52 protein-coding genes and 1 tRNA gene (2 of these 53 cut by a window edge) are annotated in these 57,671 nt (G+C 53.7%); 29 read left to right on the forward strand and 24 right to left on the reverse strand.

Annotated elements, in window-relative coordinates; translation table 11 throughout:
- The 6 genes from TH19_RS00275 to rph all read right to left on the reverse strand — a co-directional run.
- On the reverse strand, nt 1–163 hold the 5' portion of the coding sequence (locus TH19_RS00275) for a KpsF/GutQ family sugar-phosphate isomerase (protein WP_114100330.1). It extends 845 nt beyond the left edge of the window; 163 of the gene's 1,008 nt are visible here — the first part of the coding sequence; it begins with the start codon at nt 161–163; its stop codon lies beyond the left edge, outside the window.
- A 153-nt stretch (nt 164–316) separates the two neighbouring features.
- Nucleotides 317–928 carry a ribonuclease D gene (locus TH19_RS00280; RefSeq protein ID WP_114100331.1) on the reverse strand — a complete coding sequence of 204 codons (612 nt, stop codon included), beginning with the start codon at nt 926–928 and terminating at the stop codon, nt 317–319.
- 177 nt (nt 929–1,105) lie between these two features.
- Nucleotides 1,106–1,192, reverse strand: a tRNA-Leu gene (locus TH19_RS00285).
- 168 nt (nt 1,193–1,360) lie between these two features.
- On the reverse strand, nt 1,361–2,554 hold the full coding sequence (hemW, locus tag TH19_RS00290; RefSeq protein WP_114100332.1) for a radical SAM family heme chaperone HemW: 1,194 nt from the start codon (nt 2,552–2,554) through the stop codon (nt 1,361–1,363).
- 113 nt (nt 2,555–2,667) lie between these two features.
- The gene (rdgB, locus tag TH19_RS00295) at nt 2,668–3,264 is read right to left on the reverse strand and encodes an RdgB/HAM1 family non-canonical purine NTP pyrophosphatase (protein WP_114100333.1); all 597 of its coding nucleotides are present in this window, start codon (nt 3,262–3,264) and stop codon (nt 2,668–2,670) included.
- Between the two features lie 76 nt (nt 3,265–3,340).
- Complete coding sequence (gene rph, locus TH19_RS00300) at nt 3,341–4,057, reverse strand: ribonuclease PH (protein ID WP_114100334.1); 717 nt, start codon at nt 4,055–4,057, stop codon at nt 3,341–3,343.
- A gap of 290 nt (nt 4,058–4,347) precedes the next feature.
- Between rph and hrcA the strand changes: the two genes are divergently transcribed.
- The 3 genes from hrcA (at nt 4,348) to TH19_RS00315 (ending at nt 6,987) form a co-directional block, all read left to right on the forward strand.
- On the forward strand, nt 4,348–5,406 hold the full coding sequence (gene hrcA / locus TH19_RS00305) for a heat-inducible transcriptional repressor HrcA (RefSeq protein ID WP_114100335.1): 1,059 nt from the start codon (nt 4,348–4,350) through the stop codon (nt 5,404–5,406).
- Between the two features lie 50 nt (nt 5,407–5,456).
- Complete coding sequence (gene grpE, locus TH19_RS00310; protein WP_114100336.1) at nt 5,457–6,098, forward strand: nucleotide exchange factor GrpE; 642 nt, start codon at nt 5,457–5,459, stop codon at nt 6,096–6,098.
- A 142-nt stretch (nt 6,099–6,240) separates the two neighbouring features.
- A complete protein-coding gene (locus TH19_RS00315; RefSeq protein ID WP_114100737.1) occupies nt 6,241–6,987 on the forward strand; it encodes an NAD-dependent deacylase in 747 nt (248 codons plus the stop codon).
- On the opposite strand, the gene TH19_RS00320 is transcribed toward TH19_RS00315, so the two are convergent.
- Nucleotides 6,984–7,664: a helix-turn-helix domain-containing protein gene (locus TH19_RS00320; protein WP_114100337.1), complete on the reverse strand. Its 681-nt coding sequence runs from the start codon at nt 7,662–7,664 to the stop codon at nt 6,984–6,986. The two genes, TH19_RS00315 and TH19_RS00320, sit on opposite strands and share 4 nt — an antisense overlap.
- Nucleotides 7,665–7,774: 110 nt before the next feature.
- Nucleotides 7,775–9,010, reverse strand: coding sequence for a metallochaperone AztD (locus tag TH19_RS00325; protein WP_220151676.1), 1,236 nt, complete (start codon nt 9,008–9,010; stop codon nt 7,775–7,777).
- A 211-nt stretch (nt 9,011–9,221) separates the two neighbouring features.
- Between TH19_RS00325 and TH19_RS00330 the strand changes: the two genes are divergently transcribed.
- Nucleotides 9,222–9,551 carry an NIPSNAP family protein gene (locus tag TH19_RS00330; protein WP_114100339.1) on the forward strand — a complete coding sequence of 110 codons (330 nt, stop codon included), beginning with the start codon at nt 9,222–9,224 and terminating at the stop codon, nt 9,549–9,551.
- Nucleotides 9,548–9,895 (forward strand): antibiotic biosynthesis monooxygenase family protein, encoded by a 348-nt coding sequence (locus TH19_RS00335; protein ID WP_114100340.1) that lies wholly within the window; start codon nt 9,548–9,550, stop codon nt 9,893–9,895. The genes TH19_RS00330 and TH19_RS00335 overlap by 4 nt, the downstream gene beginning before the upstream one ends.
- Before the next feature lie 20 nt (nt 9,896–9,915).
- Here the strand turns inward: TH19_RS00335 and TH19_RS00340 are convergent, their stop codons facing one another.
- Nucleotides 9,916–10,857 (reverse strand): DMT family transporter, encoded by a 942-nt coding sequence (locus TH19_RS00340; RefSeq protein WP_114100738.1) that lies wholly within the window; start codon nt 10,855–10,857, stop codon nt 9,916–9,918.
- Between the two features lie 246 nt (nt 10,858–11,103).
- Between TH19_RS00340 and TH19_RS00345 the strand changes: the two genes are divergently transcribed.
- The 8 genes from TH19_RS00345 (at nt 11,104) to TH19_RS00380 (ending at nt 17,977) form a co-directional block, all read left to right on the forward strand.
- Nucleotides 11,104–12,042 (forward strand): LysR family transcriptional regulator, encoded by a 939-nt coding sequence (locus TH19_RS00345; protein WP_114100341.1) that lies wholly within the window; start codon nt 11,104–11,106, stop codon nt 12,040–12,042.
- A gap of 92 nt (nt 12,043–12,134) precedes the next feature.
- A complete protein-coding gene (locus TH19_RS00350; protein WP_114100342.1) occupies nt 12,135–13,019 on the forward strand; it encodes a glycosyltransferase family 2 protein in 885 nt (294 codons plus the stop codon).
- A gap of 162 nt (nt 13,020–13,181) precedes the next feature.
- Complete coding sequence (gene ppa, locus TH19_RS00355; RefSeq protein ID WP_114100343.1) at nt 13,182–13,706, forward strand: inorganic diphosphatase; 525 nt, start codon at nt 13,182–13,184, stop codon at nt 13,704–13,706.
- A 148-nt stretch (nt 13,707–13,854) separates the two neighbouring features.
- Nucleotides 13,855–14,403 carry a macro domain-containing protein gene (locus TH19_RS00360; protein WP_258547760.1) on the forward strand — a complete coding sequence of 183 codons (549 nt, stop codon included), beginning with the start codon at nt 13,855–13,857 and terminating at the stop codon, nt 14,401–14,403.
- The gene (locus TH19_RS00365) at nt 14,404–14,946 is read left to right on the forward strand and encodes a L,D-transpeptidase family protein (RefSeq protein WP_114100345.1); all 543 of its coding nucleotides are present in this window, start codon (nt 14,404–14,406) and stop codon (nt 14,944–14,946) included.
- Between the two features lie 69 nt (nt 14,947–15,015).
- Nucleotides 15,016–15,990: a DUF2333 family protein gene (locus TH19_RS00370; RefSeq protein ID WP_114100346.1), complete on the forward strand. Its 975-nt coding sequence runs from the start codon at nt 15,016–15,018 to the stop codon at nt 15,988–15,990.
- A 164-nt stretch (nt 15,991–16,154) separates the two neighbouring features.
- The gene (locus TH19_RS00375) at nt 16,155–16,724 is read left to right on the forward strand and encodes a NifU family protein (RefSeq protein WP_114100347.1); all 570 of its coding nucleotides are present in this window, start codon (nt 16,155–16,157) and stop codon (nt 16,722–16,724) included.
- A 254-nt stretch (nt 16,725–16,978) separates the two neighbouring features.
- The gene (locus TH19_RS00380) at nt 16,979–17,977 is read left to right on the forward strand and encodes a glucosaminidase domain-containing protein (RefSeq protein ID WP_114100348.1); all 999 of its coding nucleotides are present in this window, start codon (nt 16,979–16,981) and stop codon (nt 17,975–17,977) included.
- A 112-nt stretch (nt 17,978–18,089) separates the two neighbouring features.
- Here TH19_RS00380 and TH19_RS00385 read toward each other — a convergent pair whose 3' ends face one another.
- The gene (locus TH19_RS00385) at nt 18,090–18,548 is read right to left on the reverse strand and encodes a hypothetical protein (RefSeq protein ID WP_114100349.1); all 459 of its coding nucleotides are present in this window, start codon (nt 18,546–18,548) and stop codon (nt 18,090–18,092) included.
- A gap of 249 nt (nt 18,549–18,797) precedes the next feature.
- Between TH19_RS00385 and TH19_RS00390 the strand changes: the two genes are divergently transcribed.
- Nucleotides 18,798–20,003: an APC family permease gene (locus tag TH19_RS00390; RefSeq protein ID WP_114100350.1), complete on the forward strand. Its 1,206-nt coding sequence runs from the start codon at nt 18,798–18,800 to the stop codon at nt 20,001–20,003.
- Between the two features lie 109 nt (nt 20,004–20,112).
- Here the strand turns inward: TH19_RS00390 and TH19_RS00395 are convergent, their stop codons facing one another.
- Nucleotides 20,113–22,380: an NADP-dependent malic enzyme gene (locus TH19_RS00395; RefSeq protein WP_114100351.1), complete on the reverse strand. Its 2,268-nt coding sequence runs from the start codon at nt 22,378–22,380 to the stop codon at nt 20,113–20,115.
- Between the two features lie 547 nt (nt 22,381–22,927).
- Nucleotides 22,928–23,428 carry a hypothetical protein gene (locus tag TH19_RS00405; protein WP_114100353.1) on the reverse strand — a complete coding sequence of 167 codons (501 nt, stop codon included), beginning with the start codon at nt 23,426–23,428 and terminating at the stop codon, nt 22,928–22,930.
- A gap of 184 nt (nt 23,429–23,612) precedes the next feature.
- On the opposite strand from TH19_RS00405, the gene mutS reads away from it, so the two are divergent.
- The 4 genes from mutS to trpS all read left to right on the forward strand — a co-directional run bounded on the left by mutS (nt 23,613) and on the right by trpS (nt 32,526).
- Nucleotides 23,613–26,336: a DNA mismatch repair protein MutS gene (mutS, locus tag TH19_RS00410; RefSeq protein ID WP_114100354.1), complete on the forward strand. Its 2,724-nt coding sequence runs from the start codon at nt 23,613–23,615 to the stop codon at nt 26,334–26,336.
- Between the two features lie 214 nt (nt 26,337–26,550).
- Nucleotides 26,551–29,292, forward strand: coding sequence for a [protein-PII] uridylyltransferase (locus tag TH19_RS00415; protein ID WP_114100355.1), 2,742 nt, complete (start codon nt 26,551–26,553; stop codon nt 29,290–29,292).
- 519 nt (nt 29,293–29,811) lie between these two features.
- The gene (gene murJ, locus TH19_RS00420; protein ID WP_114100356.1) at nt 29,812–31,362 is read left to right on the forward strand and encodes a murein biosynthesis integral membrane protein MurJ; all 1,551 of its coding nucleotides are present in this window, start codon (nt 29,812–29,814) and stop codon (nt 31,360–31,362) included.
- A gap of 162 nt (nt 31,363–31,524) precedes the next feature.
- The gene (gene trpS, locus TH19_RS00425) at nt 31,525–32,526 is read left to right on the forward strand and encodes a tryptophan--tRNA ligase (protein WP_114100739.1); all 1,002 of its coding nucleotides are present in this window, start codon (nt 31,525–31,527) and stop codon (nt 32,524–32,526) included.
- Nucleotides 32,527–32,598: 72 nt separating this feature from the next.
- Here the strand turns inward: trpS and TH19_RS00430 are convergent, their stop codons facing one another.
- Together TH19_RS00430 and ribA are read right to left on the reverse strand one after the other, a co-directional pair.
- Nucleotides 32,599–34,014, reverse strand: coding sequence for a hypothetical protein (locus tag TH19_RS00430; protein ID WP_114100357.1), 1,416 nt, complete (start codon nt 34,012–34,014; stop codon nt 32,599–32,601).
- Nucleotides 34,015–34,159: 145 nt separating this feature from the next.
- The gene (ribA, locus tag TH19_RS00435) at nt 34,160–35,317 is read right to left on the reverse strand and encodes a GTP cyclohydrolase II (protein ID WP_114100358.1); all 1,158 of its coding nucleotides are present in this window, start codon (nt 35,315–35,317) and stop codon (nt 34,160–34,162) included.
- A gap of 242 nt (nt 35,318–35,559) precedes the next feature.
- Between ribA and TH19_RS00440 the strand changes: the two genes are divergently transcribed.
- On the forward strand, nt 35,560–36,249 hold the full coding sequence (locus TH19_RS00440; protein WP_114100359.1) for a response regulator transcription factor: 690 nt from the start codon (nt 35,560–35,562) through the stop codon (nt 36,247–36,249).
- Between the two features lie 220 nt (nt 36,250–36,469).
- On the opposite strand, the gene TH19_RS00445 is transcribed toward TH19_RS00440, so the two are convergent.
- Entirely contained in the window at nt 36,470–37,165 is a 696-nt protein-coding gene (locus TH19_RS00445; protein ID WP_114100360.1) for a YggS family pyridoxal phosphate-dependent enzyme, read from the reverse strand.
- A 48-nt stretch (nt 37,166–37,213) separates the two neighbouring features.
- On the opposite strand from TH19_RS00445, the gene TH19_RS00450 reads away from it, so the two are divergent.
- Both TH19_RS00450 and TH19_RS00455 read left to right on the forward strand, forming a co-directional pair.
- Entirely contained in the window at nt 37,214–37,864 is a 651-nt protein-coding gene (locus TH19_RS00450) for a thiamine phosphate synthase (protein WP_114100361.1), read from the forward strand.
- 324 nt (nt 37,865–38,188) lie between these two features.
- The gene (locus tag TH19_RS00455; RefSeq protein ID WP_258547761.1) at nt 38,189–39,103 is read left to right on the forward strand and encodes a glycosyltransferase family 9 protein; all 915 of its coding nucleotides are present in this window, start codon (nt 38,189–38,191) and stop codon (nt 39,101–39,103) included.
- Nucleotides 39,104–39,188: 85 nt separating this feature from the next.
- On the opposite strand, the gene TH19_RS00460 is transcribed toward TH19_RS00455, so the two are convergent.
- Together TH19_RS00460 and TH19_RS00465 are read right to left on the reverse strand one after the other, a co-directional pair.
- Nucleotides 39,189–40,229: a porin gene (locus TH19_RS00460; RefSeq protein WP_114100362.1), complete on the reverse strand. Its 1,041-nt coding sequence runs from the start codon at nt 40,227–40,229 to the stop codon at nt 39,189–39,191.
- 657 nt (nt 40,230–40,886) lie between these two features.
- Entirely contained in the window at nt 40,887–41,876 is a 990-nt protein-coding gene (locus TH19_RS00465) for a porin (RefSeq protein WP_114100363.1), read from the reverse strand.
- A gap of 255 nt (nt 41,877–42,131) precedes the next feature.
- Here TH19_RS00465 and TH19_RS00470 point away from each other — a divergent pair, with 255 nt between their 5' ends.
- The 5 genes from TH19_RS00470 to TH19_RS00490 all read left to right on the forward strand — a co-directional run bounded on the left by TH19_RS00470 (nt 42,132) and on the right by TH19_RS00490 (nt 46,707).
- A complete protein-coding gene (locus tag TH19_RS00470; protein WP_258547762.1) occupies nt 42,132–42,695 on the forward strand; it encodes a DUF3576 domain-containing protein in 564 nt (187 codons plus the stop codon).
- A gap of 6 nt (nt 42,696–42,701) precedes the next feature.
- Nucleotides 42,702–43,373 carry a hypothetical protein gene (locus TH19_RS00475; protein ID WP_114100364.1) on the forward strand — a complete coding sequence of 224 codons (672 nt, stop codon included), beginning with the start codon at nt 42,702–42,704 and terminating at the stop codon, nt 43,371–43,373.
- On the forward strand, nt 43,370–43,876 hold the full coding sequence (lptE, locus tag TH19_RS00480) for an LPS assembly lipoprotein LptE (protein WP_114100365.1): 507 nt from the start codon (nt 43,370–43,372) through the stop codon (nt 43,874–43,876). Before TH19_RS00475 ends, lptE begins: the two co-directional genes overlap by 4 nt.
- 57 nt (nt 43,877–43,933) lie before the next feature.
- On the forward strand, nt 43,934–44,965 hold the full coding sequence (gene holA, locus TH19_RS00485; protein WP_114100366.1) for a DNA polymerase III subunit delta: 1,032 nt from the start codon (nt 43,934–43,936) through the stop codon (nt 44,963–44,965).
- Nucleotides 44,966–45,222: 257 nt separating this feature from the next.
- Nucleotides 45,223–46,707 carry a hypothetical protein gene (locus tag TH19_RS00490; protein ID WP_114100367.1) on the forward strand — a complete coding sequence of 495 codons (1,485 nt, stop codon included), beginning with the start codon at nt 45,223–45,225 and terminating at the stop codon, nt 46,705–46,707.
- 99 nt (nt 46,708–46,806) lie between these two features.
- On the opposite strand, the gene TH19_RS00495 is transcribed toward TH19_RS00490, so the two are convergent.
- The 7 genes from TH19_RS00495 to TH19_RS00525 form a co-directional block, all read right to left on the reverse strand.
- On the reverse strand, nt 46,807–47,997 hold the full coding sequence (locus TH19_RS00495; RefSeq protein ID WP_114100368.1) for a ParB/RepB/Spo0J family partition protein: 1,191 nt from the start codon (nt 47,995–47,997) through the stop codon (nt 46,807–46,809).
- Entirely contained in the window at nt 47,994–48,821 is an 828-nt protein-coding gene (locus TH19_RS00500) for a ParA family protein (protein WP_114100369.1), read from the reverse strand. Before TH19_RS00500 ends, TH19_RS00495 begins: the two co-directional genes overlap by 4 nt.
- The gene (rsmG, locus tag TH19_RS00505; RefSeq protein WP_258547763.1) at nt 48,818–49,378 is read right to left on the reverse strand and encodes a 16S rRNA (guanine(527)-N(7))-methyltransferase RsmG; all 561 of its coding nucleotides are present in this window, start codon (nt 49,376–49,378) and stop codon (nt 48,818–48,820) included. The genes TH19_RS00500 and rsmG overlap by 4 nt, the downstream gene beginning before the upstream one ends.
- 711 nt (nt 49,379–50,089) lie before the next feature.
- A complete protein-coding gene (gene mnmG, locus TH19_RS00510; protein ID WP_114100371.1) occupies nt 50,090–51,994 on the reverse strand; it encodes a tRNA uridine-5-carboxymethylaminomethyl(34) synthesis enzyme MnmG in 1,905 nt (634 codons plus the stop codon).
- A gap of 145 nt (nt 51,995–52,139) precedes the next feature.
- Nucleotides 52,140–53,513: a tRNA uridine-5-carboxymethylaminomethyl(34) synthesis GTPase MnmE gene (gene mnmE, locus TH19_RS00515; RefSeq protein ID WP_114100372.1), complete on the reverse strand. Its 1,374-nt coding sequence runs from the start codon at nt 53,511–53,513 to the stop codon at nt 52,140–52,142.
- 144 nt (nt 53,514–53,657) lie between these two features.
- Nucleotides 53,658–53,981, reverse strand: coding sequence for a (2Fe-2S) ferredoxin domain-containing protein (locus tag TH19_RS00520; protein ID WP_114100373.1), 324 nt, complete (start codon nt 53,979–53,981; stop codon nt 53,658–53,660).
- 5 nt (nt 53,982–53,986) lie between these two features.
- A complete protein-coding gene (locus TH19_RS00525; RefSeq protein ID WP_114100374.1) occupies nt 53,987–54,241 on the reverse strand; it encodes a DUF6489 family protein in 255 nt (84 codons plus the stop codon).
- Between the two features lie 257 nt (nt 54,242–54,498).
- Between TH19_RS00525 and TH19_RS00530 the strand changes: the two genes are divergently transcribed.
- The 3 genes from TH19_RS00530 to TH19_RS00540 form a co-directional block, all read left to right on the forward strand.
- On the forward strand, nt 54,499–56,538 hold the full coding sequence (locus tag TH19_RS00530) for a thioredoxin domain-containing protein (protein WP_114100375.1): 2,040 nt from the start codon (nt 54,499–54,501) through the stop codon (nt 56,536–56,538).
- A gap of 72 nt (nt 56,539–56,610) precedes the next feature.
- Nucleotides 56,611–57,099, forward strand: a complete 489-nt coding sequence (locus TH19_RS00535; protein ID WP_114100376.1) for a methylated-DNA--[protein]-cysteine S-methyltransferase — start codon at nt 56,611–56,613, stop codon at nt 57,097–57,099.
- Between the two features lie 151 nt (nt 57,100–57,250).
- On the forward strand, nt 57,251–57,671 hold the 5' portion of the coding sequence (locus TH19_RS00540) for a quinone oxidoreductase family protein (RefSeq protein ID WP_114100377.1). It continues 554 nt past the right edge of the window; 421 of the gene's 975 nt are visible here — the first part of the coding sequence; the start codon lies at nt 57,251–57,253; the stop codon falls past the right edge of the window.

Genomic DNA, 57,671 nt, shown 5'->3' on the forward strand with positions numbered 1-57,671 from the left:
CGATCAGATCAATTGCCTTGCAGAAATCACCATCAAGCGAAGCTGCCAGTTCGCGCAGCGCGGATGCTTCGATATCGAGAACCCGGCGCGCAATCGCAAGATCGGCGTCAGAAGCCGGAACCGGTACATTTTTGGGGGTGGGAGCGTTCGTGGTCACTGTCATCTGTTTCTTGTTTGCGTTTCCTGCCCGGAGATAAGGCAATTGGCCCCTTATGCAAGGTCAATGCGCCAAAACTATGAACCTGCCGGGCGGAACGGTCAATTGCCGAGCCGCCCGAATACAGCTTCAATATTCACAGGCAGTTAACTGCCATGCTTAATGGGCAAAAATATCGGTTTCTTCCCAACCCGACAGGTCAAGTGTCGCGCGAGCCGGCAGAAAATCGAAACAGGCTTGGGCAAGTTCGGTGCGCCCTTCGCGGGCCAGACGACGATCAAGCTCTTCCTTGGCCTTGTGCAGATACAAAACATCCGACGCGGCGTAATCGATCTGTTCCTTGGTCAGCTCGGCTGCACCCCAGTCGGAGCTCTGCTGCTGCTTGGAAATCTCGACCCCGACCAGCTCACGCAGAAGGTCTTTAAGACCGTGACGGTCGGTATAGGTACGGATCAGTTTGGAGGCGATTTTGGTGCAATAAACGGGCGCACAGCGCACACCGAGATATTTGTCCATGACCGCAATGTCAAAACGCCCGAAATGAAACAGTTTCAGGACCGACGGATCGGCCAGAAGTTTCTTGAGGTTCGGTGCGCTGTAATCTTCTCCATCGAACTTGACCAGATGGGCATCACCATCCCCGCTCGAAAGCTGCACGACACACAGACGGTCGCGGTGCGGGTTCAGGCCCATGGTTTCGCTGTCGATTGCCACGACCTTGCCAAGGTCAAGATCGTCCGGCAGATCTCCGAGATGGAGGAAGTTGGTCATCGCGGTTCTCCAAATTTTCAAATTTGCCTGTTCTTAACACAGCAAACCATCCATCGCACCGCAAAAGTCATACGAATTGAAGGGTTTTTCGCACTTCTGTGCGGGTTTGAACGGCAAAATCACAGAAATTTAGGCCAAAACGACAATACCCCAGCACATCAGAAATGTGCTGGGGTATGGTGCCCAGGAGAAGACTCGAACTTCCACGACCTAATGGTCACTGGCACCTGAAGCCAGCGCGTCTACCAATTCCGCCACCTGGGCATAGGGGCTTCTGGTTTGTTCGGGCGGTGTCCGCCGGAACGGGGCGGAATATACGCGGTCAGCTTAAAGTGTCAACCAACTTTTTGATGGTTTGGTGAAACTAAATCACGCAAAGCCGCCTTGGGCCGAAAACACAAGGATTTTCCTTGGTTTTCGGGGATTTTCACATCACGCGGAATGGTCGAACAAATAGCCCAATACACCGTTCAACCGGTTTCTGCCCTGCTGCGTCGCCCGAAGACCCGCAGAATCACAGACCAGATCACCCGAAACGATCAGGGTTTCGAGCCGTTCCGAATCCAGCACATCGCGCGGCGCCTTGCCAATAATCCGTTCGAACCGCGATACAGGAATGGTTTCATTAAGCCGCAACCCCATCATCACCATTTCAAGCAAGCGTTCATCGGCATCAAGTACGGTTTCTTCCTGGGTGCCGTGACCATGCTTTTCCACCCGATCCATCCAGATTTCCGGCGCACGGTGGCGGCGCACGGCCATCGGCACGGTGCTGCCATCGGGTTGGATCACGGCTTCGCGGCCATGCGCACCCGGGCCAATGCCCAGATAGTCGCCATAACGCCAATAAACCAGGTTATGGCGGCTTTCCTGTCCCGGTTTGGCGTGGTTGGAAACCTCGTAACAGCGATAGCCCGCCGCCTCGGTTTCTTCCTGGGTGATTTCATAAAGCTCGGTGGCAAGGTCTTCATCGGGCACCACCAGTTCACCACGTTGATGCAGGGTATAAAACTGTGTGCCCGGCTCGATGGTGAGCTGATAAAGCGAGATATGACCGTTGGCGATATCAAGCCCTTCGCGAAGTTCCTTGCGCCATGCCTTGGGGTCATGTTCCGGGCGGGCATAGATCAGATCAAACGAGAAACGGTCAAATACCGTGGTCGCGACATCCAGGGCACGCAACGCTTCCTTGGCGGAATGCACCCGCCCAAGGAATTTAAGATCACGATCATTAAGGGCCTGAATACCGATGGACACCCGGTTGATGCCATTCGCCGCAAAGGCCGAAAACCGGTCAATCTCCACCGTGCCCGGATTGGCCTCCAACGTGATTTCAAGATCGTCGGTGACCTTCCAATAGGTCTTGATATCAGCAATCAGCGCACCTGCGGTTTCCGGGTCCATCAGCGACGGCGTGCCACCGCCAAAGAACACCGAGCCAACAACACGGCCCGGATGGCGTGCGGCACCCGCAGCAAGTTCTGCACGCAGCGCCTTGCGCCAGCGAGCATGATCAACACTGTTCGCAACATGGCTGTTGAAATCGCAATAAGGGCATTTCGACAGACAGAACGGCCAGTGGATATAAATGCCAAAGGGCACGGTTTCAGAAAACGGTGCAGACACGCGGAACTCTTTTCAAATGCAGGTCAATATGCGGGAGGCAGTGCCCATAAACTAACACGCACCGCCGATCATGACATCAGCGATGCGTGCATGGGTTCGATGCAGCGTTTTGCCTATTCGAAGCAGGCTTTGACCAACTGGGCAAAAGCATCGGCACGGTGGCTCATTTCATGCTTTTTGGACGGATCCATTTCGCCAAAGGTTTCGTCATATCCCTTGGGCTGGAAAATCGGGTCATAGCCAAAACCATGACGCCCGCGTTTCGGCCAGACGATTTCACCTTCAACCTTGCCTTCGAAATTCTCGACATGCCCGTCCGGCCAAGCCAGTGACAGCGCACAGATAAAGGATGCCCGACGGTCAGGATGATTACCGATCCCGTTCTGGACCTTTTCCATCGCCATGTCGAAATCCTTGTCTGGCCCGGCCCAGCGTGCCGAATAAATACCCGGTGCGCCATCAAGGGCTGAAACCGCAAGACCACTGTCATCGGCAAGAGCCGGAAGATTTGCACCCGTTGCCGCAGCCATCGATTTCAGCTGCGCATTGCCGATAAAGGTCTTTTCGGTTTCTTCGGGTTCCGGAAGATCAAGTTCGCCAGCCGAGAAAACCTCGATCCCGAACGGTGCGAGCAACTCGCCAATTTCCTTGATCTTGCCTTTGTTGTGACTGGCGATCACCAGTTTCTTTTCCGTAAAACGACGGGCCATTTTTCTGCCTGGGATACAATAAGGGTCAGATGCGAAAAGCGGCAGGTGGGATGCCTGCCGCAAATTTCATTTTCAATTAAAGGCCAAGGGCCTCGCGCTGTTTGGCAAACAGCTCTTTGCAGCCTTTTTCGGCCAGCGCGAACATCTTGTCATAAGACTCGCGATCAAACGGTACGTCTTCGGCCGTGGCCTGAACCTCGACGATGCCGCCATTGCCTGCCAATACAAAGTTGGCATCAGCACCGGCATTGCTGTCTTCGGCATAATCAAGATCAAGGACCGCTTCGCCGTTATAGATACCGCACGAAATGGCTGCGACCGGCTGGGTCAGCGGGATTTCCTTGATCAGACCAAGGCGACGCACGCCCTGAAACGCCAGATGGGCTGCAACATAAGCACCCGTGATCGACGCGGTACGCGTACCGCCATCGGCCTGAATGACATCACAATCCAGACGCATCTGCATTTCACCCATCGCCTTCATATCAGCAACGGCACGGATCGAACGACCGATCAGGCGCTGAATTTCTTGGGTGCGGCCCGACTGACCGCCACGGGCTGCTTCACGCTGCATGCGCGAATCGGTGGCACGCGGCAACATGCCGTATTCCGCAGTGATCCAGCCTTTACCGGAATTGCGCATCCAGCCCGGCACCTTGTCTTCGACCGTCGCAGTACAAATGACATGGGTGTCACCGAACTTGATCAGGCAGGAGCCTTCGGCATATTTCGAAACACCGGTTTCAATGGTTACGTCACGAAGCTGATCAGGGGTACGGCCGGATGGGCGCATGAGTGGGAACCTCTTGGTTGTCGGTCTGATACCGGGGTTTAAGCCGCGATTCAGACAGGCTTGAAATTTGGCCCAAAGTAAGATGACACCCGCCAAAGGTCCAGCAGTTTCCCCGTCAATTTCATCCCCGATTCGCCACATAACCGTCGCGATCATAAACAACGTTTTCAAACCAAGTACTTGAAACCGGTGTGGCTTCGGGCTTTTGCGCTGCACCGCCGGAATTGACGGATAAACAATGGCTGACTAAATTCTCGTTAGCTTGATCTGCACCCGTTGGCACGGAACACATGGCGTATTTTGACGATACATTGCTGGGCGATATGAATGCGCGGTCACGTGAAGTGTTCCGCCAGATTGTCGATGCCTATGTCGAAACCGGCGAGCCGATCGGTTCGCGCTCTATCGCGCGCCGCATGTCCGAAAGCCTTTCGGCGGCAACCATCCGCAATGTCATGTCCGATCTTGAAGATATGGGTCTTCTGGTCGCACCGCATATTTCCGCCGGACGCCTGCCCAGTGAAAAGGGATTGCGGCTGTTTGTGAATGCATTGATGGAGGTCGGCGACCTTCCCAACGCCGAACGCGATCAACTAACCAAGAATTGTGAACAGGCGGGCTATTCGCTTGATCAGATGCTGGGCGAAGCCACCACCATGCTTTCGGGTCTGTCGCGCTGTGCCGGATTGGTGGTTGCGCCGAAAACCGATGGCATCCGTCTTAAACAGATCGAATTTGTCGCACTTTCGCCGGGCAAGGTGCTGGCGGTTCTGGTGTCGCAGAACGGCAGTGTTGAAAACCGAATCCTTGATGTTCCGGTCGATTTGCCCGCCTCGGCATTGACAGAAGCGGCGAATTATCTAAATACCCGGTTGGCTGGAAAGACTCTTGATGACGCAAGAATTCTGATCACGCAGGAACGCGATCAGATCAAGCAGGAACTTGATGATCTTTCCGCCAATCTGATTGATGCGGGCCTTGCAACATGGGCCGGCGGGGTCAAGGGATCGTCCCTGATTGTTAAGGGACAATCCCAGCTGCTTGAAAATATCGACACGATAGAACAGCTTGAGACCGTTCGCCGCCTGTTTAACGTGCTTGAGGCCCGTGATCAGACGATTGAGTTGCTCGATGTGACCACGGATGCCCAAGGCGTTCAGATTTTCATCGGGTCCGAGAACAAACTGTTTGGCGGATCGGGTCTTTCGATGGTGATTTCGCCCTATCAGAATGCTGAAGGCAGCATTGTGGGTGCAATCGGGGTTGTCGGACCGACCCGGATCAATTATGCCCGGATCATTCCGCTGGTCGATTACACCGCCAAACTGGTCGGTCGACTGATTGGATAAATCGCGGCGCTGCGTGTCAGGCCGCATAACGTGAAAGTACAAGGTTAGCCATGTCGGAAACCGCAAAGAACACCCCGGAAGATCTGCAGGACGTTAACGCCGCAGAAGAAACCGCCGCTGAAGAGGTCGCAGCAGAGGCGACCGCAGAAGCAGAAGAAATCATCATCGAAGACCCGGTCGCAGCCCTTGAGGCCGAAGTCGCCGAGCTGAAAGACCGTCTGTTGCGTCAGGCCGCCGAGGTGGAAAACACCCGCCGCCGCGCAAAAAAAGACGTCGAGGATGCCGGGAATTATGCGATCACCAAATTTGCCCGTGATCTTCTTGATGTTGGTGACAACCTGCGCCGCGCGCTTGATGCTGCAGGTGACACTTCCAATGCCGATCCGGCAATGAAGACCCTGTTTGACGGCGTTGAGATGACCGAAAAGGCGCTTCTCAAGGCGATGGAACAGAACGGCATCGAAAAGCTGGAGCCGCTTGGTGAAAAGCTTGACCCCAACATGCATCAGGCGGTGTTTGAAATGCCGAACCCGGCATACCCGGACGGTCATGTTGCCCAGGTCATGCAGGCCGGCTACGTCCTTAAGGGTCGCTTGCTGCGCCCGGCAATGGTCGGTGTCACCAAGAACCCGGCGGGCGACCCCCCTGCCAAGGAAGAAGGTCCGGGCAGCAACGTTGATACCTCGGCCTAAGCCAGACAAAACAGAGATAAACCGGTTTTAGCGGATCGGGTTTATGAAAGCGGCCCTGCCAGACATACTTGGCGGGGCCGTTTTATTTGCATTAGGCTATCTGATACGCGACGACCCAACCCGTTATCAAAGGATGCCCGATATGCCGCTTCGCCCTGATCTGATTGAAATCCTGCGCAATGAATGTGCGCCGATTGTCATTCTGACAGGTGCAGGCATTTCAAAAGAAAGCGGTCTTCATACATTTCGCGATCCTGACGGCATCTGGGCGCAATACGATATTTCCGAGGTCGCGACGCCCGAGGCCTTCATCAACAATCCCGATCTGGTGCATTACTTTTATAATGACCGGCGCGCCGGATTGCTGGACCCGGCAGTACAACCCAATGCAGCGCACATTGCCCTTGCCCGGCTGGAAGCGGAATGGACGGGCCCGGTTTTGCTGGTCACCCAGAATGTCGATGATTTGCATGACCGGGCCGGGTCAAAGAACCTGATCCATATGCATGGCGAGTTATTGAAAATTCGCTGCAATCACTGTGATCTTCTTAGCCGCTGGTCGGATGATCTTGCCAAGGAAACCACCTGCCCGTCCTGTGGCAAAGCAGGTGGTCTTCGCCCGCATATCGTGTGGTTTGGTGAAATGCCCCTTCAGATGGAACGCATATACGAGGCCCTTGGTCAGTGCGGCCTTTTTATCTCTATCGGAACGTCGGGCAATGTTTATCCGGCAGCCGGATTTGTTCAGATCGCCCACGAAGAAGCAGGTGCCGAAACCGTCGAGCTTAATCTGGAGCCAAGTACAGGCGCGACGCTTTTTGAACATAGTGCCTATGGGACGGCAACCGATCTGGTGCCGACCTTTGTTGCCGCATTGCTTGGCGACTAGAATGTTACCAGATCGCGAAACTTCTTCTCGCCATCGCGGCTGAACCGGACAATGCGCGACTCGCGCACCCGGCTGGCCCAGCCCAGATCATAAAAACGATCCAGCAAGGCCGCGCCAAACGATCCGGCCAAATGTGATTGCCGGGCACTCCAATCCAGACATTCCCGACACAAAGGTCTTCGTTTGCTGCGCAAACCGTCCAGATCAATGCCAAATTCAGTGGCAAAGCTGATCCCGGCCGAAGTCAGAACAACGCCATTCAGATCACTTATGATGAGCTTGCGTTTGGTCAGCCCGTCAAACAGGGCAACGCCCATATCACCCGCCAAATGATCATAACAGACGCGGGCGTGACGCAATTCCGGGTCCTTTGGCCCGGTCCGTACCCGGTTATGACCAACCCGGTTGGCAATCCCCATCAGGACTTCAAGTGCCTCGACAATATCGGGTCCCGACAGGGTGAAATAGCGATGGCGCCCCTGCTTGCGCGGGGTGACGATCAGGCCAGCTTCAAGCTTTGCCAGATGCGAGCTTGCGGTTTGTGGCGTAACACCGGCTTCTTGCGCCAATTCGGTTGCGGTCAATGCCCGACCGCTCATTAAAGCGGTCAGCATATTTGCGCGGGCCGGATCACCAAGCAATGCAGCCACGTGGGCAATATCGGGTCCTTCTTTCATCCTTCGATAATAATCGAAATGTCATCGCCAAACAACGGCCCGCAAAGCAAAAGGCGGGCAGAAACCTGCCCGCCTGCGTCATCATCGCTTGCAATGATTTTTGTCGCTGATCAGTGGGACAGGCCCGAACCACCCACCGCAACAATATTGAATGGCAGCCCGTCGACCGGGATTTCACCATTGCCTGCAAAAGTTTCGGTATCAACAAGTCGGACAAGATGTTCGCGCGGATCAGTCACGCTAATCACGTCACCGGCAACTGCAATGCGCGGACGCGGATCACGCCAATGGCCATCCTTGCTATAGGGTTTGGTGATTTGGACGGACCGGACAATCTTGCCATCCAGCAAATCCACTGCATGAAGATAGCCATCCTCGGTGAAGACATAGGCAATGGTCACACGCGCCGGATCAAGGATGAAATGCACATACCGGACCGGCAGGTTGATCAGATGAAACGGGTTCTGTTCGGCATGATCGATAAAGACCAGCTTGTCTGAACCGTAATCACCAAGGAAGAACTGCATCGCCTTGCCACCGGCCAGATGCCCGACACGCCCCTCGGGCATGTCCTTGCCATAGGGCAGCATTTCAACTGTCGGCGCATCATCACCGTTCTGATAAGCGATGATCACCCCTTCCTCACAGCCAAAGGCCGTTACACCGGCAGACGATGCTTCGCCATGCAAACCTGTGCAGGTATGAACAGGACCAACCTGTTTTCCGTCCTGATCAAGAACCTTAAGGCCCAGCCGCGGCGGCAAACTTCCCGGCTTGGTTTCAACAGCAAGATTTGGCTCGGAGATCAGATGATAGTTCCCCTTTGGCACAACAACGCCATGATGCGGCGCGCTGCCCGTAACGGTTTTATGCCCGGGCTTTCCGGCAATCAGATCGCCTTCATCAAAGACCTTTGCCGCACCCTCGCCGTCAAAGAACATATAGAATGCGCCATGATCGGGCACCGCGTGGACCGGGCGTTTGCCCGCAATGGTTATGGGCAGCAATGCCGGATCATGAATTTCAAGATCGCTGTGATCCCCGTGCGAGGACAACTCAATACCGCTATCGATCATATGGACAACATCATGATCCATCTGGACAGCGGCCAGGGTTCTGCCGCTTTGGCTTGGTACAAGATGCGTGACATAGCCCGTGGTGGCAAACCGGTCGATCACCGATTTCTGTTCCAGATCAAGGACCGTTACCCTGCCTTCTTCCTGATCGGTGACGAAAAGACGCCATGCCTGTTTGGTTTCATCATCGGCCCGGGCAACAGAGACACCCAATACCGGCATCAGAACCGCACCACTTATGATCGCGGCCTGTACCATATGTTTGAACAACGAACGCTCCTATTAAATGTTATGTTATAACGTAACATTTAATAGCGTCCTTTTTCACACCTGTCCATGCCCGTCACGTTCTTTGCTGTCGCTTCTTGTTAATTGCTCATAGTTCGATCCGCATCGAAGCAACAGGGCGATCATTTGCGCTATCTCCGACAAATACCGGGCCATTACCGGTTTCGTCGCCATTTGCACAAGGAAGTCCGCCATGATCACCTGCTTTATCCGTTACGAGATTGATCCTTATAAAAAGGACGCCTTTGTCCAATATGCCGGCAACTGGGGACAGGCCATTCCGCGGTGCGGGGCGGATCTTGTCGGCTATTTCGCCCCGCATGAAGGATCGGTCTCAACCGCCTATGGCATCTATCATTTGCCCGATCTGGCATCATATGAAGCCTATCGTGCCCGGTTAAAGGATGATCCGCTGGGCCGGGAAAATTATGAATTTTCACAGCGAGAGAAATTCATCCTGCGCGAAGAACGCCAGTTTCTCAAAATTGCCTCCACCCCGCATACGGAGCTGATCAAGCCATGATCGCGGTCATTTTCGAAGTCACACCAAAGAAGACGCACTATGACGACTATCTTGCCATTGCTGCCAATCTCAAACCCGCGCTTGAAAAGATGGACGGCTTTATCTCGGTGGAGCGTTTTCAAAGCCTGACCACACCGGACAAGGTGCTGTCACTGTCTTTCTGGCGTGACGAGGATGCAATCAAGGCTTGGCGCAGTTTGGGCGACCACCGTGCGGCCCAGTCCAAAGGCCGGGCTAAAATCTTTGAAGATTACCGTCTTCGGGTTGCCGGGGTGATCCGTGATTACGGCATGAATGACCGTGATCAGGCCCCGGACGATTCCCGACAGCAGCATGATCTGTGACGATTGATTAAAAAGCCTGCTTATGCCTTGGCCGGTTTCGGGGATGTTTCGTCATCCCCGATTTCTTCGGCATCGGCCACCTGTTGCGGCTTTGCCCCGCCTTTGTAATCCAGAAGCATCACCGCCAGAATGACGATCCCTGCCCCGATAAAGATGACGGGCACCGGCAACATGTCAAAGAAGATCAAATCCATCGCGACCGAGAATGGCAGGGCGGTATAAGCCGCTGGCGAAACAACGCTGGCATCAGCCACGCGCACTGCACGCAAAACCATATAATTGGTCATCATCGCAAAGAAACCGGCCCCTGATGAATAGGCCCAATCGGCAAAGGATGCGGGCTGCCAGGAGATCAAGGCAATCGGCACCCAGATCACGACCGCAATGATTTGCGGCCAGAACAGCATGGAAAAATTGGTTTCGGTGCGCGTCATCACCTTGGCAAACAGGGTCTGTGCCGAAAAACAGAAAGCCCCGAACAAGGCCGCAGCAACACCAAGCGGCACCCCGAACCCGTCCATACGTGGTGCGCACATCACCCAAACCCCGACCAAACCAAGCAGGGTGGCAATCATCTTACGGGCCGTCAGCTTTTCACCCAGAATGACAACCGCCAGCAAGACGGTCAGCAAGGCTTCGATAAACAGATAGGCATTAACCTCGGCGATGCTCATCTGACGCAGCGCAAAGAACACGAAAAACAGCGATCCGTACCACAGAACACCACGTGCGATATGGGCCATCGGCCGCCGGGTACGGATCGGGCGTGTGCCGACAAACATCAGAATGATCAGAAACACCGCAACCGTGGTCAATGCGCGCATGGCAAGGATTTGGGCAGTCGGAACGTCATGGGATACCAGCTTGGCGCAGACATCGACAAAAACGCCCGATGCCATCGCAGCAGTCATCCATAAAACGCCGCGGACATTTCCGCTCAGGCGCATCAACGTCCCGGTCATGATCGTTTCCATGTTCAGAGGTTATTTGGGGGTTTCCGGCAGTCAGGGAGACTGGCTTACGGGGTGGCGCAAGGAGACATCGGAAAATCTTCGGCCGGAAACCCTTTATTCAAATGATACTGCCCGGCAAATTGGAAAAATACGAATGAAGAGTTTTCAGCCATTGTTGAGTTTTTTTTGCCCCTTTTTGGGGCCAGTCCTGATAGACAATAAACACGAAGGAAACTGTTCGTATGGAAACACAAAATGCGCCGGAAACTGCCCCCCTTACGCGCACTTGTCGCTTTTGAAGCCACCGCCCGCCACCAAAGCGTGAAAGGTGCAGCCGAAGAATTGCACGTCACGCAAAGCGCCATCAGTCATCAGCTGCGCCAGCTTGAAGAAAATCTTGGCGTGGTGCTGTTTACCCGCAAAGGCCGCGGTCTGAGCACCACCAAATCGGCCGAGCTTCTTTTGCCGCGTCTGACCGAGGCACTGGACGGCATTGCCGATATCACCAGTGAAGTCGGCCCGGACAAGGGCAAGGCAATCCGTATTGGCGCACTTGCAACCCCGGCCTTGACCGTGTTGCTATATGAACTTGATAACCTGCGCGACCGCTTGCCATCCGATATTCCCGTGCAGTTTCGCAAGATCGAATTTGATGACGGACTGGATCCGCTTGAAATCGATCTGGCCCTGCAAATCGCGCCCAAGGACCTGCCCGGCCCGGAAGACTGGGTAACCGAACTTCTGACGCCCGAAGTCTATACGGCCTTTGCCGCCCCGGAATGGCTTGGTAAACGGGGATTTGATGCCTGCAACATCAATGTTTCGGAACTTGGCCCGCGGGACATCCTGCTGATTGACAGCGACAGCGAGCAATTTGCCCAGATCGAACAATGGTTCAAGGATGCCAGTTTCTCGCTTAGTGATTGCTGGACCTTCAGCCATCATATCTGGGCGCTTGAAGCAGCCCGCGCCGGACAGGGCATTGTCGCCAGCACCGATGTGGTTGCGCGCAACTATGTCGAACGTGGCGAACTGGTGCCGCTGAATTTCCCGAATTTCACATCGCACTGGTGGTATCGCCTGCTAATCCGGCCGGCACGTCAGAAAGACCCGGTCGTGATCGAAGCAGCAAAATGGATCAGGGAACTGATCAATCCGAAAACCGCATCCCTTGCGCGCAAGATGGTGCTGTAAGCGAATTGTCAATTGCCCTTAAGGTTTCGTAAGGGTAGGCTCGGTTAATAAGGGCGGGCAAAGCTGCATAAAAACGGGGTACTTTGGGGAAGATGACATCCTTGGTGTCGGTCGTTGTCACGACCTATAACTGGCCGGAAGCATTGTCGCTGGTTCTGAACTCGCTTGCGGATCAGAATGACCGCAATTTCGAGATCATTATTGCCGATGACGGATCCGCCGGTCCGACCACCCGCGTGATTGAAAATTTCGCGGCAACCTGCCCTGTTCCAGTCAAACATTACTGGCACGAAGATAACGGTTTTCGTGTAGCCAAGGCCCGTAATGGCGCCATTGCCATGGCCGAAGGCGATCTTGTCATCTTCATTGATGGCGATTGCTGTGTGATGCCCGATTTCATTACCCGTCATCGCAAAGCCGCCGAAACCGGATGCCTGGTATCTGGCAAGCGCGTTTTCATCAAGGAACGCCTGACCAAAACCCTTCTGAAGCGCAAATGGTCCTTCCATAAATGGTCGCGTCCGGCCTTGTTTGCGGTTTCGTTGTTCGGTTTTTGCAATCGTCCGTTTCAGTTCATCCGCCTGCCCCATAAAGGCCCCTGGCTTTGGGAGCATGAAAATTGCTGGCGCAAGGCACAGACCTGCAACCTTGCCGTCTTCAAATCCGATATTGATCGTGTTCACGGATTTGACGAGGCCTATGAAGGCCATGGCTGGGAAGATTCGGACTTTGTCCTTCGCTTGCTGCGTTCCGGCCTGAAACGCAAGAATGTCGAATATTGTTCACCGGTCCTGCATCTGTTCCATGAACGGAAAATTCCGGAACGTCACCACAGCAAGAATGACGTCTCGAACTGGCATCTTTTCAATGAAGACCTGCTGAACGATCACGAACGGTATGTACCATCCGCCTTGAAAAAGCAGGCAGATGTCCCTGAAACGCTTGGATCATTCGCAACTGCAAAAGAGATTGCGTGATTTTCGACCAAGGATGCATGTGCACCCCCTTGGAAGCTGCGGCAATTCGCGATAAAAGGGCGGCATCATTCTCCTTCGGGTGCGTTTTACGTCTCCGAAGCCGATAACAGCCGTCCCGGTCCCCGGGACATGCCTTTATAGAAGCGAAAGGGATTTTCCCAGATGGATCTTAGCAAGATTGCCGTCGGCAAAGATGTTCCGTGGGACGTAAATGTCGTCATCGAAATTCCGCAGGGCGGACCGGTCAAGTACGAAGTAGACAAGGACTCCGGTGCAGTCTTTGTTGACCGCTTCCTGCATACCTCGATGTATTACCCGGTCAATTACGGCTTCATCCCCAACACCCTTGGCGAAGATGGCGACCCGGTTGATGCGATGGTCATGTTCCGCGAGCCGGTCGTTGCCGGTTCGGTTATCCGTGCACGTCCGATCGGTGTTCTGATCATGGAAGACGAAGCCGGTCAGGACGAAAAACTGATCTGCGTTCCGCACGACAAGATCGATCCGTACTACACCGACATCAAATCGCATGAAGACCTGCCGCAGATTCTGCGTGACCAGATCCAGCATTTCTTCGAGCGTTATAAAGATCTCGAAAAAGGCAAATGGGTAAAGGTCACCGGTTGGGAAGGCGCTGAGAAAGCCGCCAGCCTGATCGAAGAAGGCGTTGCCCGCCTCGCCAAGTAAATCTGGCACCGTAATCGGCCGCGTCCGGTTACACTGATTTTTCACAACGCCCTGTCATTCCGACAGGGCGTTGTTTTTTTGACTTTCGGGCAAAATAGCCGACAATAAAACAATGCTTGGGCCATCACACCGTCGCGGGAGTCGATCCGTGCCCACCAGAAACAACCCGCTTACCGGTATCCTTGAAATCATCAGCGCCGACATTACGACGCTTGATACCGACGCCATCGTAAATGCCGCCAATGTGCAATTGCGTCCCGGCGGCGGGGTTTGTGGTGCCATTCACGGCGCTGCAGGACCGGAACTTGCACTTGCCTGTCAGCCGCTTGCCCCCTGCCCGGCTGGAGAAGCGCGTATCACACCAGGCTTTGGCCTGCGCGCACGCTATGTCATTCACACGGTTGGCCCAGTCTGGCAGGGTGGCACAAATAACGAAGCGGAAATGCTTGCCGCCTGTTATCGAAATTCCATCACCCTTGCCCAAAACAACAATCTGAACTCCATCGCCTTCCCGGCAATCTCGACCGGCATTTTTGGTTACCCCGAAGATCAGGCCGCCGGGATTGCGATTGCAACCATTGCCGATATGGCCGCCCGGTTTGATGCAATGCCACAAATTTACCTTTGTTGTTTTTCACCCTCTATGCGCAGCTATCTTGAAGAAGCTCTGCATAAAGCATGCAAAGGCACCAACTGAATGCGCAGTGACACTATCGTACCGTCGACCACCCAACCGCTCGAGATTTGCGTTTCCGCGGATGGAAAACTGCATGTCGGCGACCGGGAATTTCGCTGTGCGCTTGGGGTTAATGGCATCATTGATGCCAATGACAAGTGCGAGGGTGACGGCAAGACACCTGCGGGGCGCTGGAAGCTTCGCTATGTGATGTATCGGTCCGATCGCAGGCCCAGCCCCAAAACCAGACTGCCGGTCACAACCATTTCGTTCTCTGATGGCTGGTGCGACGATCCACGCCATCCGTCCTATAACTGCCCGGTCAGATTGCCTTTTGATGCCAGCCACGAAAAACTTTGGCGGGATGACGGGATCTATAACATTGTTGTCGTACTTGGCCACAATGATGCGCCGCCGGTCCCGGGCAAAGGTTCGGCAATCTTCATGCATATTGCCCGCCCCGACTATCGCGGGACCGAAGGATGCATTGCCTTATCCGAGCCCGATCTGGAAACCCTTCTGGGTTTGGCGCAAAATGAAACCTTCATCCGCATCACTCAGTGAAATCATGCACTTGCCGTTTGGGCACCGACACCCTAGGTTCAAGTGCTGAATTAATTCACAGGACAAGTCATGATTGAAGACGATTATCTGTATAAAAAAGGTGGAATTTCGGGTTTTGGGTCGCGTCTGAAACGGGTTTTCGGATCGCGTAAATTCTGGATTCGCAGCCTTGCCGTAATCGTCCTGATCGCCGTGATCTATTATCCGGCGGGCATGGCACTTGTGCATCGCATTGATGATAATCCCGACTTTACCGGCAATTATCATGGCGGCAGCCACGCGGTCAGCACCGCAGCCGGTCTCATTGACCGCGAGGTTAATCAGAACCGTTGGACCGCCAACGATCCGTTCTTCCTGCCAAGTGCGGCACTCGACAATATGCCGAACTTCCAGACCGGCATCATTTATGCCCTGTCGCGTTTCTCTATCGAATTGTCTGATCAGATCGGCCGGACCCGTGGTTCCAGCCAGGTTGACCCCGATCTTGATGATGCTGCCGGTCTGTTGAAATTCCGTGGCGATAAATGGGTATTTGATCCGAGTGTCTCGTTGCTGCCCGGCGTCACATCCGAACAGCAATATCGTCAGGCCATCCGGGCGCTTGAAAATTACAACAAGCGCCTGACCAACGGCGAAGCCGTATTTGAACGCCGCGCGGACAATCTTCTGGAAACGCTCAACCGCTTTGCCAATGATCTTGGATCGGCTTCGGCCCTGATTGATGACAAGGTTGATGCACCGTCCCTGTTTGATCGCACCGCCGATGACGTGTTCTATGCGACCAAGGGGCGCCTTTATGCCTATAGCCTGATCCTGCGCGACCTTGGCACCGACTTCGAACAGGTGATCAACGAACGTCAGGTTGCCCCGGCATGGGCAGAAATGATCGGTTCCCTGCAATCAGCCGCCGCGCTTGAGCCACTGGTGGTGGTTAACGGGTCGGCCGACGGGATCATTTTCCCCAACCATTTGGCAGGATTGGGCTTCTATCTGTTGCGCGCCCGTACCCAGATGCGCGAGATCAGCAATATCCTGCAACGTTAAAAGTCACTTTGATCACATATACGCCTGCGCGGAATACCTGACTTGCGCGCTGCGACTTGATCTTTTGTGTTTTTTGCCCCATTTAGGGCCTAACCAAATGAAATGCAGATTGTTGAGCGGGCAGCATAAGCCCCGACAATCAAGAGTGAGAGGACTAGCCGACCATGTTCATTCAGACCGAACCGACCCCGAACCCGGCGACACTCAAATTCCTGCCGGGCGAAGAAGTGATGGGCCGTCAGGGCACCGCAAACTTCATCAAGGGTGACGAAACCGTCAAATCACCGCTTGCACGCAAGCTGTTTGAAGTTGATGGCATTGCCGGTGTCTTCCTTGGCGGTGATTTCATCACCATCACCAAAGATGACTCCAAAGACTGGCAGACCCTGAAGCCGCAGATTCTTGGCGGCATCATGGAACATTACACCTCGGGCCAGCCGGTTCTGGATCAGAACTCCGATGCGGCCACCGGTGCCAGCACCGCGGCCGAAGGCGACAACGAACTGGTCAGCCAGATCAAGGAACTTCTGGACACCCGTGTCCGTCCGGCCGTTGCACAGGATGGTGGCGATATCGTCTTCCACAAGTTTGAAGACGGCGTTGTCTATCTCGAAATGCACGGCGCATGTTCGGGCTGCCCAAGCAGCACCGCGACCCTGAAAATGGGTATCGAAAACATGCTGCGCTATTACGTGCCTGAAGTTCAGGCCGTTGAGCCGGTCATGGCAGACTAGGGACCTTTCGGTCCCGTCAGCCCCTGATCCCCTCACAGACCCCGATCTTTCGAGTCGTGAAAAAAATCTTAAGCCCGGCGCAAACTTTTGCCTGCGCCGGGCGTTGTTATTTTGCGCAAAACGAAAAGGTTTGCGCGGTGTTTTCAACCCTTGGAAATATTGCCCGTTGCGATCCATGGCTGCGGCAGGCATAGATAACGTCCTTTTGGGGCGGACAGTGAATCAACAATGATTCAGATCCTGGAGAGAGAGTAATGGCTAGCGCAAAAGCAGGAAATTACCGGAAAGTTGCGCTTGCTTCGGTCACCGGAGCAATCGGATTACTGTATTTTGGCATTATTTCCGGAATTGATGTTTCGCCCAAACCGGTTGGATTGGGTACGGAAATCATTCCTGAAACCGTTGAAAACACGGACGGTACTGTTCCTAAAAAGCCAAAACCTGTCTATCGGCGCGGCCCGGAAGTGGCTGCACTGAACCAGTATTTCAAAAGCATCGGTTATGATCTGAGCGACGTTACCGAAGTCCCGCGCGTTTATATCAAACGTGTTCCCAAGGGGCTTGGCGAACTGGCGTCGGTCGATGAACGCAAGATGCTTTTCCTGCGCATCATGTTGCCGCTCGCCATGCGCGTAAACGAAGAAATCATCACCCGTCGCGACCGTCTGATGGCCATTCAGGCCAAGGGCATTTCCGGGACCCCGGTCAGTGCCGCGGATCAGCAATGGGTTGAACAGCTGATGAAACGCTATCGCGTAACCGATGGCGGGATGACGGCCCTGCTTGAACGGATCGATGTTATTCCGGCCTCGCTTATTCTGGCGCAATCCGCAGAAGAAAGTGGCTGGGGCACATCGCGCTTTGTGCGCACCGGAAACGCCCTGTTTGGTCAATGGGCCTGGGGTGACGATGAGGGCATCGTTCCCGAAGATCGCGAAGAAGGCAAAACCCACGTCATCAAGGCATTTGGCAGCCTGATGGACAGTGTGCGGGCCTATGCGCGCAACATCAATTCCCATCCGGCCTATCAGGATTTGCGTCAGCGCCGTGCAAGCATGCGCACCGAGGGTCAGCTTATCAATGGCTGGGACCTTGCCGAGACCCTGACCAAATATTCCGAACGCGGCCCGGAATATGTCGACAGTCTGCATGCCATCATGCGGGCCAATGGCCTGAACGAGCTTGATGGCCTGACCTTTGCAATTGGCGACGTACCGCCCCCGCCACAGGTTCTGGCATCGCTGGAAGACTGATCAGGATCACGAATATCCGCACACGCAAAAAAAAGGGACCCGTTGGGTCCCTTTTTCATTCAAAGAAGATGATCTCGCCTTTACCGTCAGCTTCCGGTTCACAGCCCGGGATTTAATGATCGCCGCGATAAATCCAGCCTTTTTCAGATTTCAGCAGCCTGATTTCATTTTCCATGGCGCGGCGGTCACCGGCCTTGAAGTCACCTTCCTTCATTGCCAGCATTTTGGTTTTGACCAGATCAATTGCGTCACTGACCGTATTGCCAACATCATCCATGGTGCCGGCCGCCTTGCCCTTTTCCGTCACATCATCGGCAAAATCGGCAATCGAGCGATCAAACACCAGATCATAGCGCACCATGACAATCACTTCGTCATCGCCCTTGGCAATGCTGTTGGTCTTGGTGACATTTTCGACATGCCCGACCTTAGCATAGGGATCGTCACGGAAACGTTCGATCACGGCGGTGGTGATTTCATCGGCACTCGGCCCACTTGCCTCTTCATCCTGGCACGCAGCAAGGAGCGGGAAGAACATAAAAACAGCGAGAAATCGGGTCAACTGGCCCATAGGGTCTTTCCTATATTCTTTGCGTTAAAAGCATAACATACCGGTGCTATGACCTGATCATGTGGCAGAAATCGGGTCAGTATACCATCGGCTTTATATGGTATCTGAAATGCCGCCCTCCAATTGCCCTGATGAATGACAAAACTGTCATTTGGAAAGCCAGATTTCCACCTCTGAAACAGACTATATTTGGTCCAATTCATCCTTTATGAATCAAGGCCCTAAGAATGCAGCACCCGGATTGGCATTGTGAAATTTGATCTGATTATCGCCCTTGCAACCGTTAGCGTTGCCATTGTTCTGTCCATGCGATCTGTGGCCCGTTTCGCACTTTGGCGGGCAGTTGTCACACCGCTGGCCTCCATCATTGGCAGCGGTTTTTTGCTTTTGGGCCCGATCCTGAATATCGGATATGGCGGCTATGCCCCGCTGATCATGCTGGTGCTGTGCCTGGCGGCCTTTCTGTTTGGCGGTGTCATCCGCTTCAATATCGCGGCAGGCGAGAAATCCGTCCAAAACGGTGATTACGGCCGGGCTGCCATCCGGATTGAAACGATCGCATCCTGGACACTGGCCTTTGCCTATATCATTTCGGTTTCCTATTACCTCAATCTTCTGGGGGCCTTTGCGCTTAGTCTGACGCCGTTCAATTCCGGGTTTGATGCCAAACTCCTGACCACCGGGGTTTTCATCATCATTGTTCTGGTCGGCTGGTCCCGCGGGTTCAAAAGCCTTGAGAAGATGGAATATGTTTCGGTCAGTCTGAAACTGGCGATCATAGCCGGGCTGCTGGTTGGATTGATGGGCCATTTCGGACATCAGGCACTTAATGATGGCCTGATCTTCAACCCGCAAAAGGTCAGCGGATGGTCCGCCATAACACTGGCATTCGGGCTTTTGATCACGGTTCAGGGCTTCGAAACATCGCGCTATCTCGGATCGGAATATGATGCCAAGACGCGGATCAAATCCATGCGCCTTGCCCAGTGGCTATCGACTGCGATCTATCTGGTCTACATCCTTCTGATTTCCTATGTCTTTCGACCTGATCAGATGTCGTCATCAGAAACCGGCATCATCAACATGATGCAGATCGTTGCCCCCATTCTGCCCTTCTTGCTGGTGGCTGCGGCACTGGCATCACAATTCAGTGCCGCTGTTGCCGATACAAGCGGTTCGGGCGGGCTGTTTTCCGAATTGTCGCGCAACAGGATCAGTGAACGGCATGCCTATCTGCTGCTTGCCATCATCGGCATTGCCCTGACCTGGTCGGCCGATATCTATGCCATCGTCAGTTATGCGTCGCGCTGCTTTGCCATCTATTATGGATTACAGGCCGCACTTGGTGCGGTTATTGCCACCAAACGCGATGCAGGCGGTCTTCGGGTCGGGTTTTACGCCGCACTGGCAGTGTTTGGCGCGATCATCGCGATCTTTGGGCAGCCTGTCGAATAAACGCAATTCGCCCGTTTTCGGCAATGATCCCCTCACAAACAAAAATGGCGGAGCCTGTTACCAGCTCCGCCATCTTCAATTCAGATCAGATCAAACGCTTTGACCCGACTTAACCGTGTTCTGCCTCGTGGGCAGCAAGAGCAGCCAGGTTGACCAGATCGTTCACGGTCGAGCCCATCTGCGCGATCTGGGCCGGTTTTTCCAGGCCAATCATGACCGGACCAACCACCGTGCCACCGCCAAGCTTGTCAAGCAGCTTGGACGCGGTGGTCGCCGCATGAAGGGCCGGCATCACCAGAACGTTGGCCGGGCCGGACAGACGGCAGAACGGATAAAGTTTCAGCAAGGATGTATCAAGTGCGACATCAACGGCCATATCGCCGTCGAATTCGAAATCGACATTGCTGCGTTCAAGGATACCCACCGCTTCGCGGATACGGTCGGTATCTGCGCTATAGGGGTTGCCAAAGGTCGAATGCGAAACCATCGCCACACGCGGCTCGTGACCAAGCTGACGGGCCTTTTCGGCCGCCTGAATGGCGATCTCGGCCAGTTCTTCGGCATTGGGTAGGTTATGCACACGGGTATCGGCGATAAACACCGTACGCCCCTTGGTAATCGCAATCGAAAGACCCATCGGGATTTCGCCCGGCTTGGCATCAATCACGCCAGCCACATCGGTAAAGCTGCGATTGAAGTTACGGGTCAGGCCCGTGATCAGACCATCTGCATGACCCTTTGCCACCATGACAGATGCAAAGACGTTACGCTTCTGATTGACCATGCGCTGGCAATCACGCCACAGATATCCTTTACGCTGCAGGCGTCCATACAGGAATTCTGCATATTCCGTATTGTGCTTGGACAGCGCTGCGTTGCTGATCTCGACACCATCGAGGCTTTCGATACCAAGCTTCTTGGCACTTTCATGAATACGGTCTTCGCGGCCGATCAGGATCGGCGTGCCATAACCGGAGTTGCGATACGCAACGGCTGCACGGATCACGGTTTCTTCTTCGCCCTCGGCAAAGGCGATCCGTTTCGGATGCGCACGAACGTAATCGGAAATCAGCTGAAGATGCGCTGCGGTCGGATCAAGGCGCCCGCGCAGCTGGTTTTCATATTCGTCCATATCAATGATCGGACGACGGGCAACACCACTATCCATTGCGGCCTGTGCCACGGCCTTGGGCACAGCAATGATCAAGCGCGGATCAAACGGTGCCGGGATGATGTATTCCGGGCCATATTGCAAACGGCGACCCGAATAGGCAGCCGCCACTTCATCCGGCACATCTTCACGTGCAAGCGATGCCACCGCATGGGCGGCTGCAATTTTCATTTCCTCGTTGATCGTTGATGCCTGGACATCAAGCGCACCACGGAAAATGTAAGGGAAGCCAAGCACGTTGTTGATCTGGTTCGGATAATCCGAACGCCCGGTCGCGCAAATCGCATCATCGCGAATTTCGGCAACTTCTTCCGGGCTGATTTCCGGGTCCGGGTTGGCCATCGCAAAGATGATCGGCTGCTTGGCCATGCTCTGGACCATTTTCGGGGTCACTGCACCTTTGACCGACAGACCAAAGAACGCATCGGCACCGTTCATGGCTTCTTCAAGGGTGCGGGCATCGGTATCGGCGGCATGGGCCGATTTCCACTGGTTCATGCCATCTTCACGGCCCTTGTAGATCACCCCGCGCGAGTCACACATGATGACATTATCGGGCGATACACCCATGCTTTTGACCAATTCCGAGCAGGCAATTGCCGCCGCACCGGCACCATTGATCACCAGCTTGATGTCTTTCAGCTTGCGCCCGGTCAGGTCGCAGGCATTGATCAGGCCCGATGCCGCAATGATTGCCGTGCCATGCTGGTCATCATGGAAAACCGGAATATCCATGATTTCGCGCAGGCGCTGCTCGATGATGAAGCATTCCGGTGCCTTGATGTCTTCAAGGTTAATGCCGCCAAACGATGCGCCAAGGAAACGCACGCAATTGACGAATTCATCGACATCTTCGGTCGAAACTTCAAGGTCAAAGCCGTCAACATCGGCAAAACGTTTGAAAAGGACGGCCTTGCCTTCCATTACCGGCTTGGAGGCCAAAGCCCCAAGATTGCCAAGACCCAGAACGGCCGTACCGTTGGAAATAACAGCAACGATATTGCCCTTCGAGGTGTAGTCATAAGCGGTGGCAGGATTCTTGGCGATTTCAAGACACGGCACCGCAACACCCGGCGAATAAGCCAGGGAAAGGTCGCGCTGGGTGGTCAGCGGCTTGGATGCGGTGATTTCGATTTTGCCCGGGCGGCCGCTGGAATGAAACAGCAGCGCTTCGCGGTCACGAACCTTGATTTCTTTATCTGACATTATGTTTTCACTGACGCTTGCGTGGTGGGTTGGAAAGCAAAGTGCATTACGTGTGTAGATTATCCTGATCGACATAAAATCGGTGTGGGACCGCCATGTCGGACCGCCCAATAAATCAGGCTTCGTGCCCCGGGTCAAAGGCGACGTTAACGGCAACCGCAAAATTACGTAGCGTTTTCTGTATGTTGCGACGCAGCAATCCCGACCGTTTTCGGCACCTGGTCTGGCGATCATTTTCCCGGCCCATCCGTCGACCAGCCTGAAACGAGACCATTTTTGGCAAGGATGTTTGATTTTTCAGAACCGTAATCGCGGCCATCATTCTCCACCCTCCCGGAAAATGCCACGCTGCACCGCGCAAAATTAGCATGCCGTCGGCCCCAAAAGGGTCTTTCCACGATCCGAAAAAAGCAAGGGGACGCCAACTGGCATCCCCGTTTTTCATGTTTTCGACAGTATTTACCGGCGATCAAACGACGCGGTTTTCAGAAACCGTACCGCGCGTCGCAAGATCTAGCGGCCGAAAGCTGTATCCACCAGATGGTAGTTACTTTCCGTAGTGCAGATGGATATTCGTCGCACCATTCTTTTGCAGGATTTCGGTGGCGCGTGCTTCGGCACCGTCATTGTCGCCGGAAATGCGAACCCAAAGAATGACCGAACCGGCATCAACAGCGCGGGCAAAATCATCGGTATGCGGGGTCGATGTCACTTCATCGATGAACTCGCGCAAGGCAACGGCACCAACCCCCGCACCAACCGCAATTGCCGCAGGCGCGGTTGCTGCGCCACCGAACAGCGCAATCGCACCAGATGCAACCAAAGGCACTTCATATTTCACTTCACCAACCAGTGCCGTCAGCACATCAGACCATGACCGGCCATCCGATCCCGCAACATCAATTGATTCATGCGAGCTCAGCACTGACAGGTCCGTGCGGGAAAATCCGTTATCGCGCAGTTCGCGCACGGCGGCGTCGAAACGGTCCTTTGTGTCGAACAAGCCAACCAGTTCAGGGGCCTGCGAGGTGGTCTGTTCTGCTGCCATTTTGCGCTCTCCTTGGGGGCTGATTTAAGCTACAAGATCAGGCGGTCATCACACCGCGTCTGACCAGCATTATGTTTATATATTTTGCAGAAATTCAGGCGTTGCAATGGCATAGATCAAGTTTTATCACCGCCCGGCTTTCCACCTCTCGTCAATGGCTTCAGGGTTTGCTATCACAGTCGTCATGAACAAAATCGCTGATACATCCGACACCACACCGACCGCACCATCCTTTTCACTGGAAGGTGCAACACCCATGATGATTCAGTTCCTTGAGATCAAGGAACAGTATCAGGACTGCCTGCTGTTTTACCGGATGGGCGATTTTTACGAGCTGTTCTTTGACGATGCCGTCAAAGCCGCCGAGGCCCTTGATATCGCCCTGACAAAACGCGGCAAGCATCAGGGTAACGAAATTCCCATGGCCGGTGTTCCCGTCCATAGCCACGAAACCTATCTTCAGCGTCTTATTCGCAAAGGCTTCCGTGTTGCCGTTTGCGAACAGATGGAAGACCCGGCCGAAGCCAAGAAACGTGGTGCCAAATCCGTCGTTAAGCGCGGTGTTGTTCGCCTGATCACACCGGGCACCCTGACCGAAGACAGTCTTCTGGATGCGCGGCGCCATAACTATCTGGCTGCCGTATCGGAAGTACGCGGCAAGGTCGGTCTGGCCTGGCTTGATATGTCGACCGGCGACTTCTTTGTTCAGCCCTGTGAAATGGCGGGCCTGCCTGCGGCCTTGGCCCGGCTTGATCCGGGTGAAATCCTGTTTTCGGAAAAGATGCTGAACCGCTCGGACGTCTTTGACATCTATGCCGAATATAAAAACATCATCACCCCGCAGCCGACCGCACGCTTTGATGCCGAAAATGCGCAACTGCGTCTGAAAAAACTGTATCAGGTCGAGGCCCTTGATGCCTTTGGCGGGTTCGAAATTGCCGAATTGTCCGCCGCCGGGGCGCTGATTGATTATGTCGATCTGACTCAAAAAGGTCAGATGCCGCGCCTGTCGCCTCCGACCCGTGTGGCCGAGGGCGCAGCGATGGAAATTGATGCCGCCACCCGCCGGTCGCTGGAACTGATCCAGACCCAGTCGGGCGAGCGGAAGGGCTCGCTTCTGTCCGTCATTGACCGCACCCGTACAGGCGCCGGCGCACGATTGCTTGCCGCCCGTCTTTCGGCACCGCTGACCAATGCCGACGAAGTCAACAAACGCCTTGATCTGGTAGAATATTTCCATGATCGCGATGCGCTTCGTTCCGATCTGCGTTCGGCCCTGGGTGAATGCCCCGATATTGAACGTGCCTTGTCGCGTTTGTCCGTTGGTCGTGGTGGTCCGCGTGATCTGGCCGCGATGCGCGATGGTCTGTCCTGTTCCTTTGCCATTGGCAATTTGTTGGCCAAACCCGATGGCGGCAATGATGGCCTGACAACCCAGCCAGAGGCCCTTGGCGATCATTTGACCGCGATGGGTCATCATGGCGATCTGATTGATCTTTTGCGCCGGGCGATTTCGGAAAACCTGCCGCTTCTGGCCCGTGATGGCGGCTTTATTGCCGGGGGATATCACCCGCCGCTTGATGATTTGCGCATGCTATCAAGCGAAAGCAAAAAGCTGATCGCCAATCTTCAGGCTCGCTATACCGAACAGACCGGGATCACCAACCTTAAGGTCAAACACAACAACGTTCTGGGCTATTTCATCGAAGTATCGGCCAAAACCGCCGACAAGATGATGGAAGAAGACGAGTTCATCCATCGTCAGACCATGGCAAATGCCGTGCGCTTTACGACCGTGGAGCTGTCCGAACTTGAAAGCAAGGTTTCCAAGGCCGGTGATCAGGCGTTGGCCCTTGAACTTGAACTGTTTGAAGAACTGGTTTCTGCGGTTCTGGCCAAGGCAGATGACATTGCCAAATGTGCCCAGGCCCTTGCCGGACTTGACGTTTCCGCCGCCCTTTCGGAACTGGCACGCGATCAGGGATGTGTACGCCCGAACATCGACACCAGTCTTGCCTTTGACATTCAGGGCGGACGCCACCCGGTGGTCGAAGCGGCCCTTCGTGAAAATGGTGATGCACCATTTGTCGCCAATGATTGCCGCCTTGAAGATGCGCAAAGCTTGTGGCTGATCACCGGTCCGAACATGGCTGGTAAATCGACCTTCCTGCGCCAGAATGCCCTGATTGCAGTATTGGCCCAGATCGGTGCCTTTGTTCCGGCTGCCAAGGCCCATATCGGCGTGATCGACCGTCTGTTTTCGCGCGTCGGTGCGGCCGATGACCTTGCACGCGGGCGATCTACCTTCATGGTCGAAATGGTTGAAACCGCATCGATCCTTAATCAGGCCACCGCAAGATCACTGGTGATCCTTGATGAAATCGGGCGCGGCACGGCAACCTTTGACGGTCTGTCGATTGCTTGGGCCGTGGTTGAAAACCTGCACGAAATCAATCAGTGCCGTGGTCTGTTTGCCACCCACTATCATGAACTGACGGCCCTTGCTGCCAAGCTTGAACACCTGTCCTGCCACACCATGCTGATCAAGGAATGGCAGGGCGAGGTCGTATTCCTGCACGAGGTCGGTGCAGGCAGTGCAGACCGATCATACGGTATTCACGTCGCCCAGCTTGCCGGTCTGCCAAAGCCGGTCATCAAACGCGCCGAACAGGTTCTCAAGACCCTTGAAAAGGGCGAACAGGGAGGTGCGGTTTCCAAACTGGCCGATGACCTTCCGCTGTTTGCCGTTGCCATCGAACAGGCCGCCAAGGAAGAACGCGCAAGCACCCCTGCCCTGTCCGATAGTCAAAAGGCCCTTCTGGATGCGGTCGCCGATCTTGATCCGGATAATATGACCCCGCGCGAAGCCCTTGATGCGCTGTATCGTTTGCGATCCTTGAAGGACTAGAACATCAAAGCAAAATCCGGCGCATGAAAAACAGGCACCTTGCCCTTATATGAGGCAGGTGCCTGTTGTGTTTCGGGCGATGGGCCGCACGTTCCAAGAACCCCAAATTCGGCACAGCACATGCATAGGGTGCGGTCGCAAGAAATTGTCGTTACTATATATTCGCTTTAATCGGCACATAGACCGCATACCAGCGCCAAGGAAACTGACCAACGTGACCTACAAGATCAAGAAACAGCGCGAAATCATTGACCGGAAAAATGTCTTTGCCGAGCTCGAAGCGATCGCAAATGACCCGGACCTGAAAAGTTTCAAACAGCGCACCGCTGTCTTGAACAAGTTGAAATCGGTCATGGAGGCCGGTCGCAACGTCATTCGCACACGTTTCGAAGAAAGCAATTCCGGTCAGGAAACCGTGTTTTCCAACAGCTTCCTGATGGATCAGCTTGTCCGTCTGATCCATGATTTCGCGATCAGTTTCGTCTATCCCCTGCATAACCCGACCAATGAACAGCGCATGTCCGTTGTGGCCGTCGGCGGCTATGGCCGTGGCGATATGGCCCCGCATTCCGACGTCGATATCCTGTTCCTGTTCCCCTACAAGCAAACAGCACATGGCGAACAGGTAGTTGAATTTATCCTCTATATGCTGTGGGATCTGGGCCTGAAAGTTGGTCATGCCACCCGTTCGGTTGATGATTGCCTGCGTATGGGCAAACAGGACATCACCATTCGCACCAACCTGCTTGAAAGCCGGTTCGTCTGGGGCGACGAGGACACCTATAATATTTTCCGTGCCCGTTTCATGGATGAACTGGTCAAGGGCAGCGGTCTTGAATTCATCGAAAAGAAACTGAATGAACGTGACGACCGCCATGTGCGGATGGGCGATTCGCGCTATGTGGTTGAACCCAACGTCAAGGACGGCAAAGGCGGCCTGCGCGATCTTCACACCCTGTTCTGGATCGGCAAATATCTGTATCGCGTCAATTCACCGATGGAACTGGTCGATCTCAAAGTCCTGACCCGCAAGGAAGCGCAAGGGTTCCTTAAGGCCCAGAACTTCCTGTGGGCGGTGCGTTGCTGGTTGCATTACCTGTCAGATCGCGAAGAAGATCGCCTGACCTTTGACATGCAGCGCGAAATCGCGTCGCGCCTTGGCTATACCGATCATGCAGGGGCATCAGGCGTTGAACGCTTCATGAAGCACTATTACCTGATGGTCAAACATGTCGGGAACCTGACGCGTATCTTCTGTGCCGCCCTAGAAGAACGCCATCAGCGCCGCCCGTTGATCCGTTTCCCCGGCAAGCTTTTTGGCACCAAGGAAATTGACGGGTTCGAGTTGCGCAATGACCGCCTGACCGTTGAAAATCTTGGCGTCTTTGAAGAAGACCCGATCAAGATTTTGCGCCTGTTTCTGGTTGCGCATCAGAACGGTGTGGGCATTCACCCCGAAACGCTGCGCTGGGTGACCCAAAGCCTGAAATTTGTGGATCACAAACTGCAAAATGATCCGGTCGCCAACGAGGTCTTCCTTGAAATCCTGACCCATCGCAACAGCCCGGATGTCGCGCTTCGTAAAATGAATGAAGCCGGTGTTCTTGGCCGCTTTATCCCCGATTTCGGTCGTGTCGTCGCCCAGATGCAATATGACATGTACCACACCTATACCGTGGACGAGCACACCATCCGCGCCATTGGTATCCTCAACCAGATTGAAAATGGCGAACTGGCCGAAGATGCCCCGGTCGCCACACGGATCATGGGCAAGGTGATTTCGCGCCGGGTTCTTTATGTTGCGGTTCTTCTGCATGACATTGCCAAGGGACGCGGCGGCGATCATTCCGAACTGGGCGCCGAAGTCGCCGAAAAGCTGTGCCCGCGTCTTGGTCTGTCACCTGCCGATACCGAAACCGTGGCCTGGCTGGTCAAGGCGCATTTGTGGATGAGCCTGACCGCGTTCAAACGTGATCTGAATGATCCAACCACGATCAAGGCATTTGGTGATCTGGTGCAATCCCAGGAACGTTTGCGCCTGTTGCTGATCCTGACCGTGGCCGATATCCGTGCTGTGGGTCCGAATGTCTGGAATGGCTGGAAGGCAACGCTTCTGCGCGAACTTTACTTTGCCACCGATGATCTTCTTTCGGGCGGTTTGAATGCCGACAGCCGCGATTCGCGTGTGGCCTCCGCACAGATGGCGCTGCGCGAAGCCCTGATTGACTGGCCAACCGATGATATCGAAGATTTCATTGATCGCGGCTATCCGTCCTATTGGCTGAGTTTCGATACCGATGTACATGTCCATCACGCCCATCTGACCCGCGAGGCCAAAAAAACCGGCGCAGAAATTACGGTTGATGTCCGTATTGATACCGAAATCGATGCCACCGAAATCACTGTTCATACCACCGACCATCCGGGGCTGTTTTCCCAGATTGCCGGATCTATGGCTCTGTGCGGTGCCAACGTTGTTGATGCCAAGATTCTGACCCTTGCCGACGGGATGGCACTGGATACCTTCTTTGTTCAGGACACCAATGGCGAGGCCTTTAACGATACAGCCAAGCTTGAAAAACTGCGTGAAACCCTTGAACAGGTGATTTCCGGGCGGCTGCGCCCCAGCCATGAAATCGAACGTCGCCAGACCAAGGATAACAAACATCGCACGGCGGTTTTCAAGGTCGAACCCAATGTCATTATCGACAACAAGGCCAGTCGCACCCATACGGTAATTGAAATCACCGCACGTGATCGCCTTGGACTGCTTTATGACATCACGCGCGCATTGCGCGATCTGTCATTGCAAATCGCATCTGCCCGCATTTCGACCTTTGGCGAACGCGCAGTTGACGTTTTCTATGTGAAGGATGTGTTTGGCCTGAAAATCGACAGCCGGACCAAATTTGTCCAGGTCAAGGAAACCCTGACGCAGGCAATCCAGAACAATTAGACCAAACAGAAAGACAAACCGGATTGATCCATAACCCATGTGGCATCCTTGATACCACCACGGTACGGATCAATCCGGTAGTTCCAATCTTTTTGATCAGAACGCATTCTTTGTCTTTTTGGAAAATTGTAACGGACGAGGAAGGGTAGAAACCAAACCCGACAATCGTGACCTGTTATTCGCGATGTCGTAATCCTCGGAGTGCAGCAGGTTGAGGTGGATCCCCTTGTGCCCTCGTCCGTTCAATAATGAGGCTCGCGTCCCAACGAATCCTCAGCGAGTTGGAATTTAGTCTTTTCGCATGTCCGCTTCTGTGACGACTGTCACAACCGGAAAAAGAATCCCGCCAATCAACAACTTTTTGGTTTTTCTGATATAAGAAATCCCGGGTTCGCAACCTCAGTCATTACGACTTCTTCACCTTCACCTGTCAGATTTCTGGCCACGTAACTTGATAATTGCCTTAATTGGCAATCATCACAGCACAACCAGACGCCCCCTTGTACGGAACGCTTTCGAATGTCGCTTGTACGCTCCATTGCTACGGTTAGTGGTTTTACCCTGTTGTCCAGATTGCTGGGCTTTTGCCGCGACATTCTGATTGCAGGGATGCTGGGTGCCGGGGGGATGGCAGACGCATTCTTTGTCGCCTTCAAGTTCCCCAATCTTTTCCGCCGTCTGTTTGGCGAAGGGGCCTTTTCCGCGGCCTTCATACCGCTTCTGGCCGGTGACATCGAAAAACGTGGCATGGATGCCGCGCGCGAATTTGCGGCACGCGCCATGTCGATGCTGGTTCTGATCACCGGTTTTCTGGTTGCGATCATTGAAATCATCATGCCGTGGGCGATGTATGTGTTTGCACCCGGCTTTGCCCAGGATCCGGAAAAATTTGCGCTGGCGGTCGAACTTTCACGCATCACCTTCCCGTATCTTGCTTTTATTTCTGCCGTCGCATTGATGTCGGGTGTCCTGAACACTCTGCATCGCTATGCCGCGGCGGCCGGCGCACCGATTATTCTTAATATCTGTCTGATTGCCGCCCTGCTTGGTCTGACGCCTATGACCGAAACCCCCGCCCATGCACTGGCATGGGGGGTGGCCGCGGCCGGTGTGGCACAATTTATCTGCCTGGTGATTGCCTGCAAACGCGCCGGATTTGCCATCAAATGGCAACTCCCCAAAGTTGATGAACGGGTCAAACTGCTGGGCAAACGCATGATCCCCGGCATGATTGGTGCAGGTGTCTATCAGCTTAACCTTCTGATCGATACGATGCTGGCATCGCTTGTTTCTGATGGGGCGGTTTCCTGGCTTTATTATGCCGATCGCGTGCAACAGCTGCCACTTGGTGTGATCGGCATTGCCATTGGCACCGCCCTGTTGCCGACACTTTCGCGCCAGCTACAAGGCGGCGATCCCAAAACCGCGATGTATAGCCAGAATCGCGGGATTGAAATTGCCCTTTTGCTGACCCTTCCGGCCGCGGTTGCGTTGGGCGTCATGGGGCTTCCGGTGATCAATGTGTTGTTTGAGCGCGGTGCGTTTGGCGCAGAAGAAACCCGGATGACCGGTCTTGCCCTGATTGTCTTTGCCTTTGGACTGCCTGCCTCGGTTCTGGTCAAGGTGCTGGCACCGGGCTTCTTTGCCCGTGAGGACACCAAAACCCCGATCCGCATTGGCATTTCCTGCATGATCCTGAACATCGTTCTGATCGTGGTGCTGATGCCATGGTTCGGGCATCTGGGGATTGCCGCGGCAACGTCGGTTTCGGTCTGGGTCAATGCCACATCGCTTGGTTTCCTGCTTCATCGTCGCGGTGATCTGGTTTTTGACGGACGTTTGCGTGGTCGCTTGCCACGCATCCTGCTGGCATCGGTTCTGATGGGCACAGCACTTTGGTTTGCCATTGATGTCTTTTGGGACAATGACGCACTTTCCATCATGCGGGCCACGATCATGACAGTCTGTGTAATCGGGGGTCTGGCGGTCTATGGGATATCGGCCCAACTGCTTGGTGCGACCAGCATTTCCGAGCTCAAAGCCACCTTCAAACGTGGAAAATCTGCCTGAGAACAATAAATCCGGCCATTTGCTGACAAGCTGCTTGACCTGAAAGGATCAGGGGGATTAACTCCGCGCTGCTTGCTTGCATGCTCGTCCGCCGGCGGGTGTCCAAAACCTGGCGGAGTATGCAGGCTTTATTGATCATCATTTGAAATGGACGACAACGTTATGGAACGTGTGTTTTCGGGCGCTCAGCCCACCGGTAACCTTCACCTTGGCAACTATCTTGGCGCAATCCGTAACTGGGTTGCTTTGCAGAAGCAGTATGAATGCATCTTCTGCGTCGTCGATATGCATGCCATCACGGTCTGGCAAGACCCCAAAGAACTGCGTTCCAACATTCGCGAACTGGCTGCCAGCATGATTGCCGCCGGTATTGACCCGGAAAAACATGTTCTGTTTAACCAGAGTCAGGTTTCCGCCCATGCCGAACTGGCCTGGATCTTTAACTGTGTCGCGCGCATCGGCTGGATGAACCGCATGACCCAGTTCAAGGAAAAGGCTGGCAAGCACCGCGAAAATGCGTCCCTTGGCCTTTACGCCTATCCGAGCCTGATGGCAGCTGACATTCTGACCTATAAAGCCACCCACGTTCCGGTTGGCGAAGATCAGAAACAGCACCTCGAGCTGGCGCGTGATATCGCCCTGAAATTCAACAACGACTATGGCGTTGAAGATTTCTTCCCGCAGCCGGAACCGCTTATTCTCGGCCCGGCGACGCGCGTGATGTCGCTGCGTGACGGTGCGAAAAAGATGTCGAAATCCGATGCGTCGGATATGGCACGCATCAACATGACCGACGATGCCGATACGCTTTCCAAAAAAATCCGCAAGGCCAAAACCGACCCGGAACCACTGCCGAGCGAAGCAGCCGGTCTTGAAGGCCGCCCGGAAGCCAAGAACCTGATCACCATCTATGCCGCCCTGACCGACAGCACGGTGGAAGCAGTTCTTGCTGAACACGGCGGTACGCAGTTCTCGGGCTTCAAACAGTCCCTGACAGACGTTGTTGTTGATAAACTGGCGCCGATCACCGGCGAAATGGCAAAGCTTAAAGCCGATCCGGCTTATATCGACAGCGTTCTGGCCAAAGGTGCCCAGCGTGCCAATTCCATCGCCCAGCCGATCCTGCGCGAGGTCAAGGAAATCGTCGGCTTCCTCAATAGCTGATTGGCGCTGCCATTAAATAACAAAGCCCGCTCGTCGCTGACAGGCGGGCTTTTTCGTGATCAGGAAGCGCGATCAGATAGAATTTCCACTCGACTGGGACTGATTTTGCTTTTGCATTGCCTGATATTTCTTAAGCCCATCCATCATTGTCTGGCTAAACCAGGCACCAACCGGTTCTTCAGTACCGATATGGCTTGATGCGCGCTGCATCAGCGGATGGGTTTCAGGCTCGGAATCGGCATTGGTCACACTGTTGGTACTGCGATCATCATTCAGGCTGGCCTGACGTGTCGTCATCCGACCCTGATCGGCAACGGCATTGCTGCTGGCAACGGCCTCTGCTGCCATGGTTTGGGCTTTGTCGCGACCCAGTGCGGCATTAAATCGCGCTGCCATTTCGGCTGCTGAAAGCGGGCCATTACCGGCAATGGACGGATTAACCGATTTCGAATTTTCGGCTTCTTCTTTGGCCTGATTGAGCTTGGCAGCGCGTGCTTCACGCGCTGCAATCTCGGGGGAAATTGCAAAATTGTTTTCCTGCCGGCTCAAACGACCACCACTTTGTGCACGTGCCCAGACCGTATTGCCACCTTCGCTACTCAAACTCGCCCGACGCATTGTTTCTGCATTTTGCGAACTTGCTGAAATTGTCTGAGCCACCGTCGAAGCAGGATTTGTTGTTCCCGCCGAGGCCATCGCAACAGTCAGTTCTGCCGGATCGGTTTCAAGCTGTGCGATTTCGGTTTCCGGGGTTTGTTTCTGGGCGCTTAATTGCGCCTGCAACAATGGATTGGTAACTGCTTGTGCCGGTGACTTTGCTGGTGCTGTGGTTTGTCCCCATGGAACATTCAAGTCACTGGCATTGACACCCGTTGATGCCAACATCGCCTGATCAACCGGACTGGTCGGAGCGGATTGGACGATGGTTGCCTGCTCTTCCGGTGATGCTGAAACTGATACCGGCTGCGTTCCGACCATCCAGGGCAGGACAAGTTCCCCCTGATATATTCCATCAAAGCTGGCGGATTCGGCCGGGGTAGCAGCAGGATTGGAGGCATCGGCAACCGCAGTGCCCTGATCGATGCTACCACCACCAAAGCCTTCCTCGACAAAGGCCATTACGTGGGCACCGGTATCTTCGCCGGTCACAGCATCGACAACTGCATCAATTGCCGCGCCGGCAAGGCCAAATACCCCGCCAAAAAGTCCGCCACCAACAACGCGGGCACCATTGCCCAATTCGTCACCGGTAAGCGATCGGTAAATCATTCCGACGCCAGGAATATGTTGCAGGGGATTAATCACATCAAGAACATCGGTGAAATCGAACCCGTCCTTTCCAAACATATATTCGGAAAAGCTGCGACCCTCCGATGCATCGGAAAGCTGGTCAGCCGCGTTGGACTGGGCAAACTTGTTGCCTGTCGCATCGCTTGCTCCCGGGACTGCACCGGGCGAAATTTGCCGCCAATTTGCACCAATCGACATAATTGTTCTCCTCTTGCCACCTAATTTGCAAAAGGAGTGCCAACTTTCGAATCACATAATTCATTGGAAAATAACGATATTATTGAAGTTCCGGATAAGGCAAAGCTGCCTGTCGGAATCTTCTGCCGGGTAGCTTACTGGTATCCTAGAACAGATGCCCGGCACGATCTTTCTTGGTCTGCAAGTAAAACTCGTTGTGCCCGTTCGATGGGAATTTGTGTGGCACGCGCTCGGAAACTTTGACGCCCCAGCTTTCCAGACCGGTCATTTTTTCCGGATTGTTGGTCAGCAAGCGCACGCTTTCAAAGCCCAGCTGGCGGAGCATTTCGGCAGCCGGTCGATAAACACGTTCGTCCGCATCAAAACCAAGTTCCTCATTGGCATCAAGCGTATCAAAACCGCGATCCTGCAAAGCATAGGCACGCAGCTTGTTGACCAATCCGATGCCACGCCCTTCCTGACGCAGATACAGAACGATACCGCCCTGCCCGTTACGGGCAATTTCGGAAATCGCGCCGCGCAATTGCGGCCCGCAATCGCAGCGCAGCGACCCGATCAGATCACCGGTAAAACATTCAGAATGCAACCGGATCAGGACCGGTTTGTCCTTGGCAGGTTCATCAATCACGATGGCAAGATGTTCCTGACCGCCATCTTCGGGGCGGAAAGCAATCACAGTTGCATTTTCAGCATCTTCAAGCGGCACGCGGGCTTCGCTGACCTGGCGCAAGCTTGCTGCCGAGGCATTTTCATAGCCATTGATGCTTTCCGACTGAAGAACCAGCAAATTCTGAACACGTACCAAACTTTCAAGCTGATCTGCGGCAACCGCCACCGTCACGACAGCGGGCAAAAGACGGGCAAGCTTGGCCAAGCGAATGGCAGCACTCTCGGCCACCGAAACCGGGCGCCAGTCACCTTTAGGCAATGCATCGAGATCAAGGAGCGGATTGGCAATCTGTCCCAACCGATCGGCATCAATCGCGGTGCGGTCTTCACTGACAAAGGCGATAAACGGATCATTCTTGCAGGCCTGCCCCAATGACTTGGCCCGGACGCGCGGGATTACAATTGCCGGCGAGACACCGTCAGAAGCGATATCACACAAACGATCAAACCCGATCCGGGACAGGGGCTCTGCGGCAATCACGGCCACGTTATGGGCTTCGCCATTTTCATGACCCTGCACCAGAACAATCTCGCCACGTCGCAGATCGGCGACAGCACGCGATACCGTCACGAGATCGGTAGCCGGGGTCAGATTGGCGTTATTTCGGGCCGGGGCAGCAGAACTTTGGGTCATCGTTATCTTGTCTTTGTGATCACAACATCGCGATCCGGTGGGTATGGGGCTGGATAAGGTATAGGTCAATGGGTTAAAGCGAAAACAGTTTGTTCTTGAAAATGCACTTTAAGGCGCTGATCCTAGATTACGTACCTTATATATGGCAGGCAGGATCGGAAGTTCCAGAAAACGGGAAAACATCCGATCCGCAAAGTCGCCCAATATATAGACCGGATCGCGCAAGCAGCAAGGGATGGTGAATGTCGACAGGTAAACAGGTTCTTGTGGTCGAAGACGACGCGGCATTAAGCCAGTCATTGACCGAACAACTTCGACTGCATGAAGAATTTGAATGCGTGGTCGCGAAAAGTGGCACGGACGGGCTTGAGGCCGCCAAGGAATCCTATTTTGATGTGATCTTGCTCGATGTCGGCTTACCCGACATGGATGGCCGCGATGTTTGCAAACTGATGCGCCGTGCCGGGGTCAAATCACCGATTATCATGCTGACCGGTGCCAATAGCGATTCCGATACCATTTTGGGTCTGGAATCCGGTGCCAATGACTATGTCACCAAACCGTTCCGCCTTAATGTGCTTTTGGCCCGCATTCGTGCCCATATTCGCCAGCACGAACAAAGCGAGGATGCTGTGTTTGTCATCGGTCCATACAGCTTCCAGCCAAGCGCCAAGATCCTGATTGAGACCGCGACCGAGAAGAAAGTCCGCCTGACGGAAAAGGAAACCTCGATCCTGAAATTCCTGTTCCGTGCTGGCGACAAGCCGGTAACCCGGGAAACCCTTTTGGACGAGGTTTGGGGTTATAACGCGGGTGTCACCACGCATACACTTGAAACCCACGTCTACCGACTGCGTCAGAAAATCGAAAAAGACCCGTCAAATGCGGCGATTTTGATTACCGAACCCGGCGGTTACAAATTAATCCCTTAGGCGATTTTTAGGCCTGAATAAAAAAATCCCGCTTTTTGCGGGATTTTTTGTCACAGACTTGGCTTGAAACCGTCTTTGAACTTGGCCCGGTTATCCACAGAAACCGGAAATTCTCGGAATTCCGTTATAGAACACAAAATTTGCAGATAAACAGGTCTATTTTACCGAATTTTGCACCCAACAAAGATATTTAGGCTCAAAAAATACCCTCTAATGATCTCTAGTAGCCTCTTGAGCCGAAAATTGCCGTTCCAACCCGCACATGAGTGGCTCCAAGTCGTATTGCAGCCTCATAATCACCGCTCATTCCCATGCTTTTGATTTTCAGTCCGTGCCGTTCGGCAATTTTCCCAAGCAGGGCAAAATGCGGTGCCGGTTCTTCATCAACCGGGGGAATGCACATCAATCCCTTGACCGGCAATTTAAGTTCATCCCGGCACATCTTGATAAAATCATCCGCATCTTTTGGGGCGATGCCAGCTTTCTGATCTTCCTCACCAGTATTAATCTGAATGAACAGATCCGGGCACTGCCCGGTACTGTCACGATGTTTGGCCAAAGCATTGGCAAGTTTCGGACGATCAACGGTTTCGATCACGTCAAACAGGGCAACCGCATCCTTGAGCTTGTTGGTTTGAAGCGGACCAATAAGGTGCAGTTCAATATCGGGAAATTCTTCGCGCAATCCCGGCCATTTCCCTGCTGCTTCCTGAACCCGGTTTTCGCCAAATACTCGCCTGCCATCAACCAGTGCCTTGCGTACATGGTCTGCTTCGTGATTTTTGCTGACACAGACAAGAGTTACATCCGCGGTATTACGACCAGCAGCGGCACAGGCACTGTTGATATTGCGCTGAATTTCGGCGAGGTTTGCGGCAACGTCATTTTCGGTGGATGACGGATCAGACTGGCTCATGGATGATTGGCCTTTAAACGGTGGCAGACGAAGATCAGGATCATATCAATGGATGACACCCTGTTAAAGCAGGCGCGCCCACTCAATTTGCGAAATGGTGGACAGACATGTGCCATTCCACCGATTGTTTTGATGACAGATGATCTGCGTTTGCCCGATCCGCACACTGCAATCAAGCAATTACCGCGTGACAGCATGGTTGTGTTTCGTCATTACATTCACCCGGACCGTTACCAGTTTGCCCAATCACTTCGGCAATTATGCAAGGCACGTCATATCCCGTTTCTGGTGGCCAATGATCTTGCACTTGCGCTTCAAATTTCCGCAGATGGCATACATCTCCCCGAATATCGCATTCTTCAAACACCGGGGATTTATCGCCAGTTACCGCGGAAGATGTTGGTGACATCGGCCTGCCACAGCTTGACCACCTTGCGTCATCTCGGCCTTTTACATCCGCTTGATCGTCCAGACGGCGTGATGATTTCTCCGCTCTTTGCAACCCAAAGCCATCCGGGTGCAAGCAGCTTGCCCCTCGCCCGGATGCGCCAAATGGCATCGCAATGCCATCAACTGGGTATTGTCCCGATCGGACTTGGCGGGATTAACCACAAAACCTGCAGATTTCTGCGGTCTTCGACCCTTGCTTCTTTGGCCGGGATAGGCTTTTCTTCTGAGCAATCCGCACCACTGCGGTAATTGGAGAAACGCCCCAAAATGCCCCGCCATCTGCATCCTTCGCGCAAGACATTTAGCCGTTTTGCATCCAGACAGCCTTTTCAGTTTGGCTTGCCGAATGTTGGTCCTGCACTTGGTCAGAAATCCGATGAAAGTCCGGTTTATTTTACCCGGACAAATTCGCTTCTGCGCCAACAGGTCCTGGGCAGCGCAAAGGGTGTCACCATAAAATCCGATGGCTTCCGGTTTCAGGTTTTACCGCGGAACAAATGGTCCGAGACCAATTTTTCCAAAAGCTCGATCCTGTTTCTGATCCCGGATGATGCCCTTGGTGATTGCGTTGGCATGACCCTGTTCCTGCGGGCTTTCAGGCTTCGCTATCCTGATGCAAAGCTGGGTGTTTTAAACAGTGCTGCAGCCTCGGATATTTTTGCGCTAATCCCTGATCTTGTGATTTTTCAGTTGTTCATTTCGGCGCGGGACCTTGCGCAGTTTGACCAGGTGATTGATCTGAGCGAAATGGAAGGCTGGAAAGATATCGCAACGATGCCAGTCAACCCGGAAGAGTCCCTTTGCGAGGCTTTTGATATCGCTCTGGCGCCACTTCCTGCACGCAAGGTCTTGGTTCGATCAGAAATGCAAATCGGTATTGTCCCGATGGCATCGTCACCGTTGCGCACCCTGCCAACCGATCTTGTCCGCGACCTTACATCATATCTTCAAACGCAAAACGCCCGCATCACAATCGTGCTCAATGCCTATCAAGGCGTGATGAAGGCCTATAAGGCAGCACTGGGTCAATTCGAAACGAATAACATTCGGATCATCGACGGCTTTAAAACCATCGGCGATCTGGTGCAGTTCATGTCGCAACAGGATTATATGGTCGTTGCCGACAGCGGACCTGCGCATATCACCAAGCTTTTCCAGACGCCCGGGCTCGGGATTTATAGCTCTGCCTCGGCCCAAGTTCTTCAAGGAAGGCATCAGAATTTGCGCAACTGGCAAAGCCGGTTCATCGGACCACATTGCCAAGCCCCATGTGGTCTTGCCAAGGTCCGCGCGACCACGGATGGGCGAATTGGCTGTATGGGCAGCCTTAACCTAGCTTCAGGTGAATTAAGCCAGTTACCGCAAAAAAGCGATCCGGCGCTGGCAATTGCGATGGTGACGAGTGCGCCGGTTCCCTGCGTTGCGGAATTGAGCCAAGACATGCAGGAAATTCGGAATTTTCTGGCAGAAGACTTCCTAGCGAATTAGGGAGAACGTTCTGTTTTTCCACGAAAAACACAAAAAAGGGGTGGCCGTAGCCACCCCTTCGTCGTCTGTATCCAATTCCGAAGAATTAGAAGTTCAGAACCAGACCGGTTACAGCGCCGTAACCGTCGTTGTCTGCGATGCTGGTGCTATCAGCTTCGTCGTCGAACCAGAAGATCGAGGACTTCCAGGTCACGCCTGCGCCGAGGGTGTAAGCAAGGCCAAGATCAACGGTGCTGATTTCGCCGGTGCTGGTTGCCGAGGTCGAACCAACTTTACGGTTGCCGTATTCAGCATAACCATAGGTCAGGGAAACTTTGGCTGCGTCCATTGCGTAGGAAACGCCGATGTCATAAGCGTCGGTGTCGCCAGCGGTTTTGGAGTTTTCGCCCTGTGCGTAATCGTCTTCGATGTGACCCCAGGAGGAACCAACTACGAAGTTACCAAAGCCAACGTTTGCACCAACGCCGTACCAGTTACCTTCGCCCCAGTTTTCACCGGTTGCGGAAACGCCGAAGGAAATGCCATCGAAGTCACCCTGGTAGCTAACACCAGCGGAAACAATGTTGTCGCCGGTACCATCGGTGTCGTTGTAGCTGCTTGCGCCGTTGCGCTGGCTGTCGTCAGCATAGGAAACGCCAGCCTGGAAACCACCGAGGTTCGGGGTGAAGTAAGTCAGGCGGTTCTGGTCGCCGCTCGACGGAACGGTGTCGATCAGGTATGCGTCAACCCAGTTGGTCAGGTCGCCATCGTTCACGCCTACCGGGCCAACAGACGGTGCGGTGATTGCGAGCGAGTCAGCAGCCGAATCGTCTTTACCCAGTTTAACCTGGCCAAAGCCACCGTTTACGAACAGGTACTGTTCGTCGATCTGGTCAGAAGAGGTTTCGCCTTCGAGTTCGATGACTGCGCCAACTTCGATACCGTTATCAAGGGTGGTTTTACCTTTGAAGTGAACTTCGGTGTCGGACTGGAATGCGTTTTTGGATTCGCCGACGTCCTGATCTGCTACACCAGCCCACTGCTCCATGTAACCACCAACTTCAAGCTGGATTTTTTCAGAAGCGTGCGCGGAACCTGCAACTGCTACAGCGACGAGTGCGCTGGAAGCAAAAAGAATCTTTTTCATCTTTAACCCTCAAAGAATGACGTTTTGGGAATGAAGGGGTTTGAACCGAGCGGCCCTTCAATCTGCGAAGGTCATAAAGCCACCCTAATGACCCTTGGTCAATAATGATAAACGACCACTGGTCATTTAAATATCGTAGTGTGATTTTTTTGACACACATTACTGTCATTTATTTATATATATACCGGAACATTTCCAACCATCCTGTGACAACTAGGTCATTAATCTTTGTATGTAGATATGACTTAAGCCACCACCACATATTATATGTCCATTGGTCATTTAATAAGTTCGAAGCATAACCGTACCTAAACAACTGCCGGGCGGGATCCTGCGTGATCAATCCGTCGTCACAGATACAATTATCCAACACTTGGTTTGCAATCCAAGCCAAGCCGAGACGACAATTTGCTAGCGGATGTATTTTCAAACGGGGAAGTTGCTCTGTATCACGCAACGTGTGGGGTAATACCGAGCGTACAAGAAAGTACTAACTGGCGTCTCGCCCTAGGTAGCCCCTAGGTAACTACGACTTCCAACAAACGGCGCTCAATGTCTCGCGCCAACTTCAACAGTACCAAATATCAGTCCATTTAGACAAAAAAGAAGGAGGCGGAAAATCCGCCTCCTTCAATTCTTCAGCTAATCCGGTAAGGATTAGAAGGAGAGAGCAAGACCACTAACAACGCCGAAACCGTCGTTGTCGTTGGTGTTGGTGTCTGCATCGTCTTCGAACCAGAAGACAGAAGACTTCCAAACAACGCCAGCGCCGAGGGTGTAAGCAAGACCGAGGTCAGCAGCAGCAACTTCGCCATTGCCGTAGTCAGAGAAAGCGTAGGTTGCAGAAACGGTAGCAGCATCCATTGCATAGGAAACGCCGAAGTCGTAACCATCAACATCATAGGTGCCGGTGGTGGAACCGAACTCTTTGTCTTTCTCGCCGTAGGATGCGCCAACTACGAAGTTAGCGAAGCCAACGTTGGCACCAATGTTGTACCATTCACCTTCGTTTTTGCTTTCGCCGGTGGCAGCAACAGAAACGGAAACTGCGTCAAAATCACCGTTGTATTCTACACCAGCAGAGAAGACTTCACGACCATTGGTGGTCTGATCGTTAGCTTCTGCATCAGCAGAGTCGGTGTAAGAAACACCAGCGCGGAAACCGCCAAATACCGGGGTGTAGTAGGTGATTTTCTGATCGTCACCGTCATCCCAGCTGTTGTTCGGCAGGTTCGAGGTGCTGATCCACTTGGTCAGGTCACCGTCGTTTGCACCAACCGGGCCAACTGCCGGAGCAGAAATGGTCATATCACCAGCAGCGCCGTCTTCGGAACCAAGTTTAACCTGACCGAAACCGCCATTGACGTACAGGTACTGTTCATCGGTGGTGTTGTCGCCACCTTCGATGCCGAATTCAATGGCTACACCAACTTCGATACCGTTATCGAGGGTGGTTGAACCTTTGAAGTGAACTTCGGTGTCGGACTGGAATTTGTTTTTGCCTTCAGCGTTGTTATCTTCGTCAGCGATACCAACCCACTGTTCCATGAAACCGCCAAGCGACAGGGCGATCTTTTCAGAAGCCTGTGCCTGACCTGCGAAAGCAACAGCGACGAGTGCGCTGGAAGCTACCAGAATCTTTTTCATCTTTTCCCTCAACGTCTTTGCAAATGCGGTTGACCGCACAACAAAATTTAGGTGAGCAGCTATTTTGTTTTTTACCGCTCGGTTCGACGCTATGGAGCCAGTATTTTTCCGCGCAGTCAACGATACTGTGATTAAAATGCGACATTTTTCACAGCATGTTGCACAAAAACCACACATGTTTTTATTTGCCCGCTGCACTATCCGCCTTATAGTGCGGGCAACAGCTGACCGACATTCGTGATCAAGGGCTATATTGTGAACAGTTCTTTCGCCAAATTCCTTACCATTGCTTCTGTTTCTGCATTTCTGGCAGGCTGCGCTGGCACCGAAGCCGATTATGACAGCTTTCCAGGCTCTGCCCCGGGCGACCAAAAAGTGAATGGTCGAAAAGCAACGCGCGCCGACATGAAAGAACAGGGGTCACTGTTTGGAGACGGAGGCCTGAACATATTTGGTGGCGAAGAAGGCCAAAAAGGGACTAGTGGTTCGGGCATTGGTGTTAACAGCTTCTTGTGGCGGGCAACGCTTGATACCTTGTCGTTTATGCCGTTGAACTCCGCTGATCCGTTTGGCGGCGTCATTATTACCGACTGGTATGCACCCGCCGAAACCCCCAATGAACGCTTCAAACTGACGGCCTATATTCTCGGGACGGCGCTGCGTTCTGATGCGATCAAGGTCTCGGTCTTCCGTCAGGTCAATATTGGCCCGAACCAGTGGCAGGATGCCGTGGTCGAGGAAGGAACAGTGACGTCTCTCGAAGATGCGATCCTGACCCGCGCCCGCCAGCTGCGCATTGACAGCGCAAATGCCCAGTAAGGGCTAATGACAGACTACACCTTATATATATCACCCGAATACAACCCCCATTCGCTGGCACGTGACTGGGGGTTCTTCGTGCGCGAGAAAAATCCGAAAATCCAAGCGATTCTGACACCGCACGGGAACCTTGGCGCGTTGCGACAAGTGTTGTTCGAGCACGCAAAGGCTTGCGTAGCAACGAGTCGAAACCAGAAAAATCCCGCCACAATACGTCTCGGTAATAAACCAGCAAAGGTGTCAACCGATACCGTTTCCGATGACCCGGAACAATTATACCGGGAAGTCGGGCTTGATACGCTGTCGCTGGCACTTCTGGCAGATGTGCCAATTCATCGACCTCTGCATCTCACTCACAATAACCTCGTCGGGCATTGGCGCTGGTTACGGCAGGTTTGGAGGCTTTGCTCAACTGTACCGCTATTGACCGCTGAACCAATGGCATCGGAAGTACAGTTCGATGTTATTGAAGAAGTCTGGCAAGGGCGAAATAATACCGCTATCGCCCTGTTAAGATCGAGCTTTCAACAACTCATATCGAGCACGGGCGCACCTCAGCCAAATGACTATCAAACTTTCCTTGCCAATCTAACTGTGTTTTGCCCTTTTATCGGAACCGAACTATTGTGGCGACAAGGCATGGTCACGGCATCAAAAGACAAAGGCATGATTGAATGAAATTGCGCGCGGTTTTTCCGATTATCGCACTCGTTGCCCTGACAACACTGAGTGCCTGCGGTTTTCGTCCGCTTTATGCGACCAAAGGCGATAACTATAATACCGCATCAAACATGGCACTTGTTAACGTGGCCGTCATCAATGACCGCGTTGGCCAGCTTACGCGCAATGCCCTTCTCGAGACCCTGACACCGCGTGGCCAAAGTGCCACACCGCTTTATGACCTGTCTGTCACGCTGAGCGAGTCGACCAGTGAACAGGGTTTCACAAAAGATAACGAAGCAACCATTGCAGATTATCTGATTACTGCGACGTATCAGCTGACACGCCGACAGGACTCGAAAGTCCTGCGTAAAGGCAATGTAAGAACACGTACCAGTTACAATATTGTCGATTCTGATTTTGCCAGCATCGAAGCGGAGAATGCCGCCCAGGCAGATGCAGCACGCAACCTTGCCCAGCAATTGGCAAATCAGGTCGCGATCGGTCTGCGCGCACAGTAAATCTGTCTTCAATCACCGACCTACTTGCAATCACGATAATCAAGATCAAGGCGCTCCATGAAGCTTAAGGCAGCCCAAGTTGAAAACTTTTTGCGCGCTCCTGATGCCAAGGCACAGCTGGTCCTGATTTATGGTGAGGACGAAGGTTTGGTGCGCGAACGCGCCGTCCGTCTGGCTAAGACCGTAATCGAGGACCTCAAGGATCCCTTCCGCGTAATCGAGCTTGGCATTCCCCAGCTTAAGGAAGATGCCGGTCGATTGCGTGACGAAGCCGCCGCCATCAGCTTTGGTGGCGGGCGCAGGGTTATCCGAATCCGCGATATCGGTGAAGCACAGGCGCCGTTGATTGCAGATTTTCTTGCCGATCCGGCAGGCGATGCTTTGATTGTCATCGAGGCCGGAAGCCTTGCGTCAAAGTCCAAATTACGCCAAGCGGTCGAGAAGGCAGGCAATGGCATGGCCCTGCCCTGCTATGCCGATAGCAGCCGGGATATCGAGGGCCTGATCCAGTCGATCATGGAAGAACATAAATTGCGGATCGACCGCGATGCGACACGCTATCTGGTCGCCAATCTTGGATCTGATCGCATGATTTCGCGAAGCGAGCTTGAAAAGCTTGCACTTTATGCGCTTAAGGAAGGTCAGGTTACGCTTGCCGACGCCATGGCCTGTGTCGGCGACAGTTCGGCACGTCATTATGATGATGTCATTCAGGCTGTGTCACAGGGCAATGTCGTCAATCTTGATGCTGCCCTGACCCGTCTTGTTGAAGAAGGCCTTAACCCGGTCGGCGCACTTCGCATGATGCTTGGCTATTTCCAGAAGCTGCATCTGGTCAAGGGACAGGTTGCCCAAGGTGTAAGTGCTGATCAGGCAATGAAATCACTTCGCCCGCCCCTGTTTTTCAAGGCAGCAGATCAGTTCCGGGCCAATCTGAACAACTGGGCTGTAAACAACCTACAGCGTGCTCTGCAAATCCTGCTGGAGGCAGAGAAGGATTGCAAAAGTGGTTTGGCCATCCCGGAAACCATTGCACATCGCGCCATGATCAAAGTTGCAGTTGCTCGCCAGAAACAAGGTCGTCGCTGAAAACCAACGACTCGGCATCTTATTTTCCAATGTTGCATCGCAATATTAGAGAATCAAAAATCAAGCACATCGATGATACACACGTTTCATGTGCTCCCCATTCCGGATAGTCCTTCTATTCAAGCACGACCGGCGTCCCCATCTTCAACCCTACTGATATTTGGTCATCCGTGACGTTCGCAATCCAAGCGCGGGCAGACCGGAGATATTTGGGGACACATCTGCATATTCAGATCTGGTGAGAGAGGGACATCATAATGAAGAGTGCATTCCATCGCGTGCTTACCGCCGGTATCCTGTCCGGTGCCGCCTTGGCCGCGTCTGTATCGGCCTCGGCACAAACTTCCATCCTGCCGTCGGATGCGTATAACGCCTGTCCGCTCGATAAGGCGGAAATGGCAACATGGTTCCACGGCACTGAAATCACGCTCAATGGCAGCGTCATGGCCGCCAACAGCGCCAAATTCCCGACGAACAATACCAATTGCGATTTCTTTAAGTGGTCAGCGCAGATGTTTCTCTGGCTGACATCACCGGCAGAGCTCAAAGCGACCGGTGATATGAGCTACATCTTCGATGCAGATGGCTTCTATGACGTTTCACCGGAAAACGACAAAGGCGTTCGCAAGTTCCTGAAGAACGACACACCGATCAACAAATTCCTGGTCCGCGTCAACAAACAGGACCAGGACGTTCCAACAACAATCGGTGAAACCGGCCAAGCCGGTGGCGGCGGTATCCTGATCTCCCAGGCCGGATCAATTGTCTATTACGGGATCCATACCAACACGTTCTATGGCGCCTTTTTAACCGGACAGAAAGCCGGCAAAATCAAACTTGGGACCTTCCCCACCACAGAAGCCGACAAGGAGGAAGTCGTTGCCTATGCCAAGGCAAATGGCCTTGATGCATCTGCACCCATGGCGCTTGCGATCGAGTTGAAGACATCCTGGATCGATGCAAGTACCGTTTCAAATCCGGAAAGCTACGTTCAGGTAAAGGCAGAAGTCCCTAAATACGACAAAAGGGCAGCAACCGAATGGAAGCTTATCGGAACGGAAACTAAAACACTTGCTTTAACCGGCATGCATATTGTTGGTTCGGTTCAGGGACATCCCGAAATGATCTGGGCGACCTTTGAACATTCAAACAACACTCCCAATGGCACATTCTATTATCAAAGTGCCGCAAACGCGGTGACCGAGTCGGACTTTGATAAATCTGTGACCGGCTATACTTTCTATGCACCAAATACACCGGGTAATGGCGTGAATGTCGAAAGTGCCCATATCGACAAAAGCGGCAATATCGTTCTGACCGCGCCAGCAACCCGAATTGTGCCGACCTCGGTTGTCCGCACCAATCCGTGGGGAACACCGGGCGCGGATGCCAACAGCGCGACGGTCAATGCGCAAATCATCTCGATGAACAACAACGTGCTCGGCAATCTTGTACCGGGCGATCTTCGGGCCAATTATGTGCAGATCGGCTCGGTCTGGACATCAAACGGAATCATTCCACAAAGCCCGCTTCCCGACCAAAGCAACGAAGATATCGCCCTGCTTGCCCCGGAGGTCGGTTCATCGCGTTTGGCCAACACGACGATGGAAACCTATTTCCAGGGAACACAAATGGGCAATTGTTTCCTCTGCCATAATGCTGGCGGATCCCCTGCCCCAAAAGCCAGCTTCGGGGATGAAGAACTCAGTCACGTCTTCTTTGACCTAGCTCCGCTGAAATAAGGCGGAATAACTGCTTCTTCCGACCTCAAATGAAAAGAAGCGGGTGACAATCAATCACCCGCTTCTCAATGTTTCACGTGGAACAATTTTCCGATCAGATCACTTGATCAGTTCATCAAGCTCGTCTTCATCGACTTCATCACTTTCGATCGGATCATCGCCTTCCGGGCCTTCAAGAACAAAATCGTCCTCGTCATCTGCATCCGATTCGGGCAACGCGATCTCCGCCACATTTTCAAGTTCGGCGGTCAGATCATCATCCGTATCGGAATCACCAGCATCCTCATCTTCGATAAACATTGAATCGAACTCGTTGTCATCCGAATCGGATGAAGTATCGATCTCATCTTCAACATTCAGATCAGTGGTTTTACCGTGGGTAAGACGCTGCAGAATATCGTCGAGCTGTTCAAGCGTCTCATAGCGGATCGAGATTTTCCCGGATGCACCGTCAAAATCAATATTAACCGCCAACCCCAACATGTTGCTAAGATCGCGCTCCAATGCCACTGTATCTGGGTCTTTGTTCGAAGATGCACCACCAGATGTCTTTTTCGGGCGAGATGCCTTGCCACCGTCGGTTTTCACCAGTTTTTCGGTCTGACGAACGTTCAGGCCCTTTTTAACGATTTGCCCGGCCAGTTCGACAGCGTTTTCAGCCCCAAGCAAAGCACGTGCATGACCGGAACTCAGAACCTTGTCCGAAAGCATCTGCTTGATCGGTGCCGGCAAAGCCAGAAGACGCAGGCTATTGGCGATGTGACTGCGGCTTTTTCCAAGTGCCTGCCCAAGCGCTTCCTGTGTATGGGAGAACTCGTTCATCAGGCGGTTATAGCCTTCGGCTTCTTCCAACGGCGAAAGATCCTGACGCTGCAGGTTTTCGATCAGAGCAATTTCGGCCGTCTCGCGATCATCGAAATCGCGGACCAGCACTGGCACTTCATGCAATTGGGCCCGCTGGGCCGCACGCCAGCGACGTTCACCAGCAATGATTTCGTATCGGGTTTCGCCCGTCGAAGAAGCACGCACCAGAATCGGTTGAATGATCCCCTTCTCGCGAATCGACGCGGCAAGATCATCAATTGCTTCATCGTCAAAGTTGCTGCGCGGCTGAAACGGTGATGGCTTAAGGTCGGTAATAGCAATCAGCTGCGTCGTACCGCCAGGCCCCGGATGACCACCGGCATTGCTGTCCGGGCTGCCAGAAACGGCAACACCGACATCCTCGTCATCTTCACCCAGAAGTGCAGACAGTCCTCTCCCCAAGCCGCGTTTCTTTGCGTCGCTCATGCTTTAACCCCTTCGCGTTTCAGAACCTCGCTTGCCAAGTTCAGATAGGCGCGCGATCCCGGACATTTCATGTCATAGACAAGTACCGGCGTACCGTGACTTGGTGCCTCGGATACCCGGACATTGCGTGGAATGACGGTGCGATAAACCACATCCCCGAAATAGTCACGTACATCATTGGCAACCTGTGCCGACAGGTTATTGCGCTTGTCATACATGGTCAGGACGATGCCCTGAATCTCAAGTTCCGGGTTGAATGCCTTTTTGACGCGCTTGATGGTGCGGACCAGATGGCTGATACCTTCCAGTGCAAAGAACTCGCATTGCAGCGGAACCAGAACCGCATCCGATGCCACCAATGCATTCAAGGTCAAAAGACCAAGCGACGGCGGACAGTCGATCAGGACGTAATCAACATCCTGCGGCAACTTGCCCAATGATTCTTTAAGCTGCATCTCGCGGCGATCAAAATCGACCAGCTCGATCTCGGCACCGGACAAATCCATGCCCGATGGCACGATGGTCAGACGCGGAATTGCCGTTGGCTGACGGGCTTCTTCCAAAGAATTGCCGTTGATCAGCACGTCATAGGAACTGATCTGACGGTCGGATGATCGCAAACCAAGGCCGGTGCTGGCATTGCCCTGCGGATCAAGATCAACGATCAGAACCCGTTGATTGACTGCGGCCAACGCGGTTGCCAGATTGATGGTCGTGGTTGTTTTGCCAACCCCGCCCTTCTGGTTGGCGACAGCGATAATACGCGGGCGATGACCCGTGCCTTGAGCTTGGGTCGAAAGTGGCAAGTCAATAACGTCCGTCACCGGCCAACTCCTTTTAAGATCATCACGACACCATCCGGATCCACCAGGCTGGCATGTGTGGTTACATCGAATGACCAACCGGCGTTGCGTGCATCCGCCAGTTCTTCTTCAAAGGCACGTCCCTTAAGCAGCACATAATGGCCGCCGTCTTTAAGATGTCGCTGTCCCAGTTCCAAAAGCTTTGGCAATGGGGCAAAGGCCCGGGCTGTAATCACATCGGCCTGACGCGGTGCGGCAGCTTCGATACGTTCCCGGGCAATTTCTGTCTGACCCAACACACCACATACCCGTGCAGCTTCCATCAGAAACACAGTTTTCTTGGTGTTGGATTCCATCATGGTGACGTTTCCGGCGCCGAGAATGGCCAAAACGATACCAGGGAAGCCCGCGCCAGAGCCAAAATCGACAATTTTACCCTCTGCAGCAACATCCTGCAGATAAGGCCAAAGCTGGGCAGAATCCTGTAAATGACGTCCCCAAACGTCTTCTGCCGTGCTGGCGCCGACGATATTAATACGTGGCTGCCACTTAACGACAAGATCTGCATAGTCGCTCAAACGGTCCAATGTTTCACGTGAAACATTCAAATCGCGTTCAAACCACGTTTTTACGGGTGCTGAAATGGATTGCATAAATGATTTATACGTCCAGTTTCAAAAACACACCAGACTTGATTTTTATACATTTGGCATTTCGTCGCGTCGCGACATCCAAAAAACGAAAATTTGCACAAAATGTTTCACGTGAAACACTCGGCGCTGGATACAGACAGAATAAGATCTGCCCCATCAGTGATTCCCAATGATCTGGTTACCCCGCCTCCTGCACCGCATTCTTGCCCCGATACAGACTCACCTCACGTACCTTGATTGTTTCACGTGAAACATCAGATTCCGAAGATAAAGGGATACACAGCATATTGCCGAGCACACCCACCTTTTCCTTTACAAGTGGTGGAAGGCAGATACCGACCGCGATCACTCTAGGCGTCGCCAGGTTTCTGACAGATGACGGTCGATCTATGCGACAGCACTCCGTCAATAGCTCTCTACCGCCAAAAGCTGCGGATCATAAAAATACTGACGGTAGGAAGTAATGTTGTGCGTGCGCGGAAAAGCCACTGCTTGCACCCCTTGCCAAACAGCCCCTCGTCCGAAATCGAGATTGCCAAGACCATGAAATGAAAAAACCCGGCTGCGTTTGTGGCAACCGGGTTTTGGAAGATCAGTTAAAATTGGCGGACAACGATTGACGGCCTGATCGGGTAATCAGGCGCTTTTGGCCGCCTTTCCGTCATTCATATGTTTATGACTTTTAATGTGCCCCAGAAGTGCTGTAACGGCAGCCGGTGTAATGCCCGGGATACGCGATGCAGCACCAATGGTCTCGGGCTGGATTTCTTTCAGCTTCAGCCGGATTTCTGCAGACAGGCTTCCGACCGCATCAAAATCAAGGCCACGCGGCAAGCGCAATTCTTCGTCACGCCGGAAGGCTGCAATGTCCGCCGTTTGACGATCAAGATAACCTTTATACTGGGCATCAATCGCCACCTGCTCCTTGATCGCCGGATCAAGATCACCAAGCTGCGGCCAGACTTTGGTCAGGGTATCGAAATCAATATTCGGATAGGCCAAAAGGTCATAGGCCGAGCGGCGCACACCATCCTGATTGATCTTGATATCAAATTTGGCAAGACCATTTGGCGTTTCCGTCAAGGTCGAGACCTTGTCCTTTGCAGACTGAAGAGCAGCCTTCTTCGATCCCCAAACCTGTTCACGGGTCGATGCAATGCAACCGATATCAAGACCACGATCGGTCAGACGCTGATCAGCATTATCCGCACGCAACATCAGGCGATATTCCGCACGCGACGTAAACATACGATACGGTTCGCGGGTGCCAAGCGTCACCAGATCATCGATCATCACGCCGATATAGGCATCAGCACGATCCAGCACGAATTCGCGTTCGCCACCATCTGCCACCAGTGCCGCATTGACACCGGCAATCAAGCCCTGCCCGGCTGCTTCTTCATAGCCGGTCGTACCATTGATCTGACCGGCAAAGAATAGACCAGCGACCTTCTTGGTTTCCAGCGTATGGCGCAGTTCGCGTGGATCAACGAAGTCATATTCAACGGCATAACCGGGACGGAAAATCTCGACCTTCTCAAGACCGGGAATGGTCGCCAACATGGCAAGCTGCACTTCTTCTGGGAGCGAGGTCGAAATGCCGTTCGGATATACGGTCGGATCGTCGAGCCCTTCCGGCTCCAGGAATATCTGGTGCTGGTTTTTCTCGGCAAAGCGGACGACCTTGTCTTCAATCGACGGGCAATAGCGCGGGCCGCTGCTTTTGATCTGGCCGCTATACATCGGGGCACGATGCAGGTTGGCGCGAATGATTTCGTGGGTTGCCTCGGTGGTCCAGGTCATATGACACGGGATCTGCGGCACCGCGATTTCCTTGGTCAGGAAGGAAAATGGATCGGGCGGATTGTCACCTGGCTGTTCCTGCAAACTTGCCCAATCAATGGTACGTCCATCCAGACGCGCCGGTGTACCGGTCTTTAATCGGCCCAGTTTGAAATCATATTTTTCAAGCGTCTCGGAAAGACCCATCGCCGGGGCATCGCCAATGCGTCCGGCCGGGGTGGTTTTTTCGCCAATGTGAATCAAACCGCGCAAGAATGTCCCTGTGGTCAGAACCACCGCACCGGCCCGATATTCGGTGCCCTCGCCCGTGATCACACCGGCAACGCGATTGTTCTCATCAATGATCAGGTCTTCGACGCCACCTTCAAGGATCGTCAGGTTCTCCTGATTGGCCAGAATGTCCTGAACAGCTTCGCGATAAAGTTTGCGATCCGCCTGCGCACGCGGCCCGCGTACCGCCGGTCCCTTGGAACGATTGAGCATACGGAACTGGATACCGGCACGGTCAATGGCACGTCCCATCACACCGTCAAGCGCATCAACTTCGCGCACCATATGCCCCTTGCCCAAACCACCGATGGCCGGGTTACAGGACATTTCACCGATGCGATCCGCACGATGGGTCACCAGGGCGGTTGCAGCCCCCATGCGTGCAGCCGCAGCCGCAGCCTCACAGCCAGCATGACCACCGCCAACAACAATCACATCAAAACGGTTGTGCGACATATTCTGTGACATCCAATTCCTCACTCAATCCCCGCACGGTTCAGACCGCGGGTTTGAACCTAGTCCGGTTCGAATACGCTTATTCAGTCCACTTAAGGGACCAATGTTTCACGTGAAACATTCACAGGTCAGAAACTCTAAAGACTCTTTCCTGATCTTATTTGCCGATACAGAAATCCCCGAAAATAATATCGAGCAAATCTTCCACATCGACACGTCCGGTAATCTTGCCGATCTCGCGCACCGCCAGGCGAACATCCTCGGCGGCAAGCTCTGCGATTTCGGTCTGCAATCCGCGATCAAGATGATCGCTGGCACTTTCAAGTGCGCGCCGGTGACGAAGCCTTGTCAAAGGCACAGGCCCGGCAAAATCGAGCCCCTCTTTTACGCGAGTTTCCAGCAGTTGCAAGAGGCTTTCGATCCCCTGACCAGTCATGGCCGATATGGCCAAAACGGGAAGCTCCAACCGATCCCCTTCAACCGAAGCACCCTGCCAGATGCTTGGAATGCTATCCCCGTCCGGGTCATCGACCTTGTTGATCGCGATGATGGTCTTGCCATCAATCAGGCGGGCGGCTTCGGGATCGATATGGGGCCAGTCAGCGCGATCCACAACCACAAGCCTGAGATCGGCATTTTCGGCTCGCTCGGTCGCACGACGCACGCCTTCGCTTTCGATCACATCACCGCTTTCGCGCAGGCCCGCCGTATCGACCATGGTGACCGGAAAACCACCAAGATCAAGATGAACCTCGATCATATCGCGCGTGGTCCCGGCAATCTCGGAAACAATCGCCGCATCGCGCCGGGCCAGCCGGTTCAGAAGGCTCGACTTCCCGGCATTCGGCGCACCAAGAATGACAATCTGAAACCCTTCGCGCAGGCGTTCGCCGCGGCGGTTATCGGCCAGGTGACGTTTGACCTCGTCATTCACTGCACGCAAATCGCCATGCACCACCGGCACAATCCCGTCGGGCAAATCTTCGTCGGGGAAGTCAATATCGGCCTCGATATGGGCCAATGCCTTCATCAGGCGCGCCCGCCAACCTTCATAAAGCGTTCCAAGCTCACCGGCCATCTGACGCACGGCCTGACGGCGCTGGGCGGCAGTTTCGGCATCAATAAGATCGGCAATCCCCTCGGCCGAGGTCAGGTCCATCTTGCCGTTTTCAAAAGCACGTCTGGTATATTCACCCGGTTCGGCAATGCGCAGACCGCTTTGACGCGACAGACAATCAAGCACACCTTCTATCACCGCCCGTCCGCCATGGACATGCAGCTCGACCACATCTTCACCGGTAAAGCTTGCCGGACCGGCGAAATAGATCGCCACCGCATCATCAAGACGTTCGCCCGATTGCGGATCTCGGATCGGCGCGTAAACCGCATGGCGCGGCTTGGGAAGCGCATCACGTCCCAAAAGCGCACAAAGCGTCTGCCCCGATAACGGCCCGGAAAGGCGGATCACGGCCACACCGGCACGCCCGGCCCCGGATGACAGGGCAAAGATGGTTTCTCGGCTTGCAATCATGATGGATCGTTCAATCTTGTGGTTTCGGTTCGTGCTGTCGATATCGTTCAGTCGCGCGCAAAGGTCAACTATAGCGCAGTCTTCACCAACAGGGTTTTAACAGTGCAAAAGAAAACGGCCCCGACAAAGGGACCGTTTGAATTCTTATTGATCCGGCGAAAGCTGCAATCTTTCGACCACCTGCCCACCGACCAGGTGATCATCAAGAATGGCGTCGATATCTTCCATCGTCTCGTACCGATACCAGGTCCCTTCGGGATAGATCACCATCACCGGGCCCAGTTCGCACCGGTCAAGACATCCGGCGGTATTGATCCGGGTCATCGGAATTCCGAGTTCCTTGGCGCGGACTTTCATGTAATTGCGAAGTTTGGTCGCGCCCTTGGAATTGCAACAGCCCCGCTCATGGCCGGCCGGGCGTTCGTTCTGGCACACAAAAACATGTGCCTGATAGTAGTGGTCACTCACTTGGTTCAGTCCTTGTTACCGCTTCCGCCCGGTGTTCCGTTAAACTGGCCCCAGAATACCTTTTGCAGCTGTTCCCAGTTCTGGATACCCTGCGGCAGCCAGGTATTAAGCATGGTTTCCGGATCCATTGCCGCCAGATTGGCTTTCATGCGGTCTTCGACTTCTTGCATCATGGCCTTTTGCATCGGCTGGACATCTGGCAAACCGAAAAAGGTGCGGGCCTCTTCGGGGGTGCAATCAATGTTTACCGTTACTTTCATTGCCCTGATCTCCTTTTGTTTTCCGCCGCTTTGTTTGCATCATTATGGCGTGTGCGCCTGTCAGCTCAATCACAATAACCATATTGGCGACATATTGGATCATTTCCCGCCAATATCACGAATTTGAGACAAATATTACAGGCATTTGTCTTTATGAATGATGTCGTTACCCTTAGAGTCGCTCTAACTAATTTGACAAGCCACAACAAAAACGTCACCTGACCTTTCCCGGTCAAACCGGTGGCACAGGACACGACATGGAACACGCACGGAACAATCTTGGGTCGGAAACCAGCCCCTATCTTTTGCAACACCGCGACAATCCGGTGCATTGGCAACCCTGGAGCACCGAGGTCCTGGCATATGCCAAGGCCGTCAATAAACCGATCCTGTTGTCTGTTGGCTATGCCGCGTGCCACTGGTGCCATGTTATGGCCCATGAAAGCTTCGAGGACGCCGAAATGGCGGCCCTGATGAATGAGTTGTTCATCAATATCAAGCTCGACCGCGAAGAACGCCCCGATCTCGATGCGATCTATCAGAATGCGCTGGCCCTGCTTGGCCAACAGGGCGGCTGGCCACTGACCATGTTCCTGACCCCGGACGGGGAACCTTTCTGGGGCGGGACCTATTTCCCGAAAGAAGCGCGCTATGGCCGCCCGGGATTTGATGATGTTCTGAAAACCGTATCAAGGATCTATACCGACAAGCCCGACGATGTACGCCACAATGTCAGCCAGATTTCCGAGGCCCTTGTGCGGATGAATAGCGGTGCGACCGGCTCTGTCCCAAGTCTTGAGATGATTGACCGTTGTGGTCATGGCTGTTTGCAGATCATGGACGGGGAAAATGGCGGTACTGGTGGTGCGCCAAAATTCCCGCAACCCAGTTTGCTGTCACTGATCTGGCGCACGGGTGTACGTACCGGTGACATCGACCTTCAACGCATCGTCAAACACAGCCTTGATCGAATGTGCCAGGGTGGCATTTATGACCATCTGGGCGGCGGTTTTGCCCGCTATGCGGTTGATGACCAGTGGCTGGTGCCGCATTTCGAAAAGATGCTTTATGACAACGCCCAGCTGATTGATCTTCTGTGCGATGTCTGGCGGGTCGATCCCAATCCGCTTTATGCCAAACGGGTTGAGGAAACCATTGCCTGGATTTTGTGTGAAATGCGCATTCCCGGCGGCGCCTTTACCGCAAGCCTTGATGCCGATAGCGAAGGGGTCGAAGGCAAATTCTATGTCTGGTCCGAAGCCGAGATTGACGATCTTCTTGGCAATGACGCCGCCCTTTTCAAGAAATTCTATGACGTTTCCGCCCATGGCAACTGGGAACATACCAACATCCTGAACCGAACCACGTCGGGACTTGGACTTGCCGACAACCCGACCGAGGAAAAGCTTTGTGAACTGCGCGAAAAGCTGCTTGTCGCGCGGGCCAAACGCATCCGTCCGGGCTGGGATGACAAGGCACTGACCGACTGGAATGCCATGACCATTGCCGCCTTTGCCGAGGCGTCATTGACCTTCCACCGCGCTGACTGGCTTGATTATGCCAAGCTTGCCTTTAACTTCGTTACCAGCAGCCTGATGAAGGATGGTCGCTTCCTGCACAGTTACCGCGAAGGCAAGGCACAGCACGCCGGTATGCTCGAAGATTACGCCCATATGATCCGGGCTGCCCTGCGTCTGTTTGAATGCTTTGGCGAGGATACCTATCTCCACGAAGCCATGACCTGGTCGGAAACGGTTGAAACCCTGTTTGCCGATGCCAAGGGCGGCTATTTCCAGTCGGCATCGGATGCCAGCGATCTGGTGATCCGTCAGAAACCGTTCATGGACAATGCCGTACCATCGGGCAACGCGATCATGGCGCAAAATCTGGCAAAGCTTTTTGCCCTGACCGGGGACGCCAAATATCGCGACCGTACCGAAATCACCCTGTCGGCATTTGGTGGACGGATGTCCGAACAATTCCCCAATATGCCGGGATTGCTTCTGGCCGCAGAAATACTGCAAAACCCGGTACAGATTGTGCTGATCGCCAAGGAACGCAGTCAGACCTATCTTGATATGCGCCGGGCAATTTTTGGCCAATATTTGCCCAACCGGGCCATTACCATCCTTGGCGATGGTGATCGCCTGCCCGACGGGCATCCGGCACAGGGTAAAACTGCAATTGATGGCCGGGAAACCGCCTATGTGTGTCAGGGTCCGGTGTGTTCGGCCCCGGTGACCAATGCCGATGATCTTGCCAAACTGCTTGCCGATCTGCCTGCCAACGCGGCATAAGCAGCCCGACAAGCACATTACCATCGCCCAAGCATCTCGGCCCAAAGCCTTAAGAACCGGAAAGCAGCGACCATGCCCCAGATTTCGATCAACAGTCCCGTCGGCGCCATCACGATTTTCGAATTTGATGGCGAAATCGTTGCCCTGGACTGGGGCTTTGTCGATGACATGGAAACAAGCCCGGTTCTGGAAGAGGCCAAAAAGCAGCTTAATGCCTATTTCGCCGGGACGCTGGATGCCTTTGATCTGCCCTTGGCGCCGGACGGAACCGACTTCCAGAAGGCCGTCTGGAAGGCCATGTGCGACATCCCCAAGGGCAAAACCGCAACCTATAAGGATCTGGCAACTGCTGCCGGATCGCCCAAGGCCTTCCAGTCGGTCGGAACAGCCTGTGGTTTGAACCCGATCCCGATCATCATTCCCTGTCACCGTGTGCTGGCAAGCGGCGATAAACCGGGCGGCTATTCCGGTCAGGGCGGACTGGAAACCAAGCGTGATCTCCTCAAGATCGAGGGTGTTGATCTTCTCATCGGTGACGATCAGGGCAGCTTTGATCTCTAGGCTGCCTGATCGGTTCGAATACCGAATTTGACCCAGCATTTTCACCCTGCGAAATACATAACTCGCCTGCTGCAAATCCCGATTTTCTGACCTAAACTCACCCCATTGACGAAACAGACGTTCAAAAGAACGTAGAAATGGGAGGTCACATATGACCAAAGCATTCCGCTTTTACGAAACAGGCGGCAGCGATGTGCTGCGCTTTGAAGATGTAGAAGTTGGCGCACCGGGTGCCGGTGAAGTCCGCCTCGCACAAAAGGCCATTGGCCTGAACTATATCGATATCTATTTCCGTTCCGGTGTTTACCCGGCACCCGCTATGCCGTCGGGTCTTGGTCTTGAAGGCGCTGGCGTGATCGAAGCCATTGGCGAAGGTGTTACCGATCTGGCAGTTGGCGATCGCGTTGCCTATGCTGCACAACCGCTTGGTGCCTATGCCGAAACCCGCGTGATGCCGGCCAAGGGACTGGTCAAAATCCCGGACGACGTAAGCTTTGAACTTGCTGCTGCTGCCATGCTCCAGGGCATGACCGCACAGTATCTTTTGCGCCGGACCTATAAGGTGCAAAAGG

The organism is Thalassospira profundimaris (assembly GCF_003326675.1).
GTDB classification, from domain to species: Bacteria; Pseudomonadota; Alphaproteobacteria; order Rhodospirillales; family Thalassospiraceae; genus Thalassospira; species Thalassospira aquimaris.

Excerpts from the sequence above, each read along its gene's own strand:
- TH19_RS00280 (WP_114100331.1), bottom strand. The coding sequence starts at position 928 with ATGACCAACTTCCTCCATCTCGGAGATCTGCCGGACGATCTTGACCTT.
- rdgB (WP_114100333.1), bottom strand. The coding sequence starts at position 3,264 with ATGGCCCGTCGTTTTACGGAAAAGAAACTGGTGATCGCCAGTCACAAC.
- rph (WP_114100334.1), bottom strand. The coding sequence starts at position 4,057 with ATGCGCCCATCCGGCCGTACCCCTGATCAGCTTCGTGACGTAACCATT.
- hrcA (WP_114100335.1), top strand. The coding sequence starts at position 4,348 with ATGGCGTATTTTGACGATACATTGCTGGGCGATATGAATGCGCGGTCA.
- grpE (WP_114100336.1), top strand. The coding sequence starts at position 5,457 with ATGTCGGAAACCGCAAAGAACACCCCGGAAGATCTGCAGGACGTTAAC.
- TH19_RS00315 (WP_114100737.1), top strand. The coding sequence starts at position 6,241 with ATGCCGCTTCGCCCTGATCTGATTGAAATCCTGCGCAATGAATGTGCG.
- TH19_RS00320 (WP_114100337.1), bottom strand. The coding sequence starts at position 7,664 with ATGAAAGAAGGACCCGATATTGCCCACGTGGCTGCATTGCTTGGTGAT.
- TH19_RS00330 (WP_114100339.1), top strand. The coding sequence starts at position 9,222 with ATGATCACCTGCTTTATCCGTTACGAGATTGATCCTTATAAAAAGGAC.
- TH19_RS00335 (WP_114100340.1), top strand. The coding sequence starts at position 9,548 with ATGATCGCGGTCATTTTCGAAGTCACACCAAAGAAGACGCACTATGAC.
- TH19_RS00340 (WP_114100738.1), bottom strand. The coding sequence starts at position 10,857 with ATGACCGGGACGTTGATGCGCCTGAGCGGAAATGTCCGCGGCGTTTTA.
- TH19_RS00345 (WP_114100341.1), top strand. The coding sequence starts at position 11,104 with ATGCGCCGGAAACTGCCCCCCTTACGCGCACTTGTCGCTTTTGAAGCC.
- TH19_RS00350 (WP_114100342.1), top strand. The coding sequence starts at position 12,135 with ATGACATCCTTGGTGTCGGTCGTTGTCACGACCTATAACTGGCCGGAA.
- ppa (WP_114100343.1), top strand. The coding sequence starts at position 13,182 with ATGGATCTTAGCAAGATTGCCGTCGGCAAAGATGTTCCGTGGGACGTA.
- TH19_RS00365 (WP_114100345.1), top strand. The coding sequence starts at position 14,404 with ATGCGCAGTGACACTATCGTACCGTCGACCACCCAACCGCTCGAGATT.
- TH19_RS00370 (WP_114100346.1), top strand. The coding sequence starts at position 15,016 with ATGATTGAAGACGATTATCTGTATAAAAAAGGTGGAATTTCGGGTTTT.
- TH19_RS00375 (WP_114100347.1), top strand. The coding sequence starts at position 16,155 with ATGTTCATTCAGACCGAACCGACCCCGAACCCGGCGACACTCAAATTC.
- TH19_RS00380 (WP_114100348.1), top strand. The coding sequence starts at position 16,979 with ATGGCTAGCGCAAAAGCAGGAAATTACCGGAAAGTTGCGCTTGCTTCG.
- TH19_RS00385 (WP_114100349.1), bottom strand. The coding sequence starts at position 18,548 with ATGGGCCAGTTGACCCGATTTCTCGCTGTTTTTATGTTCTTCCCGCTC.
- TH19_RS00395 (WP_114100351.1), bottom strand. The coding sequence starts at position 22,380 with ATGTCAGATAAAGAAATCAAGGTTCGTGACCGCGAAGCGCTGCTGTTT.
- TH19_RS00405 (WP_114100353.1), bottom strand. The coding sequence starts at position 23,428 with ATGGCAGCAGAACAGACCACCTCGCAGGCCCCTGAACTGGTTGGCTTG.
- mutS (WP_114100354.1), top strand. The coding sequence starts at position 23,613 with ATGAACAAAATCGCTGATACATCCGACACCACACCGACCGCACCATCC.
- murJ (WP_114100356.1), top strand. The coding sequence starts at position 29,812 with ATGTCGCTTGTACGCTCCATTGCTACGGTTAGTGGTTTTACCCTGTTG.
- trpS (WP_114100739.1), top strand. The coding sequence starts at position 31,525 with ATGGAACGTGTGTTTTCGGGCGCTCAGCCCACCGGTAACCTTCACCTT.
- TH19_RS00430 (WP_114100357.1), bottom strand. The coding sequence starts at position 34,014 with ATGTCGATTGGTGCAAATTGGCGGCAAATTTCGCCCGGTGCAGTCCCG.
- ribA (WP_114100358.1), bottom strand. The coding sequence starts at position 35,317 with ATGACCCAAAGTTCTGCTGCCCCGGCCCGAAATAACGCCAATCTGACC.
- TH19_RS00440 (WP_114100359.1), top strand. The coding sequence starts at position 35,560 with ATGTCGACAGGTAAACAGGTTCTTGTGGTCGAAGACGACGCGGCATTA.
- TH19_RS00445 (WP_114100360.1), bottom strand. The coding sequence starts at position 37,165 with ATGAGCCAGTCTGATCCGTCATCCACCGAAAATGACGTTGCCGCAAAC.
- TH19_RS00450 (WP_114100361.1), top strand. The coding sequence starts at position 37,214 with ATGGATGACACCCTGTTAAAGCAGGCGCGCCCACTCAATTTGCGAAAT.
- TH19_RS00455 (WP_258547761.1), top strand. The coding sequence starts at position 38,189 with ATGACCCTGTTCCTGCGGGCTTTCAGGCTTCGCTATCCTGATGCAAAG.
- TH19_RS00460 (WP_114100362.1), bottom strand. The coding sequence starts at position 40,229 with ATGAAAAAGATTCTTTTTGCTTCCAGCGCACTCGTCGCTGTAGCAGTT.
- TH19_RS00465 (WP_114100363.1), bottom strand. The coding sequence starts at position 41,876 with ATGAAAAAGATTCTGGTAGCTTCCAGCGCACTCGTCGCTGTTGCTTTC.
- TH19_RS00475 (WP_114100364.1), top strand. The coding sequence starts at position 42,702 with ATGACAGACTACACCTTATATATATCACCCGAATACAACCCCCATTCG.
- lptE (WP_114100365.1), top strand. The coding sequence starts at position 43,370 with ATGAAATTGCGCGCGGTTTTTCCGATTATCGCACTCGTTGCCCTGACA.
- holA (WP_114100366.1), top strand. The coding sequence starts at position 43,934 with ATGAAGCTTAAGGCAGCCCAAGTTGAAAACTTTTTGCGCGCTCCTGAT.
- TH19_RS00490 (WP_114100367.1), top strand. The coding sequence starts at position 45,223 with ATGAAGAGTGCATTCCATCGCGTGCTTACCGCCGGTATCCTGTCCGGT.
- TH19_RS00495 (WP_114100368.1), bottom strand. The coding sequence starts at position 47,997 with ATGAGCGACGCAAAGAAACGCGGCTTGGGGAGAGGACTGTCTGCACTT.
- mnmG (WP_114100371.1), bottom strand. The coding sequence starts at position 51,994 with ATGTCACAGAATATGTCGCACAACCGTTTTGATGTGATTGTTGTTGGC.
- mnmE (WP_114100372.1), bottom strand. The coding sequence starts at position 53,513 with ATGATTGCAAGCCGAGAAACCATCTTTGCCCTGTCATCCGGGGCCGGG.
- TH19_RS00525 (WP_114100374.1), bottom strand. The coding sequence starts at position 54,241 with ATGAAAGTAACGGTAAACATTGATTGCACCCCCGAAGAGGCCCGCACC.
- TH19_RS00530 (WP_114100375.1), top strand. The coding sequence starts at position 54,499 with ATGGAACACGCACGGAACAATCTTGGGTCGGAAACCAGCCCCTATCTT.
- TH19_RS00535 (WP_114100376.1), top strand. The coding sequence starts at position 56,611 with ATGCCCCAGATTTCGATCAACAGTCCCGTCGGCGCCATCACGATTTTC.